Raw genomic sequence first — 57,671 nt, 5'->3', positions numbered from 1 at the left:
TCGCGTACGCGGCCGGACGTACCCCCGCCCTCCCCGAGACCGGGAGCTACCTGGCCTTCAGCCACGAACAGCGCGACCGCAACGCCACCCTGCACGCCGGCGATCCGCGCCTGGAGCGGTGGAAGGCGTTCATCGAAGGGACAGGGAGTTTCTTTCCGCGCTTCCCGCTGGACATGGGTGTCGAGCCCGGCCGCATGTACCCGGCCGTCAACGAGACCACGCCCCTCCTCACCGCCGAGGAGATGAAGGGGCTGGAGAACGCGTGCCAGGACGTCGGCGGGAAGGTGCACATGGGGCTGCTTGCCGCCGTGGGAGTGGCCGTGCGCAAGGAGGGCGGGCCCGACGTCCACCGGAGCCTCATGCCGGTCAGCGACCGCGGCAGCGGGCCCTACGCCCACACCATGGGCTGGTTCGTGAACACCATGCCCATCGCGTTCCCGGTGGGCGAAGGACAGAGCTTCGGCGCCGTCATGGCCCATGTGCGCGCCGCCCTCGACGACATGCGGCAGCACATCGACGTGCCGTTCGTGCGGGCCTGGGAACTGCTGGCCCCCGACGAGTACTGCGCCCACCACTACTGGCCGTACTCGGTGAACTGGTTCTCCTACCTCGACTTCCGCCGTTCCCCCGGGGCCGAGCGGCACAGAGCGCGCGACGCGCGGATGCACGTGTGGATGGAAGGCTCGTACTGGTACAGCTTCTGGCTCTTCCGCACCGACACCGGCCTGTACATGAACTCGATCTACGCCGGGACGGACCGGGCGAAGGAGACCGCCCGCTCGCTCGAGAACACCCTGCGGCGCACGCTGCGGAACCTCGCCGGTGACGGGGTCTTCTGAGCGGTGCTTCCGTTACGCCGGTTACGCGTGTCCGCGCAACCACCGCAGGACCGACTGCGCCATCCCCGCGCCCCGCAGCAGCGGGCCCCCGTGCGCGGACCCCGACACCGTGCGGACCGTGATGTCACCCAGGCCCGCGCCCCGCTCCGCGCCCGCCAGCTCCGAGGAGTGCGTGCGCGGCACGAAGTCCCCCGCGGAGTGGATGAGGAGGAGCGGCGCGTCGTCCGCGCCCGACGCGTGGGACGAGACCGACAGATCCGTCCACCGCGCCCGGCACGCCCGCCCCGCCCCGTCCCCCGGCACGCAGTCCGCGAGCCGCACCGCGGCCCTCCGCAGCGCCCGCCGCTCCGCGGACGCCCCCTGCCTCCCGCCGTCGCGCCACGCCCGCTGGGGCGACGCCACCGGCGACAGCGCGACCACGCCCCGCGTCCGCGCCCACCCCGCCCCGTAGGCACCCGCCTGCAGCGCGAGGTGCCCGCCCGCCGACGAGCCGAGCACGAGGGGGCGCCGCCCGTCCTCCCGCCGCTGGACCCAGTGCAGCGCCGCGAGGACGTCGTCGCGCTGCGCGGGCCAGACCGCGTCCGAGGTGAGGCGGTAGTCGGTGTCGTACACGGTGAACCCGCGCGCCGCGAACCACCGCGCCCAGCCGCTCCAGTCGGTGTCCTTCGACCAGTAGCCGCCGTGCACGATGACGAGCGGGGTGCCGCCGTCCCCGTACACCGTGATGTTCTGGCGGGGGTGTCCCCCGTAGCGGAAGAGCTGCCCGTGCGGCGGCTCGGGGGCCGCCTCGGCGGCGGCACCGGACGACAGCAGCGTCCCGCAGAGGGCCAGAGCGAGCAACGTACGACGCATGGCGTGCATGGCGAGATGTTGCACCCCGTGGAAGTCCCGTTCCCGCACAACCCCCGCGCACCACCTGTGCGGGTGGCAGAACGTTCCTCTGTTCGCACCCTTCCACGGGAATACGGAAGGGCCGCTGCTCACCGAGCAGCGGCCCTTCCTCAAGACAACCGGGTCAAGCACCCGGGTCAAGACGCCTGGGTCAGTTGACCGAACCCATGAGTTCCTTGACCTTCTTGCGGGACGTCCAGATACCGAAGCCCGCCAGGACGGCGATGATCGCCTCGACGGCGACCGCCCCCGAATTGTTCAGGTCCACGCCCAGCTGCGGCGAGGTCAGCAGACCCGTCACCGAGTCGCCCGCGGTGACCGCGAGGAACCAGACACCCATCATCTGGGCGCTGTACTTCTCCGGGGCCATCTTGGTCGTGAGCGACAGGCCGACCGGGGAGAGGCAGAGCTCGCCGACGGTCTGGATGAAGTAGATCGAGACCAGCCACATCGGGCTGACGCGGCCGCCGTTGTTGGCGGTGTCGATCAGCGGGATGAGGAAGACCGCGAAGGAGATGCCGATCAGCGTGAGGCTGGAGGCGAACTTGACGGCCGTGCTCGGCTCCTTGCCCCGCTTGTTCAGCCACAGCCACGCCGAGGCGACCACGGGGGCCAGCGCCATGATGAAGATCGGGTTCAGCGACTGGTACCAGGAGGTCGGGAAGTCGAACCCGAGCAGGTTGTTCGTCGTCGAGCTCTTGCCGAAGATCGACAGCGTCGAGCCGTTCTGGTCGTAGATCATCCAGAAGACGGCGGCGACCACGAAGAACCAGATGTAGCCCGACAGCTTGGACTGCTCCAGCTGCGAGAGCTCCTTGTCGCGCTTCATGCGGGCGAGGACGGTGACCGGGATGACCAGACCCGCGATGATCAGCGGCATCAGGGCCCAGTCGGCGAAGTTGCCGGTCACACCCATGAGCGTGTAGAGCGCGGCGGCGACGATCAGCCAGATCAGGCCGTTGCGCAGGGCCGAGGCGCGCTGCTGCGGCGTCGCGGGCTGCGAGACCACGCTGCTCTGCGCGCTCAGGTGACGCGAGCCGATCATGAACTGGGCGAGACCCAGGGCCATGCCGACCGCGGCGAGCGCGAAGCCGAGGTGCCAGTTGACGTTCTCGCCGACCGTGCCGATGGACAGCGGGGCGAGGAAGGCGCCGAGGTTGATGCCGATGTAGAAGAGCGTGAAGCCACCGTCACGGCGCGGGTCCTTCGGACCGTCGTAGAGGTGGCCGACCATCACGGAGATGTTCGCCTTCAGGAGGCCGGAGCCGAGCGCGACGAGCGCGAGGCCGGCGAAGAAGGTGGCCGAGCTCGGCAGGGCGAGCGTGATGTGGCCGAGGATCACGACGGCCGCACCGATGATGACCGTCTTGCGCGGACCCCAGAAGCGGTCCGCCATCCAGCCGCCGGGCATGGCGAGGAGATACACCATCGACATGTAGACGGAGTAGATCGCCGTCGCCGTCGTGGCACTCATGTTCATGCCGCCGGGGGCGATCAGGTACAGCGGGAGAAGTGCCTTCATGCCGTAGAAGCTGTAGCGCTCCCACATCTCGGTCATGAAGAGAGTGGCCAGTCCGCGGGGGTGGCCGAAGAAGGTCTTCTCGGAGCCAGGGGTGCTGGCGGAGTCCTTCGTCAGGCTGGACGCCATGGGTCGATCCTCGTGGGTTCGGGACGCGCGCGGCAGGAGCGTGAGCGCGCCCGGTGGGGGGCGGTCGGCACCGTCGTCATGGCCGCCCACCCCCACGCCCAGGGGGAGTTCACCCCGCGAAAGAGGCGAGGGGCGGTGACTCCGGGATCCACACCCTGGCGCATCCTCGCGCGCAGGGCCCGACCACAGGTCATTCCTTTCAAGGCTGGCCGGAGCCGGCCCGCACATAAAAGAGACCTAAGGCGCGCACAGCGGGCCAAAGGTCCTTGAGTAGTGCATCAGGCGTTGGGTCACCATACGACACGGCAGGGATGCATATGGAAGGACTTGAGAGATGGATCACAGGTTTCCCTGCAACCAGCGGCACACATTCAAAGGTGTTTCACAGAATCGCTTCCCACAGCCGCAGGGGCGCCCCCACACTGTGCGATCACCTCCCTGACGTTGTCCACTGCGGACTACCATCACTCCATGACCCGTGTACTGCTCGCCGAGGACGACGCGTCCATCTCGGAGCCGCTGGCCCGTGCCCTGCGCAGGGAGGGTTACGAGGTCGAAGTCCGTGAGGACGGCCCCACCGCCCTCGACGCAGGCCTGCAGGGCGGCGTCGACCTTGTCGTACTCGACCTGGGGCTGCCCGGCATGGACGGCCTTGAGGTCGCCCGCCGGCTCCGGGCCGACGGGCTCACGGTGCCGATCCTGATCCTGACCGCGCGCGCCGACGAGGTGGACACGGTCGTCGGTCTGGACGCGGGCGCCGACGACTACGTGACCAAGCCCTTCCGGCTGGCCGAGCTCCTCGCCCGGGTCCGGGCGCTGCTGCGGCGCGGGGCGAGCGAGCCCAAGGAGGCGCCGGCCACGCACGGCGTGCGGATCGACGTCGAGTCGCACCGGGCGTGGATGGGCGACGAGGAGCTCCAGCTCACCGCGAAGGAGTTCGACCTGCTGCGGGTCCTGGTGCGGGACGCGGGCCGGGTCGTCACGCGCGACCAGCTGATGCGGGAGGTCTGGGACACGACGTGGTGGTCTTCCACGAAGACCCTCGACATGCACATCTCCTGGCTGCGCAAGAAGCTCGGGGACGACGCGGCGAATCCGCGGTACATCGCGACGGTGCGGGGAGTCGGTTTCCGCTTCGAGAAGAGCTGACGGGGCCCCTTATGGGGGGGGCAGTTCCCCGGGCCCCTGAAACGCCTCCCGCACGCGGGACACTGGGGCCATGCGCCGCAGACTGATCAACAGCACCCTCGCCGTCGTCCTCGTGGTGATCGCCGTCTTCGGGGTGAGCCTCGTCATCGTCGAGACGAGGACCATCAGCAGCAGCGCCCAGGAGCGCGTCGACTCCGAGGCGCTGCGGCTCGCGAGCATCGTGGACAGCCGGCTGATCAGCAAGGAGAAGATCAGCGGCGACATCCTGCGCGACCAGGTCGCCTCCGACCGGTACGCCCGCATCGAGATCCCCGGCCGCAAGCCCATCCAGATCGGCGAGCGCCCCGGCGGCCAGGTCATCAGCGCCACCCGCCCCGGCGAACAGGGCGAGAAGGTCACCGTCCAGGAGCCGAAGGCCGCCGTGACCCGCGAGGTCGGCAGGACCCTGCTGATCATCGCCGCCGTCGCGCTGCTCGCCATCGTCGCCGCCGTCCTCCTCGCCGTCCGGCAGGCCAACCGCCTCGCCTCGCCGCTCACCGACCTCGCCGAGACCGCGGAGCGCCTCGGCTCGGGCGACCCCCGCCCCCGCCACAAGCGGTACGGCGTGCCGGAGCTGGACCGTGTCGCCGACGTCCTCGACTCCTCCGCGGAGCGCATCGGAAGGATGCTGACCGCCGAGCGGCGCCTCGCCGCCGACGCGTCGCACCAGCTGCGCACCCCGCTGACCGCGCTCTCCATGCGCCTGGAGGAGATCACCGTCACCGATGAGCTGGACACGGTGAAGGAGGAGGCGACGATCGCCCTTGCGCAGGTCGAGCGGCTCACCGACGTCGTGGAGCGGCTCCTGACCAACTCCCGTGATCCGCGTACGGGATCCGCCGTCGCCTTCGACCTGGACGAGGTCGTCAAGCAGCAGCTGGAGGAGTGGCGCCCCGCCTACCGCAGCGTCGGCCGGGCCATCGTCAGCTCGGGCAAGCGGCACCTGGAGGCGGTCGGCACGCCCGGAGCCGTGGCGCAGGTCCTTGCCGCGCTGATCGAGAACTCGCTGATGCACGGTGGCGGCACGGTCGCCCTGCGTACCCGCGTCACCGGCAACCAGGCGGTCATCGAGGTCACGGACGAGGGTCCCGGTGTCCCCGCCGATCTGGGGGCGCGCATTTTCGAGCGGACGATCAGCGGCCGCAACTCGACGGGAATCGGCCTCGCGGTGGCACGGGATCTGGCCGAGGCGGACGGCGGCCGCCTGGAGATGCTGCAGACGCAGCCGCCGGTCTTCGGGCTTTTCCTGTCCCGTACGCCGCTGTCGCGGAGTCGGGACCACGAGGCGGACGACAAGACGATCCGCTAGGGCCTGCGCACCACGGGCTTCGTCTCGGTCTCCTCCAGGAACGATTCCGCATGCCCGACCGTCGTCTCGCGCACGGGCAGGGCCTTGAACACCCAGCTGCGGTACGACCAGAAGCGGAAGAGCGTCGCGATGCCCATGCCGAGGAACTTGAAGAAGTTGGACTGGAGACGGCTGTCCCAGCCGAACCAGTACGTCGCCGCGTAGAGCACGCCGTTCTCGATGACCAGGCCGACCCCGCTGAACAGCAGGAACAGCGTGAGCTCCTTGGTGCGACCGCTCTTGTCACGGTCCTTGTACGTGAAGTAGCGGAAGCCCACGTAGTTGAAGGCGATGGCGACGACCGTGGCGATCACGCTCGCGCGCACCACGTGGAGGTCGGTGACGTGCCGCACCAGGTTGAAGACGCCGAAGTTGACCAGGGTTCCGACCGCCCCCACGGCTCCGAACTTGGCAACCTCGCGCCCGAGCCTGTCCAGCCGCACGCGCAGTGAGCCCCGTTCCGTCATGGTGTCGCCCCAGCCCCCGTCGATTCCGTACCGGTCGTTCGTGCCGGTCGTGTACGTGCCGACGGATTGGTGTTTCGGTCGTGTCGACCCAGCCATGCTAACCAGCGGCCCCCGCGGGCGCTCGCGGGCGCCTGGACACTGTGGCGCCGCTGTGACAGGCGGGGCCGCGGGGTGCGGGATCCGGCCGTTCCGCGGTGGCCGATACCGGCCGATACCCTGGGGGCGTGACGTTCCCGGTAGTCGGCATGGTCGGCGGCGGTCAGCTCGCCCGCATGACCCACGAGGCGGGCATCCCCCTCGGCCTTAAATTCAAGCTCCTCAGTGACACCCCGCAGGATTCCGCGGCGCAGGTCGTCGGCGACGTCGTCATCGGCGACTGTCGCGACCTGGACACGCTGCGCGCGTTCGCGCGGGGCTGCGACGTGATCACCTTCGATCACGAACACGTACCCACCGAGCATCTACGGGCCCTGGAGGCGGACGGCATCCCCGTCCGTCCGGGGCCCGACGCGTTGGTGCACGCCCAGGACAAGGGCGTCATGCGCGCGAAGCTCACGGAGATCGGCGTGCCCTGCCCGCGCCACCGGATCGTGAAGGACCCGGCCGACGTGGCCGCCTTCGCGGCCGAGGGCGCCGCGGACGGCGGCGACGGCTTCCCCGTGATCCTGAAGACGGTGCGGGGCGGCTACGACGGAAAGGGGGTGTGGTTCGTACGTTCCGTCGAGGACGCCGAAGACCCCTTCCGGGCCGGTGTCCCCGTCCTCGCCGAGGAGAAGGTCGACTTCGCGCGGGAACTGGCGGCGAACGTCGTCCGCTCGCCGCACGGCCAGGCCGTCGCCTACCCCGTCGTCGAGTCCCAGCAGGTCGACGGCGTCTGCGACACGGTGATCGCCCCGGCGCCCGGCCTCTCCGAGGACCTCGCGGGCCAGGCACAGGAACTCGCGCTGCGCATCGCCAAGGAACTCGGCGTCGTCGGGCACCTCGCCGTCGAGCTGTTCGAGACCCGCGACGGCCGCATCCTCGTCAACGAACTGGCGATGCGCCCGCACAACTCCGGCCACTGGACGCAGGATGGCGCGATCACCTCGCAGTTCGCCAACCACGTCCGCGCCGTGCTCGACCTGCCGCTCGGCGACCCGCGCCCGCGCGCCAAGTGGACCGTGATGGCCAACGTGCTGGGCGGGGACTACCCCGACATGTACGCCGCGTACCTGCACTGCATGGCCCGCGACCCGCAGCTCAAGATCCACATGTACGGCAAGGACGTGAAGCCCGGCCGCAAGGTCGGTCACGTGAACACCTACGGCGACGATCTGGACGAGGTCCTCGACCGCGCCCGGCACGCGGCCGGCTACCTCAGAGGAACGATCACCGAATGAGTGCACCCGTTGTTGGCATCGTCATGGGCTCGGACTCCGACTGGCCGGTGATGGAGGGCGCCGCCAAGGCACTCGACGAGTTCGAGGTCCCCTTCGAGGTCGACGTCGTCTCCGCGCACCGCATGCCGCACGAGATGATCGCGTACGGCGAGCAGGCCGCGGACCGCGGCCTCAAGGCGATCATCGCCGGCGCGGGCGGCGCCGCCCACCTGCCCGGCATGCTCGCGTCGGTGACCCCGCTCCCCGTGATCGGCGTCCCCGTACCGCTCAAGTACCTGGACGGCATGGACAGCCTCCTGTCCATCGTGCAGATGCCCGCGGGCGTCCCGGTCGCGACGGTCTCCGTCGGCGGCGCGCGCAACGCGGGCCTGCTCGCGGCCCGCATGCTCGCCGCGCACGACCCCGAACTCCTCGGCCGCATGCGGGAGTTCCAGCAGGAGCTGAACGACCAGGCCACGGAGAAGGGCAAGCGGCTGCGGGCCAAGGTCGAGGGAGCGGGTTCCGGATTCGGCTTCGGCTCGGGAAAGTGATCGCATGACATCACTCGACTCCCGCGACTCCCTCGCCGAAGCACGCGCCCTCCTCGCCGACTTCCCCGTCGTCGACGGCCACAACGACCTGCCGTGGGCCCTGCGCGAGAAGGCCGGCTACGACATCGGCGAGCTCGACATCGCGACGGACCAGCGGGGCAGCCTGCACACGGACATAGCCCGGCTGCGCGCGGGCGGCGTCGGCGCGCAGTTCTGGTCGGTGTACGTGCGCACGGACCTGACGGGCGACGCGGCGGTCAGCGCCACGCTCGAACAGATCGACTGCGTCGACCAGTTGCTCACCCGCTACCCGGCGGACCTGGGCCGCGCACTGACGGCGGCGGACATGGAGAAGGTCCGCGCCGAGGGCCGCATCGCCTCCCTGATGGGCGCCGAGGGCGGGCACTCCATCAACAACTCCCTCGCCACGCTGCGGGCGTTGCACACGCTCGGCGTCCGCTACATGACGCTCACGCACAACGACAACATCGCGTGGGCGGACTCGGCGACGGACGAGCCGGGCGTCGGCGGGCTCTCGCCCTTCGGTCACGAGGTCGTACGCGAGATGAACCGCGTCGGCATGCTCGTGGACCTCTCGCACGTCGCGGCGACGACGATGCGGGCGGCGCTGGACACGTCGACGGCGCCGGTGATCTTCTCCCACTCGTCGTCGCGGGCGGTCTGCGACCACCCGCGCAACATCCCGGACGACGTCCTGGAGCGGTTGCCCGCCAACGGCGGCGTGGCGATGGCGACCTTCGTCCCGAAGTTCGTCCTCCAGGCGGCGGTCGACTGGACGCAGGCCGCCGACGACAACATGCGGGCCAACGGATTCCACCACCTGGACACGCGGCCCGAGGCGATGAAGGTCCACGAGGCCTTCGAGGCGTCCAACCCGCGCCCGATCGCCACCGCCGCGACGGTCGCCGACCACCTCGACCACATGCGCGAGGTCGCGGGCGTCGACCACATCGGCATCGGCGGCGACTACGACGGCACGGCGTTCACCCCGTCGGGCCTCGACGACGTGGCGGGCTACCCGAACCTGATCGCGGAGCTCATCGACCGCGGCTGGTCCCGGTCCGACCTCGCGAAGCTGACGTGGCGGAACGCGGTACGGGTGCTCGGCGCGGCGGAGGACGTGGCGCGCGACGAGCAGTCCCGCAGGGGCCCGTCGATCGCGACGCTGGAGCAGCTGGACGGCTGAGACGGAGGCGCCCCGTCAGGGGCGCCTCCGTCAGGGGCTACGGCAGGTTCCTGGCCATCACGATGTGCTGGACCTGGTTCGTGCCCTCGCAGATCTGTGTGCTTTACAGCGCACACGGCTCTGACCTGGGGAGACACCCCCTCTGTGGGGTGCTTCCCCAGCGTTTCCCCATGACCGGGAAAACAACCCCCTCGGGGCCTTCCTCGCCCCGCCGGTCACGCATGGGCCACGTGGCCATCCGGGTGTGCGGCTGCTTCCCTCCCTCACGGCTGCGGCATCCCGTGTCACTGCGGATCGTGCAAACGGTGGCCGGTGGCTCACGACGCGAGAAGTTCTGGCTGCGCTCGACGGCGCCCCACCCCGGTACCGCGCGATGCTGTGGCTGATGGCCGGTTGCGGGCTCCGTATCGGTGAGGCCATGGCCGTCTCTCGGGATCAGATCGACTTCAAAGCCGAGGTTCTGCGCGTTGACTTCCAGATCGCGGAGGACGGCGAAACGGAGTCCGGCAAGGACAGCGCGCTACAGCGGTGGCACATCAAGGCCCGCGACGAAGAAGAGCCCGGCCGCGTGGTGCCACTCCCGCCCAACGTTGCCTTCGAGCTTCGGCGACACATCAAGAACCACGGTGTGTGGGGGCCGGAGCGCCTGTTGTTCCCCAACGTACGGATCGCGGCTGCTGTACGCGGGCGTCCCCCGAGAACGACGTGGCCGACTGGATGGGGTGCAAACGGCCCCTGGCGCAGCGCCAGGGGCCGTTGTGTTTGTGCAGGTGAGAGGTAGTTTCCCGCCCAGAGTCAGCCCAGGATTTCCCCAGCATGACGCCCATGACCAGCCCGAAACGGACTCGAACCGACCGGAAGCCGATCACGGCCCGCGAGCCATCAAAAATGGCCGATGACCTGCGAAAACCCAGTTACGGCAGGTTGCGCGCCATCACGATGCGCTGGACCTGGTTCGTGCCCTCATAGATCTGCGTGATCTTCGCGTCGCGCATCATGCGCTCGACGGGGTAGTCCCGGGTGTACCCGTACCCGCCGAGGAGCTGCACCGCGTCCGTGGTGACCTCCATCGCCACGTCCGAGGCGAAGCACTTCGCGGCCGCGCCCTGGAAGGTGAGGTCCTTGTCGCCGCGCTCGGACTTGGCCGCCGCCGCGTACGTCAGCTGACGCGCCGCCTCGATCTTCATCGCCATGTCGGCGAGCATGAACTGGATGCCCTGGAAGTCGGCGATCGGCTTGCCGAACTGCTTGCGCTCCTTCACGTACCCCTTGGCATAGTCGAGCGCGCCCTGGGCGATGCCGAGAGCCTGGGCCGCGATGGTGATGCGGGTGTGGTCCAGGGTCTTCATGGCGGTCGCGAAGCCCGTGCCCTCCTCGCCGATCATGCGGTCGGCGGGGATGCGGACGTTGTCGAGGTAGACCTCGCGGGTCGGGGAGCCCTTGATGCCGAGCTTCTTCTCCGGCGCGCCGAAGGAGACGCCCTCGTCGCCCTTCTCGACGACGAACGCGCTGATGCCCTTGGAGCGCTTCTCCGGGTCGGTGACGGCCATCACCGTGTAGTACTCGGAGACGCCCGCGTTGGTGATCCAGCGCTTCACGCCGTTGAGCACCCAGAAGTCGCCGTCGCGCACGGCCTTGGTCTTCATGCCCGCCGCGTCCGAACCGGCGTCCGGCTCGGAGAGGCAGTACGAGAACATGCCCTGGCCGCCGGCGAGCGGCGTCATGTACTTCTTCTTCAGCTCCTCGGAGCCGGAGAGGATGACCGGCAGCGAGCCGAGCTTGTTGACGGCGGGGATCAGCGAGGAGCTGGCGCAGACGCGCGCGACTTCCTCGATGACGATGACCGTGGCGAGCGCGTCGGCGCCCGCGCCGCCGTAGCTCTCCGGGACGTGCACGGCGTGCAGGTCGTTCGCGACCAGCGCGTCGAGGGCCTCCTGCGGGAAGCGGGCCTCCTCGTCCACCGCGGCGGCGAACGGCGCGATCTTCGCCTCGGCCAGCGAACGGATCGCGTCGCGGAGCATGTCGTGCTCCTCGGACGGGCGGTACAGGTCGAAATCAGCCGATCCGGCCAAGGTCTCTCACGCTCCAAGGACGCTAATTACCGTTAAGTAACCCAAATTTTAGTGGTGCCCCCCACGCAACGGATACGTGAGCTTCGCGACAGCGGGAATCCTGCCCGGTGAGAGGCCCGGACACGCGGGACTATGCTCGTCTGCGCACTGACGCCACAGCCCCTGGAGCACCGCATGGCCCTCAAGATCACCGTGATCGGCACCGGCTATCTCGGCGCCACGCACGCCGCGGCCATGGCCGAGCTCGGTTTCGAGGTGCTGGGGCTCGACGTGGTGCCGGAGAAGATCGAGATGCTCCAGCGGGGCGAGGTCCCCATGTACGAGCCCGGTCTGGAGGACCTCCTGCGCAAGCACGTCGCGGGCATCGAGGGCGCCAGCGGGCGGCTGCGCTTCACGATGGACTGGGCGGAGGTCGCGGACTTCGGCGACGTCCACTTCATCTGCGTGAACACCCCGCAGAAGCACGGTGAGTACGCGTGCGACATGTCGTACGTCGACAACGCCCTGGAGTCCCTCGCCAAGCACCTGACCAAGGCCTCCCTGGTCGTCGGCAAGTCCACCGTCCCGGTGGGCAGCGCGGACCGCCTCGCGTCCCGCCTCGCGGAGCTCGCCCCGGCGGGCGACGAGGTCGAGCTGGCCTGGAACCCCGAGTTCCTGCGCGAGGGCTTCGCCGTCAACGACACGCTGCACCCCGACCGGATCGTCGTCGGCGTGCGCAGCGAGCGCGCGGAGAAGCTGCTGCGCGAGGTGTACGCGTCGCCCATCGGCGAGGGCTCGCCGTTCGTCGTCACGGACTTCCCGACCTCGGAGCTCGTGAAGACCTCCGCGAACTCGTTCCTCGCCACGAAGATCTCCTTCATCAACGCCATGGCCGAGGTCTGCGAGGCCGCGGGCGGCGACGTCGTGAAGCTCGCGGAGGCCCTCGGCCACGACGACCGCATCGGCAAGAAGTTCCTGCGGGCCGGCATCGGCTTCGGCGGCGGCTGCCTGCCCAAGGACATCCGCGCGTTCATGGCGCGGGCCGGCGAGCTCGGCGCGGACCAGGCCCTGACCTTCCTGCGCGAGATCGACTCCATCAACATGCGGCGGCGCGGCCAGATGGTCGAGATGGCGCGCGAGGCGCTCGGCGGCGGATCCTTCCTCGGCAAGCGGGTCGCGGTCCTCGGCGCCACGTTCAAGCCGGACTCGGACGACGTACGCGACTCCCCGGCCCTCAACGTGGCCGGCCAGATCCACCTCCAGGGCGGCCAGGTGACCGTCTACGACCCGAAGGGCATGGAGAACGCCCGCAGGCTGTTCCCCACCCTCGGGTACGCGGAGACGGCCCTGGACGCCGTCCGCGGCGCCGACGTCGTCCTGCACCTCACCGAGTGGCGCGAGTTCCGCGAGCTCGACCCGGCGGAGCTCGCCGCCGCGGCGGCCGCCCCGCTCATCCTGGACGGCCGCAACGCCCTGGACCCCTGGACGTGGCGCGCCGCGGGCTGGACGTACCGCGCGATGGGCAGGCCCGCGGCCTGAGAGTGACCATGGAGGGCATGGACAGGGATATGACAGAACCCATCGCCCGCCTGCGCAACGTGGTCCTGGACTGCCCGGACCCGCGCGCACTCGCCGAGTTCTACGCCGCCGTCATCGGCGGCACCATCGAAGAGGACGGGGACTGGGTCGACCTCGTGTCGCCCGGCCGCGTCAAGGTGTCGTTCCAGAAGGTCGAGGGCCTGCGCCCGCCGGAGTGGCCGCGCTCCGACGTCAACGCGCAACAGGTCCACCTGGACCTGGACGCGGGACGCACCGACGAGGAGATCGACGCCGCCCAGGAGAAGGTGCTCGCGCTCGGCGCGACCCCCCTCGACCTGGACGACGACAACGGCAGGCGTGACTTCCGCGTCTACGCCGACCCCGTGGGGCACCCGTTCTGCCTCTGCAAGATCCCCTGACGGGCCCTGCCGGACGACAGGCCGGCCGGGCGGGGCTCACCCGTCCAGTCGGTCTATCGTCGCCGTCGAAGCGGAACGCCGTTCCCGCGTCGCCCGCGCGGTGAAGTCCGCGCCGCGCAGGGCCCGTTGGACGTTGCCCCAGGTGAGCATCGCCAACTCGGCCTCGGACCAGCCGCGTTCGACGAGCTCGGCGATCAGCCGAGGGTGGCACGACGGGTCCGTGAGACCCTCCGGGTGCGTCTCGCGGGTGTCGTGCGTGCCGGAGATGCCGACGCACTCAGGACCCGCGATCCGGCGCACGTGGTCGAGGTGGTCGGCCGCCGTGCGCACCGTCGGCCCCGTCCGCCCGGCGGCGAGCGGGACGAGGACCAGGCCCTTGGCGGCGCCCACCTCCGCGAGGAGACCGTCCGAGAGGTTCGCCGGATGGTCGTACAGGGCGCGGGCCCCGGAGCGCATGAAGACCACCGGCGCCTTGGAGACGGCGAGGACCCGCCGCGCGGTCACCTCGGAGGCGCCCGACAGATCGGCGAGGACCCCGAGCCGGTTCATCTCCCTGACGACCTCCTCGCCGAACGGCGTCAGACCGCCCTCGCCCGCCCACGACGTCCCGCAGAGCGTGACCACGCACAGGCCCAGGCTGTGCAGCGCCCGCAGCGTGCCCAGCGAGTCGCCGAGCGCGGCGCCGCGGGCCGGTCCGATCAGGGTGGCGATGCGGCCGCAGTTGCGGGCGTCGGCGGTCTCCGAGGCGTTGCGGGCGAGCCGCAGCGCGTCGGAGTGGGTGGCGACGACGTGCTTGACGAGGTCGATCTGTTCGAGCGTCGTGCGGACGATGCGGTCGCCGCTCGGCCCGTCCGGCACGTGCACCGACCAGAACTGCGCGCCGACCCGGCCGGCGCGCAGCCGCGGCACGTCGCCCTCCAGAGCGCTGTCGCCGGTCTCGAAGTCGTGCCAGGGCAGCTCGCGCAGCGCCCACGGCAGCCCGCTGTAGCCGTCGGCGACGGGGTGGGCGGCGAGCAGGGTGCGGGCCCGGTCCACAGGGGAGGCGCAGCGGACCGTGTCGGTGCCGGGCGCGGTCACGAGGGCGGGGTCGGGCACGGGGTCGGGCGGGACGAGGGCCTGGTCGAGCGCCCCCGCCTCGGCGGTGGCGCTGAATTCCTCCTGCAGGTCTGCCATGGCAGGTGCTCCGGACGTCGGCTCGGCGGGTGGCAGTGCGAATAAACCGTGGCACGGCGCGGCCACGGCTTCGCGGCGGACGGAGCGTTCGGGGTACGGAGCGGCCGTGGCGGTACGCGGAAGGGCCCCGCCGACCCGGGTCGGCGGGGCCCTCTCACACGTGAGCGGTCGACGGCGTCACCGGTTGTCCGAGACCGTCACCTTCTCGTCGTTGTTGAGCTCCTTGACGAGCTGCTTGACCTTGGCCTTGTCCCAGACGAGGTTGCCGCCGACGGAGCCCGAGATCGGCATGTTCATCGACTTGCCCTCGCCGCCGGTCACGCCCTTCATCGCCCAGAACATGGAGGCCACGTCGAACAGGCCCATGTCCTTGTCGACGACCAGTGTGTCCAGGCCCGCGCCCATCGTCGGGTACAGCTTGAACGGGTTCATGACCGTGCCGGGCGTCGCCGCCTGGTGGGCCAGGGCCGCGAGGAACTTCTGCTGGTTCTTGGTGCGGTCCAGGTCGCTGGAGAAGGCGTGCCGGGTGCGGACGAAGGCCAGGGCTTCCTGGCCGTCGAGCGTCTGCTTGCCCTTCTCGAAGTCGGCGCCCGACCACTTGTCCTTGAAGGCCTTGGGGATGTCCATCTCGACGCCGCCGACCGCGTCCACGATCTTGGCGAAGCCGCCGAAGCCGATCTCCGCGTAGTGGTCGATCCTCAGGCCGGTGTTGTACTCGACGGTCCGCACGAGAAGTTCGGGGCCGTCCTCCGCGTACGCGGCGTTGAGCTTCGTCTGGCGGCCCTGGTTCGGGTAGAGCTTGCCGGACTCGGCGCCCTTGAACGAGGGGATCGTGACGTTCGAGTCGCGGGGGAGCGAGATCATCGTGTTCCCGCCGTCGTCCGCGACGTGCAGGATCATCATCGAGTCCGTGCGCTTGCCGTCGGCCGAGCCCGTGTGGAGGCGCTTCTTGTCCTCGGCGGTCATGCCCTCGCGGCTGTCGGAGCCCACGATCAGGTAGTTCGTGCCCGCGCCGCCTTCGGGCCGCTCGATGACCTTGGAGAGGTCGACCTCGCGCTTGAGCTTGGAGTCGGCCCAGAAGTACGTGATGACGGAGGTCACGACCAGCACGCTGACCAGCGTGATAGCGGTCCACTTGATCCGCTTGCGCCAGTTCGGCGCGGGGCGCGCGGCACGCGGCGGGCGTCCGTCGCCGCCGGGACCGCCGCCGTCGCCCGCGGCGGGCCTGCCGTAGACCTGGCCGGTGTTGTAGCCGCTGTCGTAGCCCTGGTCCCGGTTCTGCGCGTACGGGTCCCGGCGCGCGGCGCGCGGCTCGAAGACCTCGTCGCGTGCGTCGCCGTACGGCTGGCCGTTGCCGCGCGGCTCGTCGTACCCGTCGTCGTACGACGTCTGCTGCGGGACCCCGCCGGGCGGTGGTCCGGCCGGACGGGAGGGCCGGCCGCGCTGGACGTGCCGCATCGCACGGGCACCCTCGGGCTGGGAGTTCCCGCTGCCGCGGCCGTATCCCCGGCCGCCACCCTGATCGTCAGGCCAATCGCTCATGTGGCCCAGTCTGCCGCCTCCGGGGCCGCGCCTTACAGGGCGGTCGGGAATTCGGGTCATGCCTGTTGCAGAGCTGATGCAAAGCGGCCGGGGAGGGCTCGGTCATACGTCCGGCATAGGGTGGAGGGCATGACAGACCAGGCTCCACATCCGGAATCGGAGATTCCGGGCAAGCCGACCTCGGCATCCCGCACCACGCTCAGCCACATCATGACCCACAACGACACCAACCTCCTCGGTACGGTGCACGGTGGCGTGATCATGAAACTGGTGGACGACGCGGCGGGCGCCGTCGCCGGACGCCACTCCGGCGGCCCCGCCGTCACCGCGTCCATGGACGAGATGGTGTTCCTCGAGCCGGTCAGGGTCGGCGACCTGGTCCATGTGAAGGCCCAGGTCAACTGGACCGGGCGCAGCTCCATGGAGGTCGGCGTCCGGGTCCTCGCCGAGCGCTGGAACGAGTCGACGCCCGCCCAGCAGGTCGGCTCCGCCTACCTGGTCTTCGCCGCCGTCGACGCGGACGGCAAGCCCCGCACGGTCCCCCCGGTCGTCCCCGAGACCGACCGCGACCGGCGCCGCTACCAGGAGGCCCAGATCCGCCGCACCCACCGCCTCGCCCGCCGCCGCGCGATCAAGGAGCTGCGCGAGTCCCGCGCGGCGGAGGGCTTCGAGGACTGATCACTGGGTCCGCCCCTCAGGGGCAGACCACCTCGTCGCCGGTCACCGCGCCGAACTCGCCCAGCCGCACATCCTCGGCGCGCACCCGTCGGACCTCCTTGAAGTCCGTCCCCGCGATCACCTTCAAGGTCGCTCCCTGCCCCGGCACCTCCCGCAGCTCGCTCCCCGGCAGAGCCGTGGCCAGTGCCTTCGCCGACCGGTCCCACCGCGGGTCGTACGCGACGACCGTCCTCTGCGCCGGCCTGGCCGCCGCCCCCGGCACGTTCCCCGGCAGCTGCGAGGTCCGGAAACCGGTCTTGGCCAGCGCCGCGTCGACCCGCTTGCCGAGCTCCGGGTCGCCCGTGCCGTTGTCGACCTGGACCCGGATCTGCTGCGGTGCGACGCCGACCAGGGTGGCCCTGCCCTTGCCGTGGCGCACTGCCAGCGGACGGTCCTCGCGCAGCGCGTCGAACAGCTTCTCGGACTTCTGCGGATGCCAGACGAGCGTCGAACCGATGCCCGGGATGTTCGTCCCCTTGTCGCTCAGCGGCACGGTCGTGAACTCCGACGACGACGGCGAGAAGCCCCGCATCGCCCGCCCGAGGTCGAGGATCTCGTCCGTCCCGAAACCGTTGTCCGCGCGGACCGCGCCGAGCAGCGTCAGCGTCACGTCGCGGAACTTGACCGGGTTCAGGAGCACGCCGCTGCCCGTCGCCTTGGCGATGAGCGCCGCGAGGAAGCGCTGCTGGCGCTGCATGCGGCCGAGGTCCGACGCCCCGTCGACGTATCGGGAACGGACGTACTGCAGCGCCTCGCCGCCGTTCATGAGGTGCGTGCCCTCGGCCAGGTTCAGGCCGGTGTGCGAGTCCTGGAGCGGCCGTGCCGTGCAGATCTCCACGCCGCCGAGCACGTCCACGGTCTTCATGAAGCTGGTGAAGTCGACCTCCAGGTAATGGTCGATCTTGACCTTCGTCATGTGCTCGACGGTGCGCACCGTGAGGTTCGGACCGCCCTCCGCGTACGCCGCGTTGATCTTGTTCGGGTGCTCGTGGTGCTGCTCGCGCGTGGTCCTGTCGGTGTGCGCGGGCAGGTCGGCGTAGCTGTCCCGGGGCAGGCTCACGACGCTGGCGCGGTCCCTGTCCTCCGAGATGTGCACGATCATGATCGTGTCCGTGCAGTGGCAGGGCGCACCGCCCAGGCGGTACTTCTGCTTGTCCTCGGGGGAGAGCTTGTCGCGGCCGTCGGTCCCGACGAGCAACACGTTCATGCCGTTGCCCGCCTCCGGCCTGTTCTTCATGTCCCGGAAGGCGTCGACCCGCTTGATGCCGGTGTCCAGGCCCGTCACGACCGCGTGCCCGATGCCGGCCGCGACGAGGACCGTCACGGAGAAGCCGGTCGCCAGGCGCATGGCCCACCGCGGCCGTCTGCGCCGCCCCACGGACTTCCGGGGAACCCGCTCGGCGCGCACGGCCCGCTCGGCCCTCGGAGCCGGGGGGCGGGGGCGGCGCGGTGGCGGGGCGGGGGAGCGGCGGGGCGGTGTGGGCACGTGCGGGGCACCTCCGCGAGACGGGCCGTGGCCCGGTTGAGGACGAGCCGGTAACCCGAGAAACGTAAGGCCATACGAAATGCGGCCCGGGGTAGCGACCCGGACGGCGCGCACCCGTGTCCCCCGTTCGCGGTAACGTGACGCGTGATGAACGCGAAGTCCGAGGTACCGCCGCCGGCCGTATCCGTGATCATGCCCGTCCTCAACGAGGAGCGGCATCTGCGCGAGGCCGTGCACGCGATCCTGCGGCAGGAGTACGCGGGCGAGCTGGAGGTCGTCGTCGCGCTCGGCCCCTCGACCGACCGCACGGACGAGATCGCCGCCGAGCTGGTCCGCGAAACCGAGTCGAAGGTCTGGGGGCGGGTGCACACGGTCCCGAACCCGACGGGGCGCACGCCCGCGGCGCTCAACGCCGCCATCAAGGCCTCACGTCACCCGATCGTGGTGCGCGTCGACGGCCACGCCGCGCTCTCGCCCGGCTACATCACGACGGCCGTCCGCCTCCTCGAGGAGACGGGCGCGATGAACGTCGGCGGCATCATGCACGCCCAGGGCACCAACGCCTGGGAGCAGGCGGTGGCCGCCGCCATGACCTCGAAGATCGGCGTCGGCAACGCCGCCTTCCACACCGGCGGCGACGCACAGGAGGCCGAGACGGTCTACCTCGGTGTCTTCCGCCGCGAGGCCCTGGAGCAGCAGGGCGGCTACAACGAAGAGTTCATCCGCGCCCAGGACTGGGAGCTGAACTTCCGCATCCGCGAGGCCGGCGGTCTGATCTGGTTCTCGCCCGAGCTGAAGGTCTCCTACCGCCCGCGGCCGAGCGTCAGGGCGCTCGCCAAGCAGTACAAGGACTACGGCAGGTGGCGCCACGTCGTCGCCCGCTACCACGAAGGCTCCCTCAACCTCCGCTACCTCGCGCCGCCGACCGCGGTCTGCGCGATCGCCGCGGGCGTCGTCGTGGGCGCGGCCCTCACGCCGTGGGGCTTCGTGGTCCCCGGCGGCTACCTCGCGGCCATCGCCGCCGGTTCCGTCCCGGCCGGCAAGGGCCTGCCCCTGAAGGCGCGCCTGCAGATCCCGGTGGCCCTCGCGACCATGCACATGTCGTGGGGCTGGGGCTTCCTCACGAGCCCGCGCTCGCTGGCCAGGCGGGTCATCGCCTCGCGCCGCCCGGCGGTGCTGGGGCAGCGGCAGGAGGCGTAGCGAGTACGCGAGTGCACGGTTTCGCGGTCACGCGGTTACGTGCACGACGAGGGCCCCGGCACGGTGCCGGGGCCCTTCGCGCGTCCTGGGGAGGGTCGCCAGGCGGGTTACCAGGTGAAGTTCGGGTCGACCTTCATGCACGCCTTCTTGTCGGACCCGCTGAGCGCGTCCGCCGATTCCGGCGTGCTGTCGTCCTTCTTCTTGGCCTTGGGCGGCGCGTCGCCCTCGCGCCAGTCGGCGCCGACGATCAACGTCACCCCCGAGACGTCCGTCGACTTCTTCGCCGCGCTCAGCGGAAGACCGAGGGACTTGGCGACCCGCTGGGCGTCGCCCTCCAGGTCCGCGCTGGGGTAGCGGACGACCGTCTTCTCCTCGGCGAGCGCCGCCGACGAGTCCGGCGTCGCCTTCTTGAAGCCCTTGCCCACGAGGAGCTGGGCCACCGTGGACGCCCGGCCGCTGACCGGTGGCTCCGTGGTGCTGCGCGTGCCGTTCTGGACCTGCACCGCGATCTCGCCGTCCGCGGCGGCAGGGTCGTCCGACACCTTCTCCTTGGCCTTCTTCTTCTTGCCCTTGCCGTCCAGCGGGACGTCGTCGCGGACCAGCCGGAAGAGCTGCTCCGCGTCACCGGGCTTGGGGACGACGCGCGCGCCGGCGTAGTCGAACGGCATGGTGGTCATCGTCGTACGGCTCGGCGATACCTTCTTGAGCTCGTTGCCCAGGTCGTACAGCTTCTTGGGGCTGCCCAGACCGTCGTCCACCGTCAGCGCGTTCGTCGCCTCCTCGGCGAGCTTGCGCAGCTGGTTGGGGCTGGTCAGGCCGGTGTTCTCGCGGAGCTTGCGGACCAGCGCGTTCATGTACATGTGCTGGGCCTTGGCGCGGCTGATGTCGGTGCCGCCCTCGAAGCCGTAACGGGTGCGCAGCCACTGCAGGGCCTGTTCGCCCTGGATCTCGGTGGTGCCCTTCTTCAGCTTCAGACCCGAGCCCTTGCCCTCCCTGGTGCGCGAGTGGATGTTCTTGTCCACGCACACCGGTACGCCGCCGATGGCGTCCGCCATGGAGACCACACCCGCGAAGTCGACCATCATGAAGTGGTCGATGTGGATGTTGGTGAGCTTCTCCCAGGTGGCGACGGTGCAGCCGGGGCCGCCGCGGCCGAGCGACTCGTTCGTCATGTACTTGGGGCCGGTCTCCGGATAGACCTTGCCGTCGTCCGGGTCGGTGCACTTGGGGATCTGCAGCAGGGTGTCGCGGGGCATGCTGACGACCGACATGTTGCTGCGGTCGGCCGAGACGTGCAGCAGCATCTGCACGTCCGCGAGGGGCGGGGAACCGAACGTGTCCTTGGCGCCGCCGAGCTTCTGGTTCGCCTTGGAGTCGCGTGCGTCCGACCCGATGAGCAGGATGTTCAGCGGGGTCTGGCCGGCGGCGTTGGGTGTGGGCTCGGGCGCCCGGTGCTCGCCGAGGTTCAGGTCGTCCGTCTCGAGGTTGCCGTTGAGGTGCTGGTAGTAGAGGTATCCGGCGCCGGCCGTGCCGAGTATCAGGACCGACAGGATCGTCGCCGACCAGCGCAGGACACGGCGCTTGCGGCGCGGCGGACGTGCCCCGCCGCGCGCGCCGCGACGGTGCCGGGCGCTGCCCTCAGGGGGTTCGCCGCCGCCTTTCGACGCCTTCGCGGAACGGCCTCGGCCCTCCCGAGAGGCCTTGCGGGACCCCTCGCCCCGGCCCTCGCCCCGGCCCTCGCGCGGACCCGCGCTCGGGCCCTCACCCGGACTCTCGCTCGAGCCCTCGTCCCTGCTCTCGTCCCAGCCGTGATCACTTGCGTGCGGAGCGCGTCGTCGCGCCCCCTCCTTACGCACGCTGTTCTGCCTCATCCCCAGCCCCTCCCCGCCCCATTCATGAACTGCGGTCGTTCCGCGGCACCTTGACGCTCGCTGCTCGACGCCTTGGCGCATTGTTAGACGCAGAACGACCGCTTCAGGTCACTTGGCGCACATAACCTTGTCCGCTCCGACCTTCTTGATGTCCTTCGGTGCCTTCGAAGAGGCATCAATGGGCACCCCCGCGCCCTTGAAGTCTCCGCCGAGCGTCAGCTTCATGGCCGGCAGGCCCTGTGCGTTCTTCTCGCTCTTGCCCGGCTTGAGGGCGGCGCCGGACAGACCCATGATGTCGGCGAGCCGACGGGCCTGGTCCGCCTGGTCAGGCGCGTACTCGAGCGTCGTCTTCTTGATGTCCGAGGGCGCGTTCCCCAGCTGGCTGGACTTGAGCACGCCCCCAGTGTTCTGCAGCCACGTGAGAGTTGTCTGAGCGGCGCCCGTTTTCCCGCTGCCGTTGTAGATGTCGACGCGCACGTCGGAGGCGTCGGCCTTGGGACCCTTGAGCCGGGCGGCCACCGCGGCCTTCTCCTTCTTCTCCCTCTTCTTCACCACGGTGAGCGACTGGTCGGCGCGCATCATCGCGAAGAGCTGCTCGGACTTGACCGGGTCCGGCACGACCGTGGTGTGAACCGTCTCGGCCGGGTTGTCGATGACCGGCACCGTGGCGAAGCTCAGGTTCTTCATGTCGAGCTTGCCCAGCTCCATGCCGAGGTCCTTGAGCTTCATGATGTCGGCGATCGTGGAGTCGACGGTGAGGGCCTCGGTGCCCGCCTCCGCGAGGCTGAACATCTTCTTCGGGTTGGTGAGGGTGTCGTTCGACTTGAGCTTGCGCATGAGCGCGCTGAGGAACTGCTGCTGCAGCTCGATACGGCTCAAGTCGCCGCCGGTGCCCACGGAGTGGCGTGTGCGGACGAACGCGAGCGCGTCCTCACCCTCGATCGTGTGCTTGCCCTTGGAGAGCTTCAGGTGCGACTTCGGGTCGTCGATGTCCTTGGCGAGGCAGACGTCCACGCCGCCGACGGCGCTGGAGAGCGTCTTCACCGCGTTGAAGTCGGCCACCATGAAGTGGTCCATCTTCATGCCGGTGATCTTGGTGACCGTGCGCATGGTGCAGCTCGGCGTGCGGTCGCTCTGGCCGAGGCTTTCGTTGAAGCGGACTTTCTGACTGCCCGGAATGACCTTCTCGCTGCCGTCCTTCTGCTTCGTCGGGCAGTCCGGAATGTCGACGATCATGTCGCGCGGGATGCTGAGCGCGGTCGCGTTCGTACGGTCCTTGGAGACGTGCAGCAGGATCGTCGTGTCGGCGTGACCGGCGCTTCCCTCGTCGCCGTACCCCTTGTTGCCGCTGCCGCTGCGCTTGTCCGTGCCCATCACGAGGATGTTGATGGCGCGGTCCTTGCTGAAACCGCCGGTGCCCGCCCCGTCATCGTCTATCGACGTGATGTTGTCGTTCAGGTGCTGGTAGTACAGATAGCCCCCGGTGCAGCCCGCGACGAGCAGGAAGGCCAGCGTGCCGCCCGTCCAGACCATCACCTTCTTGCCCTTGGACTTGGGCTTGCCCTTGGACTTGCGGGGGTTCTGCTTGCGCCGGCCGCCGGAACCGGGCTCCGGCTCCTTCACGCGACGCCTGCGCTGCCCCGGCACCTCGCGGCGCTCGTCGCGCTCGTCGGGACGGGAGCGCTCACGGCCCGGCGCGGAGCGGCCGTGGCCGCCTTGCCGGGGTGACGATCCACGGGGTCCTGGCACCGACGACTGCCCAGCGGAGGGGCTCAGTCGCAGTTCGTAGTCACCGGTGTCCGGGTTGAGAACCCACTGGTCTGCGGGGTCGATGTTCTCCGCCCGCCCACGGCCTTGCGCGTCCACGGTTGTTTGCGTCCTCCGTCGGGGCCACGCGGCGCCTTTCCCCCCTCAAGAAGGCGCTCGGTCAGGTTCAGCGGTGCATGGCCGAGAGGGCCTTGGCGCACCGGATCGCTCACACTATCCGCCCAGTTCAGCGTCGAACGACGCCGGTGACAAATTCCACTCCCCTACAACTGGGCAATCCGCCCTATTTCTTAGTGGGGCGAGCCCTTCCCTTGGGGATCGTTTTACTCACAGGTGGATCGGGCGGCCGTGTTGCCCCGGAATGTCGGGGCGGGTGACGGCGTCTCCGAGGGATCGTCGGGCTTCTCGTCACCGCTCTCGTACTCACCGGCTCCGTCGTCGCCCTCTTCGTACGCGCTCTCCGACGATTCCTGGCGGGCCTGTTCCGCCGGCTGTCGCGGGTCGACGGTCACGGGGGCGTCCGCGCGCAGCCGCGCGAAGAGCTCTTTGGCCGCGGGCTCGACGAGCTCGTCGCGATTGACGTCGTACGTGTACGACTGGCGCGGCACCGTGAGGAACTGCACCCGTTCCGTGGGGATATTGCGCATGCCGCGCACCAGTTCGTACAAACCCCGCAGACTCGCGAGTCCCGGGTCGGTCGTCAGCGAGGAAGTCGCCGCGTCGAGAACGGGATACAGCTTCGTCGGATTCAGCAGGACGTCATTGCTCTGCACCTTGTTGACGAGCGCGCCGAGGAACTCCTGCTGACGGTCCATCCGGTCGGTGTCGCTGCCATTGCCCAGGCTCTTGCGGGCGCGCACAAAACCCAGGGCCTGTTCGCCGTTGAGGGTCCGCAGTCCCGGCGCGAGCTTCACGTGTGCGTCGGAGTCGTCGATCGGCGCCCGCAGGCAGACCTGCACGCCGTCAACGGCGTCGACCATGTCCTTGAACCCCGCGAAGTCCACGACCATGTGGTGGTCGACGCGGATGTCGGTGAGCTTCTCGACGGTACGGATCGTGCAGGCGGTCCCGCCGAACTCGAAGGCCCAGTTGAACTGCGCGAACTGCGGCTGCGTCCGGGAGCCGTCCGGCTTGCGGCAGCTGGGGATGTCCACCATCAGGTCGCGCGGGATCGACACGGCGGTCGCGCTGCGCCGGTCGGCGGCCAGGTGCAGCAGGATCGTGGTGTCGGAGCGCTCGGTGCCGGGGTCCCTGCCGTACTTGCGGTTGCCCTGTCCGGCGCGGGTGTCGGAACCGAGCAGCAGAATGTTCTGCGCGTCGTGCACGAGCGGGGTGGGCCGCTCCTTGTCGTAGCGGGCGAGCTCGGCGGCGGCGTCCGTGTCCGTGGTGATGTTCCCGTTGAGCTTCTGATACGCGGCCCATCCGAGGCCGCCGACACCGAGCACGACGACGGCGACGCCCACGGCGCAGTACCGTGCCCAGCGCCGCCTCCGCCCCACCCCACTGGCACTGGCGCCCGCACCGGGCCCATGGGGCGCTCCCGCCCCACTGTCCCCGCCCCCGGAGTGGCTGCCGACATCCTCACTCACGCGCGCATCCACCCCTCACGGCTACGTAGCTGCGTACTGCGTCCACTACGACCATGACCCGCACCGACGCGGTGGGCCTCTGGACCGGGGGAGACGTTGCGCCGAACGGGGGAGGCGGGAACGGCGCGGGCGGGTTTTCGGGGGCGCGGGGAACTGCGCGACCGGCCACGACGGACCCGCACTCGGAGGGGGCCTCAGCCCCCGGTCCAAGGCCTACCGCCGCACGACCCCCACCCGCTCATCCTCCACCCGCTTCTCCAGCCCACCGTCCCCCAACCGCTCCAGGTTCCGGCAAAGCACCACAGAACCACCCCCGGCCAGCGCAGCGAAAAGCCCCGCACTGAGCCCGTCCCACGTCCCGTAGGAAAGCCCGGACAGCACACGAACCCCGCCCTCACCGCCCCCGGGCCGCCCCAACCGCCCCGCGTCCTCCCGCGACCGAGCGACAACCTCCGCCCCCGTCAGCTCGACCCCGTCGACGACGAGTGCGACCTCGTCCGGGTCCACAGGGGCGTACGGAGCGAACCGGTCCCCCTGCCCCGGCACCTCCACCGCATAATCGGCGAAGCCATCCGGCGGCTGTGGAAAGCGCCCCCCAAGAGGCCGCAGCGCAAGAGCGATGCGCTCCCCGGAGCACGCCCGCGCCGCGTCCAACGAGTCCGGCCCGCTCACGACGAGATCCGCCGACGCGGGATCGCCGCCCACGTCCGCGACCACACCCACCGACGAACAGGCGAGCAGCCACACGGCCGTCTGCCAGTGCGCGGGCAGCAGCAGCACGGCCCGGTCGCCCGGCTCCGCGGAGAGGTCGCCCTGAAGCAGGTTGGCCGTCTTGGCCACCCAATTGGCGAAGGTGGCGACGGACAATTCCACCCGCTCACCGGTGGCGTCGTCGTAGAAGGTGACCAGTGGGCGGCCCGGGTCCGAGGCGAGCGCGGATCGCAGCAGGTCGGCAGGGGTGCGGTCGTTGGCGTTCACGGGCGCAAGCGTACGCGGACCACCGCGCGCCCCCGGCGTGGCGGGGGAGTGCCGCGTGACCGGATCGCCCACACTTGGCCGACGCCCCGTCAGTTTCCCAATGGACAGAAATGCACCGCTATGCCAACGATCGTACGTATGCGTGGATTTCTAGCTTCCTCGATCGGCGTCACGTGCGCGGCCGCTCTGGCCCTGCCCCTCACACTGCCGTCGTCCGGCGCCCGAGCCGCGGCGCCCGGCGCACCGTCGGCGGCCGGGCCCGCCACGGAGGCGGTCCCCGGCAGCACCCAGTCCATCCCGCTCACCCCACTCGCCTCCGACCGCGCACTCGGCTCGTCCGGGGCGCACGAACAGGGCCTCGGCCGGCGCGATGTCCGCCCCTTCTCCCTGGTGGGCGTCGTCTGGGACGACCCCGAAGCCGAGCTGCACGGCACGGTCCAGGTCCGCACGCGCGCGACCGGCACCACCACCTGGTCCGCCTGGCAGCACCTGGAGACGCACAACCACGAGCACGCCGCCGACCCCGACACCCCGGAACGCGCCGCGGGCACGGTCCGCGGCTCGACCGCGCCGCTGTGGGTCGGCGACTCGGACGGCGTGGAGATCCGCGTACGAGCGGAACCCGCGAACCGGTCAGAACCCGCGAGCCCATCAGGCCCCGCGAAACCCTCGCAACCCACGGCCCCCTCACAGCCCACGGCCCCCTCACAACTCAAGGCCCCCTCACAGCCCACGGACCCGTCACAACCCGCGAACCCCTCCCCACCCGCCCTCCTCCCCGAAGGCCTCCGCCTGGAGCTCGTCGACCCGGGGGAGGACCCGCCCGCACAGCCCCCCGGGCGCAAGGCACCGCGCGCCCCCTCGGCGAGCGAGCTGTCCGCCGCGTCCTCCGCCGTCAACGCGGACCTCGCACCCATCGGCGCCTCCGTGATCCCCGCCCTGACGAAGCGGCAGACGGAGGACGACCTCATCGCCGCGCGCGGCGGCAAGGCGGAGCCCCAGGCCCGCCCGTACATCGGGCCGCGACCGCGCATCATCACCCGCAAGGGCTGGGGCGCCGACGAGAAGCTCCGCGAGAAGCGCTTCGCGTACACGAAGACGGTGAAGGCCGCCTTCGTCCACCACAGCGCGACCGGCAACTACTACCGCTGCTCACAGTCCGCCGCGGTGATCCGCAGCATCTACCGGTTCCACGTGAAGAGCAGCGGCTGGCGCGACCTCGGCTACAACTTCGCCATCGACAAGTGCGGAAACATCTACGAAGGACGTGCCGGAGGTGTGGCCAAGCCGGTCATGGGGGCCCACACTCTCGGATTCAACACCAACAGCACGGGCATCGCCGTCCTCGGCACCTACAGCTACTCCACCCCGCCGAAGGCGGCCGTGAACGCCATCGCCCGGCTGACCGCGTGGAAGCTCGGCCTGCACGGAGCCAATCCGCGCGGTACTACCTACCTGAAGTCGGGCGGTGGCAACCTGTACAAGAAGGGCAAGAACGTCAGGCTCCGCGTGATCTCCGGGCACCGGGACGGATTCGCCACGGAGTGCCCCGGCAGCCGTCTGTACCAGAAGCTCGGCAAGGCCCGGTCCGCCTCGGCCCGCTTCCAGGGCCGCTGAGGACACGCGCCACCCGAACGCTCGCACCACCCGCACGCCCTGCACGACCTGCACATCCGTCTGCATACACTGGCCGGCCGAAACGCAAGTTCGGCCGGCCCCAGCAGGAAGCAGAGACGACAGGTGACAGAAGCGATCCTCCTGGTCGGCGGCAAGGGAACCCGGCTGCGGCCCCTCACGGTCCACACCCCCAAACCGATGGTTCCGGCGGCGGGCGTCCCGTTCCTCACCCACCAGCTGGCGCGGGCCCGCGCGGCCGGCGTGGACCACATCGTCCTCGCCACCTCCTACCTCGCCGAGGTCTTCGAGCCGTACTTCGGGGACGGCTCGGCCCTCGGCCTGCACATCGAGTACGTCACGGAGACCGAGCCCCTCGGCACGGGCGGCGCGATCCGCAACGTGGCGTCGCGGCTGCGCTCAGGACCCGACGAACCGGTCCTGATCTTCAACGGCGACATCCTCACCGGCCTGGACATCCGCGCCCTCGTCGCCACCCACGAGGAGTCCGGCGCCGACGTATCGCTGCACCTCACGAAGGTCGACGACCCGCGCGCGTACGGCCTGGTCCCCACCGACGCGACCGGCAGGGTCACCGCCTTCCTGGAGAAGCCGCAGACCCCCGAGGAGATCGTCACCGACCAGATCAACGCGGGCGCGTACGTGTTCCGCCGCTCGGTCATCGACACGATCCCCGCGGGACGCCCCGTCTCCGTCGAACGCGAGACCTTCCCCGACCTGCTCGCCTCCGGCGCCCACCTCCAGGGCATGGTCGACTCGACGTACTGGCTGGACCTGGGGACGCCCCAGGCGTTCGTACGCGGCTCCGCGGACCTCGTCCTCGGGCGCGCGCCCTCTCCCGCGGTGCCCGGACGCTGCGGCGAGCACCTGGTCATGGCCGGGGCCGCGGTGGCTCCCGGCGCGAAGCTCACCGGCGGCACGGTGATCGGCGAGAACGCGGAGGTGGGGGAGGGTGCGCGGATCTCCGGCAGCACGGTCCTCCCGGGCGCGGTCGTCGAACCCGGCGCGGTCGTCTCGGACTCCCTGATCGGCGTGGGCGCCCGGGTCGGGGCGCGCTCGACGCTCGCGGGGGCGGTGATCGGCGACGGCGCGACGGTCGGCGCGGACAACGAGCTGCGCGACGGCGTACGGGTGTGGTGCGAGGCGACGCTGCCGGCGGGCGCGGTCCGCTTCTCCTCGGACCAGTAGAAGCACACACACGCACGCAGACGCGCGGACGCACACGCGCACGCACACACGCAGACGCGCACCGGGGACGGGGCGCCCCAGGTGTCCCCTACCCTCGTACACATGTCATCCCGTTTCGCCCCGCGCCCCACACGCACCACTGTGCGCGGCGGCGAAACGGCGGTACCCACCGGCGTCCCCCGCCAGGCCACCGCGGCCCGGACCCGCACCTGGCAGCCCCCTTACCAGCTGGACCTGGGCCTGACCCTGGGCCCGCTGCGGCGCGGCCCGGGGGACCCCACTTTCCGTACGACGCCGGACGGCTCGGTGTGGCGCGCGAGCCGCACGCCACTGGGTCCCGGCACGCTGCGGGTCGCCGCGCGCGGCGGTGCGGTGGAGGCGGAGGCGTGGGGTCCGGGAGCCCCCTGGCTCCTCGACGGCCTCCCCGCCCTGCTGGGCGCGACGGACGACCCCGCGCTGTTCACCCCGCGCCACCGGTTGGTCGCGACAACGGCCCACCGCCGCCCGGGGCTGCGCCTGACCCGTACGGGCCTGGTCCTGGAGTCCCTGATCCCCTCCATCCTGGAGCAGAAGATCACGACGGGGGAGGCGTACCGTGCGTGGCGCCTCCTGGTCCGCAAGTACGGAGAGCCGGCGCCCGGACCGACCCCCGCGCAGGCCCGCATGTACGTGATGCCGGACCCGCGCACCTGGGCCTTGATCCCGTCCTGGGAGTGGCACAAGGCGGGCGTCGACAACAAGCGGTCGTCCACGATTCTGCGCGCGGTGGCACGGGCGGCACGCCTGGAGGAGGCGGCGTCCATGGACCCTCCGCAGGCCCAGACGCGCCTGGAACTCATCCCCGGCATCGGCCCCTGGACATCGGCCGAGACGGTCCAGCGCAGCAACGGAGCGCCCGACGCGGTGACGGTGGGCGACGTCCACCTCCCCGGGATCATCGGCCATGCCCTGGCGGACAACCGCGACGCGGACGACGCGGCGATGCTCGCCCTTCTCACCCCTTACGAGGGCCAGCGCCACAGAGCGGCCCGCCTGATCCTCCTGAGCGGCCGAACCCCACCCCGCAGGGACCCCAAAATGCGCAAAACGAACATCGCCCTCTGGTGACCTGAGACTTCATCTCCGTCTGCCCTGGTGGGGGCGGGCCGCGCAGTTCCCCGCGCCCCCCAACCCACCCGCCACACCCCGCCCACATGGCGCCGAACGGACAGCCCGGAACGTCAAGGCGCCGGGCAAGGGTTCAGGGCACGGGAACTGCGCGAAACAACCCACGACCAGCACCCGACAACAGCCGGACGCTCAACGAACCGTCACGAAGGACTCGACGGCTCGCCCAGCCCGCGCCGCCGGCTCGCTCACCGGATGTCCCACAGCCACCGCCCCCATGGGATCCCAGGACTCCGGCAGCCCCAGAACATCCCGCACCACATCCCGACAGAACATCGTCGAGGAGACCCACGCGGACCCGAGCCGCTCCCCGGCCAACGCGACCAGGAAGTTCTGCACGCCCGCCCCCATCGAGACGACGAACATCTCCCGCTCGGCCGCATCCCGCCGCGCGTCCCCGTACGTATGGGAGCCGTCCATGACCAGACAGGGCACGACCAGACAGGGCGCCTTGCGCAGGACGTCCCCCCGCCGCACCCGCTTCGCGATGGACTCCTCCGACTTGCCGTCCCGCCGGAGGTCCGCGACCCAAGCGTCCCGCATCGCGTCGAGCAACTCGACCCGCGACGCCGCGGATTCGAGGAGCACGAAGCGCCACGGCGTCGTGTGGTGCGGCGCGGGCGCGGTCACCGCCGCCGCGACGGCCCGCCGCACGGCGCCCGGGTCGACCTCCTCGTCGGTGAACTCCCGCACGGTCCGCCGCCGGGTCACCGCCTCACGTACCGCCTCGGACGTCCCGAGCCGGAACATGTCGTCCCGCGCGCCGCGCACCAGTGCCCGAGCACCGGCATCCACGTCATCGACGCCGCCCCGGTCGTCCGCCCCCACAACCGTCCGCGAAAGGCCCCGAACCACCGCGACCGGCAGCCCCGCGGCCTTCCCCTTCACCAGGTCCCCCGCCGCGGCGAGCTCGTCCGCCGTGGCGACGACCGTGGCGCCGAGCGGATTGCCGTACGCGTCCTCGCTGCCCCGCAGGTCGTCGAGGACGCGAACGCCCGCCGCCCCGATGGCGACATCGGTGAGACCGGCCCGCCAGGGCCTGCCGAACGTGTCGGTGACGATGACGCCGACGTCGACCCCCAGCGCGTCCCGCAACCCCTCGCGCACCGCGCGGGCCGACGCGTCGGGATCGACCGGCAGCAACAGCACCGTCCCCGCGGGCGTGTTCGACGCGTCGACGCCCGCCGCCGCCATCACGAGCCCCTGCCGGTTCTCGACGATGCGCAGCGTCCCGCGGCGCGCGACCACCCGTACCGTCTCCGCGTCGATCGCCGCATCCCGGTCGGCCGCCTCGACGATCCGCCCCTCCGCCTTGCTGACGATCTTGGAGGTGACGAGCACGACGTCCCCGTCGGCGAGCCCCGGCTCGGCGGCCGCGATGAGCTTGGCGAGGTCGTCGCCCTGGCGCACCTCCGGCAACCCGGGCACGGCCCACACGTTGTACGACGGCGAGGCCGCAGGAGTCACAGGGGACACAGAGTCCGCAGGGTTCACAGACGTCACGCCCGTACCTCCGAGGCCAGCGCGAGCGCCTCGCGGGCCATCTGCGCGGTCGCGTCGAGGTCGCTCATCATCAGCGGCACGGCCCGGCACCGGATCCCCGCCTCCTCGACCCGCTCGACCACGCCCGCGTCGACGCTGTCGACGAGCCAGCCGTCGAGGAGCCCGCTTCCGTAGTGCTCGGCGACGGCCGCGGCGCTGGTCTCCACGCCGACGGCGGCGAGCATCTTGTCGGCCATGCCCCGCACGGGCGCGTCGCCGACGATGGGGGAGAGGCCGACGACGGGCACGCCCGCGTCGGCGATGGCCTCGCGGATGCCGGGCACGGCGAGGATCGTGCCGACGCTGACGACGGGGTTGGACGGCGGGAAGAGCACGACGTCGGCCTCGGCGATGGCTTCCAGGACGCCGGGTGCCGGCTTGGCCTGCTCGGCGCCGACGGGCACCACGGCGTGCGCGTCCACGGAGGCGCGCAGCCGTACCCAGTACTCCTGGAAGTGCACGGCTTTCTGTTCGCCGTCCACGGTGACCGCGACGTGCGTCTCGATGCGGTCGTCGGACATGGGGATGAGCCGCACCCCGGGCTGCCACCGCTCGCACAGTGCCTCGGTGACGGCGCTGAGCGGGTATCCGGCGCCCAGCATCTGCGTCCGCACGATGTGCGTGGCGAAGTCGCGGTCGCCGAGCCCGAACCATTCGGGCCCGACTCCGTAGGCCGCGAGTTCTTCCTTGACCTTGAACGTCTCGTCCGTACGCCCCCAGCCCTGCTCTTCGTTGATGCCGCCGCCGAGCGTGTACATCACGGTGTCGAGGTCGGGGCAGACCTTGAGACCGAACAGGTGAATGTCGTCACCGGTGTTGCCGATGACCGTGATGTCCGCGTCGGGCGCGGCCTTCTTGAGGCCACGGAGGAAACGGGCGCCGCCGATGCCGCCGGCCAGAACCACAATGCGCATGGCCCCCAGCATGTCAGGCGCATACGACACCGTGTCAGGCGGTTACGACATCCTCCGCGGCGTCCGGCGCGACGGAGGCGGCGCACTGGGCGGAGTGCATCGGCATCTCGGTGAGGCCGGGGTAGTAGATGTGCAGGCTGACGGCGGGTTCCAGGGAGTCGTTGACGACTTCGTGGACGTACCCCGGCGCGAAGACGCGCTGCGCGCCCGCGCCGAGCGCCCGTGTGCCGCGTTCCGTGCGCTCGGTCAGCTCGCCCTGGAGGAGGGTGAGGACGCCGGAGGAGCGGCCGTGGTCGTGCAGGCCGCTGCCCTGGCCGGGGACCCAGGAGAGCAGCCACACCTCGTAGCCGGGTCCTGTGCGCAGGCGGTGGTACCAGCGGCTGGTGGCGTCGTACTCGACGAGGTGCTCCCACTGGGAGCGGTCGGCGGCGATGGCGCGGGCGAGGCCGACGAACTCGGCCACGGTGGCGGGGTGCTCGCGGGCGGGCTGCAGGAGGTGGGGGACTTCGAGGATGTCGCCGGCGATCTGGAGGTCGCTGTCGCTGTTCATCGTGCGGTGGTTCCTCAACGTAAGAGTGCTGGGGTGTCGCGAAGGAGGTGAAGCGCAGGGAGAGCAGTGAGAGAAAGGTCGAGTGATGGGACGGCTCTACAGCTGGAGTGGACTCAACAGCTGGAGCAGGAACAGCAGCAGCGCGCGTGGGCAGCACCGATGGACCCGCAGGTGCGGGTCATCGAAAGAGCCAGGTTCGCGAGCATGCCCACCAGAACAGCGGCTTACACCTCCGGTGTCAACTCAATGTCCACTATGTGGAATATGTTTCACCTCATCCGGTTGTTCTGTCAGGCGAAAGGTTTGTGCAGATGCCCCTCCGGACACATGGCGCAGCAACCGACGCTCAAACATCGTCGTCTTTCTCGTTGAGACCCGACCGGGTGATCTCCGACTGAGATCACTTTTTGGGGGAACGTGTTGCGGAGCGCCGGACGGGCTGCCGAACGGTGTCATGGTTTAGGCCGATTTGAACACTTTCCGCACAGCCTTGGTTCCGCAGAGTGAATAAGGGGCCCAATAGCAGATCTCGGCTTGACTGGCCCGGATCGGCACACTTGTAATTTCACTCGTGTCGTTCACCCGAAACCGGCACAGCAGCACCACGGGGACGCACAGACAGACGAGGGGCGCACATGACCGAGCTGGTTCAGGAACTGCTGGTCGAGGACGCGGACGAGGAACTCGGCTGGCAGGAGCGCGCACTGTGCGCCCAGACCGACCCCGAGTCCTTCTTCCCCGAGAAGGGCGGCTCCACGCGCGAGGCGAAGAAGGTCTGCCTCGCCTGCGAAGTCCGTTCCGAATGCCTTGAGTATGCACTCGCGAACGACGAACGATTCGGTATCTGGGGCGGCTTGTCCGAGCGTGAACGCCGCCGACTGAAGAAGGCCGCGGTCTGACCCCCCGTCGGCTCGCGCCGCACGACCGGTACGGCAGCCGTCACGGCGACCCGTACGCCGCCGATACGGCACACATGTCCCACAATCCATGCGCAACGAACGGCCCGTCGCCCGAGGGTTATCCACAGGCGGCGGGCCGTTCCTGTGCCAGCCGTTAGTGTGGGGCCCCGTCCGAGACGCCCCGGCGCCCCCGCAGGGCGCAGGCGTCCACCGCAGTCCATCGAACCGGGGCCCGTACCTCGATGTCCGTGCACAGCCATTCGGCGACCCACCAAGGGGCCGCCGCCGCCGGGTTCGACCCGAGCGACCCGCCCGCGTTCCCGCGGCACATCGTGACCGCCGTCCTCGTCTCCCACGACGGTGCCCGCTGGCTGCCCGACGCCCTGGCCGGGCTCCTCGGCCAGGAGCGCCCCGTGCAGAACGCCGTGGCGGCGGACACCGGCAGCGCGGACGACTCCGCCCGCCTGGTCGCCGAGGCCCTCGGCGCCGACCGCGTGCTGCACCTCGCCCGCCGCTCCGGTTTCGGCACCGCCGTCGACGAGGCCGTCCGCACCGCCGCCGTCCTCACCCCGGAAGAGCTGCCGTACCTGAAGCGCCCCAGCGGCTGGGACCCGGTGAGCCGCACCTGGCGCGACGAGGCGTACGACATGCCGGAACTGCCGCACGGCGAGCCCGTGCAGTGGCTCTGGCTGCTCCACGACGACTGCGCGCCCGACCCCGACGCCCTCTCCGAAATGCTCCGCGTCGTCGAGAACGAACACGAGCTCGGCAAGGAAGTCGCCGTCGTCGGCCCCAAACTCCGCGGGTGGTACGACCGCAGGCAACTCCTCGAAGTCGGCGTCTCCATCGCCAACAGCGGCCGCCGCTGGACCGGCCTCGACCGGCGCGAACAGGACCAGGGCCAGCACGACCACGTCCGCCCCGTGCTGTCCGTCTCCACCGCGGGCATGCTGATCCGCCGCGACGTCTACGAACAGCTGGGCGGCTTCGACCGCCGCCTGCCCCTCATGCGCGACGACGTCGACCTGTGCTGGCGCGCGCACGCCGCGGGCCACCGCGTCCTCGTCGCCCCCGACGCCGTCGTCCGGCACGCCGAGGCCTCCTCGCGCGAGCGCCGCACCGTCGACTGCGTGGGCCGCACGGCGACGTCGCCGCACCGCGTCGACAAGGCCGGCGCCACGTACACCCTGCTCGTCAACGCCCGCTCCGCCGTGCTCCCCTGGGTGCTCTTCAGAGTCGTCTTCGGCACCCTCCTGCGCACCGTCGCCTACCTCGTCGGCAAGGCGCCCGTGCAGGCCCTCGACGAAGTCGCGGGACTCCTCGCCACCCTGCTGCGGCCCGGCCGCGTCCTCGCCGCCCGCAAACAGCGCGGCAAGCCCGTGCCCGACGCGGGCGAGATGCGCGCCCTCTTCCCGCCGCCCGGTGCCACCGTGCGCGCCACCTTCGAACAGGCCGCGGGCAGTCTCGTCGGACGCAACGACGCCGAGGCTCCCGCGGGCGCGGGACGGCACGGAGCCGTCGAGTCAGGTCCCGGCGGCGACGACGCCGACTTCCTGGAGATCGAGCAGTTCGCCCGCCTCAAGCGCATCGCCCGCAAACCGGGACCGATGCTCTTCGTGGTACTCCTCTTCGCGTCCCTCATCGCCTGCCGCGCCCTGCTCGGCTCCGGCGCCCTCGCGGGCGGCGCCCTGCTGCCCGCGCCCGCCGACTCCTCCGACCTGTGGGCGCGCTACCTGGACGTCTGGCACCCCGTCGGCACCGGCGGCACCCAGGGCGCACCCCCCTGGATCGCGCTCGTCGCGGGCCTGTCCACACTCTTCTTCGGGTCCACCGGACTCGCGGTCACGGTGCTGCTCGTCGGCTCCGTCCCGCTGGCCGGCTTCGCCGCGTACTTCGCCTCGCGCCCGCTCGTCACCAGCCGCCTGCTGCGTGCCTGGGCATCCATCGCGTACGCCTTCCTGCCCGCCGCCACCGGCGCCCTCGCGGGCGGCCACATCGGCACCGCCGTGCTCGCCGTCCTGCTGCCGCTCATCGCCCGCGCGGGCATCGCCGCGAGCGGCCTCGCCGCCCCGGAAGGCACCCGTGGCACGTGGCGCGCCACCTGGGCGTACACCCTGCTCCTGACCCTCGCCACGGCCTTCACGCCCATCGTCTGGCCGATCGCCCTGGTCCTCGGCCTCGCCCTCCTCGTGGTGCGCCGCGGCGACATCACGGCGTACGGCCTGCGGTTCCTCGCCGCACTCGGCACCCCGCTGCTCGTCCTCGCCCCCTGGTCCCTGACGCTGCTGCCCTTCGGCTTCTTCAAGGAAGCGGGCCTGGAGTTCGGCGCCGACTCCGCGACCGCCACCGACCTGCTCGGCGCGAGCCCCGGCGGCCCCGGCACCGTGGACGGCCTGCTGCTCATCGGCATCGTCCTCGCCGCGCTCGGCGCCCTGCTGCGCGCCGAGCGGCAGCGCGCGATCCGCACCGCGTGGGCCGCCGCCCTCGTCTCGCTGGTCTTCGCCGTCCTGTCGAACGGCTCGACCTGGGCAGGGCCCGCCACGCTCGGCTACGGAATCGCGCTCCTCGCCGCCGCCGCACTCGGCGCCGACGGGGCACGCGCGCGTGTCGCCGAGCAGAGCTTCGGCTGGCGCCAGCCGGTCGCCGCGCTCATCGCGTTCGCCGCCGCTGCGGGACCGCTGCTCGTCGCCGCCGGCTGGATGATCGGCGGCGCCGACGGCCCGCTGGAGCGCCGCGACCCCGTGCAGGTGCCCGCCTTCGTCGCGGAGGAGAGCGGCACGGAGGACCAGGCCCGCACCCTCGTCCTCGGCAGCGAATCCGCCGCCCAGGTCTCCTACTCGCTCGTACGGGGCTCGGGCGCCCGGCTCGGCGACGCGGAACTCGCCGCGGCTGCCGCCGACGACGAGCGGCTCGACAAGATCGTCGCCCGCCTCGTCGCGGGCTCCGGCGCCGACCAGGCGGACCAGCTCGGCGGCTACGCCGTGCGGTACGTCCTCGTACGCGACGGAGCGCCCCGCCAGATGAGCCGCACCCTGGACGCGACCCCGGGCCTGACCCGGCTCAGCCAGGAGGACGGCAGCGCGCTGTGGCGCGTGGACCGGCAGGTGGCCCGTGCCGCCGTCGTCCCGAGGACGGGTGACCCCGAGCCCGTGGCGGCAGGCCCCGTCGAGCTCCACACGAAGATCGAGTCCGGCGACGAGGGGCGCGTCCTGCGCCTCGCCGACTCCGCGGACCCGGGCTGGACGGCGACCCTCGACGGCCGCCCGCTGCCCCGCACCACGGTCGACGGCTGGGCGCAGGGCTTCGAACTGCCCACCGCGGGCGGCCACCTGGACGTCACGTACGACACCCCGATGACCCGCACGGCCTGGCTGTGGGCGCAGGGCGCGCTCGCCGTCGTCCTCGTGGTGATGGCCCTGCCGGGCCGCCGCCGCGACGTCGACGACGACCTGCCCGACGAGCCCGTCGTCCCGGCCCAGGCGGTCGAGGGCGAGGGCCGCAGGGCGCGCAGGCTGCGCGCCCAGAACGAGCAGGCGGCGCAGGAGGCCGGCCAGGACGTACCGCCGCCTCCTTCGGAGGAGGCGTTCGCCGCGGTCCCGCACCAGCAGACGCAGTCCTACGACGCGTGGGAGGCCCCGGCCCCCGCGGGCGCCGACCAGGGCGCGTACGACACGGGCCACCCCTATCAGGGCGGCCAGTACCAGGGCGGCCAGTACCCGTCCGGGACGTACGGGCAAGAGGCGTACCGGCAGGGCGCCTACCAGGATGGCGCCCAGTACGACCCGTACGCCTCCTACGGAGGAGCGGGCGGCGGCTACGGAGGGGAGCAGCAGTACGGGCAGTCCTTCGACGCCTCGTACGACGCCGCGTACGACCGCCACCAGCAGCACCAGGACCCGCCGCACGGCACCGACAGCGAGCGCCCCGACGGGAGCCAGCAGTGAACCGCACCACCCAGTCCCTGATCGCCGTGGTCGTCGCGCTCGGCGCCGTCACCGGGTTCGCCGCGTTCGGCGGCTCGGACGGCACGGACGACGCCGGGGCGAAGGCCGCGGCGCGGCTGCCCGTCGAGCGCACCAGCCTGCTCTGTCCGGTGCCCAGCTCCTCCGACCTCGCCGAGACCTCGTACACCGCGTACACGCCCAAGGCGGACGGCGCGGAGGCCAAGGGCAAGGCGGAACTGCTGCCCGTCAGCAAGGCACTCACGGACGCCGCCAAGGAGAGGGACAAGAAGGCCAAGCCCTTCCTGACCCAGAAGGCGCCCGGCGCGCCCGTCGCGGGCGAGGCGTCCGGCGCCGAGTCGCCCGCCCTGATCGGCACGGCCGACGGCGCGCTCGCCCCCGGCTGGACCGTGCAGCAGACCACGACGTACGCGGCGGGCAGCGGCCGCGGCATGCACGGCACCAACTGCACGGCGCCCGACACGGACTTCTGGTTCCCCGGCGCGAGCACCGCCAAGGACCGCAGCGACTACATCCACCTCACCAACCCCGACGACTCCGCCGCCGTCGTCGACGTGGAACTCTTCGGCCCCGACGGCGAGGTCACGTCCGCGGTGGGCGACTCGATCCAGGTCCAGCCGCACTCCAGCGTCCCGGTGCTGCTGTCCACGCTCGCCGACAAGAAGGTCACCGACCTCACCATGCACGTGACCGCGCGCAGCGGACGTGTCGCGGCCGCCGTGCAGTCCTCCGACGAGAAGCTGGGCGGCGACTGGCTGCCCGCGTCGGCCGACCCCGCCGACCGCCTCGTCCTGCCCGGTATCCCCAAGGACGCCACCTCGGTCCGCCTGGTGGCGTACGCGCCGGGCGCCGACGACGCCGACCTGAAGGTCCAGCTCGCCTCGCCGACCGGCACCATCACCCCGGCCGGGCACGAGAGCCTCCAGGTCAAGTCCGGCATGACGGCCGCCGTCGACCTGGGCGACGTCACCAAGGGCGAGGCGGGCTCGCTGGTCCTGTCGCCCACCGACAGGCCGGTGCCCGTGGTGGCGGCCCTGCGGGTCACCCGCGGCAAGGGCAGCAAGCAGGAGACGGCGTTCATCCCGGCGACGCCCGCGGTCGGCGCGCGCTCCACGGTCGCCGACAACCGCGCGAAGGGCTCCACGCTCTCCCTCGTCGCCCCGGAGAAGTCGGCGAAGGTGAAGGTCACGGCGTCCGCGGGGACCGAGGGCGGTTCCCCGGCCACCAAGACGTACACGGTCAAGGGCGGCACCACCCTGGAGATCGCGGACCCGCCGAAGCCCGCGGGCCTGAAGGGTGCGTACGCGCTCACGGTCGAGCCGGTCTCCGGCGGCCCGGTCCACGGATCGCGGATGCTGTCCGTGCCGGAGGAGGGCCTCCCCATGTTCACCGTCCAGCCGCTGCCGGACGACCGGGGGACGGTCGAGGTGCCAAAGGCGGAGCGGGACCTGGCGGTGCTTCAGAAGTGAAAACAGCGTCCCGCGCGGGGGTGTCGGTTCACTCCTCGTCCCCGTAGCGCGGGTCCACCGACTCGGGGGAGAGGCCGAGCAGCTCGGCGACCTGCTCGACGACCACCTCGTGCACGAGGTGCGCCCGCTCTTCGCGTCCCTTGGTGCGGATCTCCACCGGGCGGCGGTAGACGACCACCCGCGCGGGCCGCCCCTCGGCCGCCGAGATCGTGCCGCCCAGCGGCACCACCTCGTCCTGCCAGTCCGCGTCGGGCCCGCCCACGGGCGGCACCTCGAGAACCACGAACTCGATCTCCGTGAGCTGCGGCCAGCGCCGCTCCAGGCGTTCCACGGAGTCCTGCACGAGGTCGGTGAAGGCCTCCCCACGGCTGGTGGAGAGCGGTACCTGGGGCGGAGCCACGGGGCCGCGCATGCCCCGGCCGTGGCGGTCGCGGCGGCGGGGCCTCGGGTCGGCGGCGCGGGGCTGTACGGGGTCTTCCATCACTGACGAAGCGTAGTCCCCGAGATCGACCTTTCCGCGCGGTGCGTGACATGTCGCTTCCCGACCGTTCGCGACGAGCTTGGACTCAATTCCGTATCTCTCCTGGACCGTCGATCTCACGCCAAATGACCTGATCTGAGCCATGTGGTGACCGGATTCAACACCACCCGCCCCTGTGGCCACTGGTGTCTTCGCAGGTCAAGCAGGTGTTCGGATGACGCGCCGGTGGACGAGACGTCACACGACACGGTGGAGTGACCTCATGGAGAGTCGTCGCGGCCCGCTCAAGAGTGCGGTACCGTCCAACGCTGTGAGCCCTGTACGTCGCTGTTCGCGCACCGCTTGCGGCCGTCCCGCCGTCGCGACGCTGACGTACGTCTACGCCGACTCGACCGCGGTCCTCGGCCCCCTCGCCACCTACGCCGAACCCCACTGCTACGACCTGTGCGCCGAGCACTCCGAGCGCCTCACCGCACCCCGCGGCTGGGAGGTCGTCCGCCTCGCCGACGCCTCGGGCCCGGCCCGCCCCTCCGGCGACGACCTCGAAGCGCTCGCCAACGCCGTGCGCGAGGCCGCCCGCCCCCAGGAGCGCGCGGCGGAGGCCGGCGGCGGCCCCCGCAGGGCCGACCCCATGGAGGTCGCACGCCGCGGCCACCTGAGGGTGCTGCGCTCACCGGACAACTGAGCCCTCCCTCACCACCTCTGCGCCCTTCACCGGATCTTCTCCGTCCGCATCGTTGACGCGCCTTCGACACGGCCCTGAGGATTTCGCCACCCCACAGCCGGGAGGCGTCCTGTGTACGTGCAGCAACTGGAGCCCGTGGCCGACTCGCTCGGCCTGTCCGCACTCGTCGCGACCCTGCCCCTCCTGACCGTCCTCGTCCTCCTCGGCGCCGTCCGCATGAAAGCCCACAAGGCCGGACTCATCGGCCTCGCCGTCGCCGTCCTCGTCGCCTGGCTCGCGTACGGCATGCCGCTCGGCCAGACCGCATCCAGCGCCGCCCAGGGCGCCCTCTTCGGGCTCTTCCCCATCCTGTGGATCGTCGTGAACGCCCTGTGGGTGTACCGCATGACGGTCCGCACCCGGCACTTCGACATCCTGCGCCGCTCCTTCGGCAGGCTCTCCGACGACCCCCGCATCCAGGCACTCGTCGTCGCGTTCTGCTTCGGCGCGCTCCTGGAGGCGCTCGCCGGCTTCGGGGCGCCCGTCGCGATCAGCGCCGTCATGCTCGTCGCCCTCGGCTTCGAGCCGGTGCGCGCCGCGGTCGTCGCCCTCGTCGCCAACACCGCACCCGTGGCCTTCGGCGCGATGGGCACGCCCGTGGTGACGCTGGCTCAGGTGACGGGCCTGCCGCTCGACACCGTCGCCACGGTCGTCGGCCGCCAGACACCCCTGCTCGCCCTGGTCGTGCCCCTCCTCCTCGTGGTCCTCGTCGACGGTCGGCGCGGACTGCGCGAGACCTGGGTCCCCGCCCTGGCCTGCGGGTTCGCCTTCGCCGTCGCACAGTTCGCGGCATCCAACTTCGTCTCCGCGCAGCTCGCCGACATCGGCGCGGCCCTGGCGGGCGCAGGCGCGCTCATGGCCGTCCCGCATGCGCGCAGGCCCGTCGCCGAACCCGTCCGCGCCGCCGTCCTCACCGGCGCACGCAGCGACGACCTCGACCAGGACGACGCGCGCCCCGAAGTGCTGCGCGCCTACGCCCCGTACGCCCTCATCGTCGCCGTCTTCTCCCTCGCCCAGATCCCCGCGGCCAAAGACGTCCTCGCGAAAGCCACCCGCACCTTCGACTGGCCCTTCCTGAACGTCGCCGACCCCTCGGGCGACCCGGTCGGCGGCAACGTCTTCTCGCTGCCGCTCGTGTCCACGGGCGGGACGCTGGTACTGCTCGCGGGCGTCGGGACGGCCGCCGTCATCGGGGTCCACGCGCGCGTGGCGGTACGCGAATGGGCGGCCACCGTCCACGAACTGCGCTTCGCCATCCTCACCGTGACATCCGTACTGGCCCTCGCGTACGTCATGAACCTCTCCGGACAGGCCGCCACGATCGGGCACTACGTAGCGGCCGCCGGCGCGGGACTCGCCTTCCTGTCACCCGTGCTGGGCTGGTTCGGCGTCGCGGTCACCGGCTCCGACACCTCCGCCAACGCCCTGTTCGGCGCCCTCCAGGTGACGGCCGCTCAACAGTCCGGTCTCTCCCCGGAACTCCTCGCCGCCGCCAACAGCTCCGGCGGCGTCCTCGGCAAGATGATCTCCCCGCAGAACCTCACGATCGCGTGCGCCGCCGTCGGACTCGCGGGCAAGGAGGGCGACCTGCTGCGCAAGGTGCTGCCGTGGAGCCTCGGCCTGCTCCTGGTGATGTGCCTGATCGTCGTGGGGCAGAGCACGGCCGTCCTCGGCTGGATGCTGCCGTGACGTGTCCGTGGCCGGGCCCCGGCCCGCTGTCGGCGTCAGCGGGTAGTTTTGTGATGCGCGGAGGACTCTCCGCACGCGCTGAACTCGCAGAACCTGCAGAGAGGGTTGGCCGTGACTGCTGATCTGTCCCAGATCGTGAAGGCGTACGACGTCCGCGGGGTGGTCCCGGACCAGTGGGACGAATCGCTCGCCGAGCTGTTCGGGGCCGCCTTCGCAAAGGTCACGGTCGCGGACGCGATCGTCGTCGGCCACGACATGCGCCCGTCGTCGCCGGGCCTCTCGCGGGCCTTCGCGCGCGGCGCCGCCGCCCTCGGCGTCGACGTCACCGAGATCGGGCTGTGCTCGACGGACCAGCTGTACTACGCGTCCGGGGCGCTGAACCTGCCGGGCGCGATGTTCACGGCCTCGCACAACCCCGCCCAGTACAACGGCATCAAGATGTGCCGCGCCGGAGCCGCCCCCGTCGGCCAGGACACCGGCCTCGCCGAGATCCGCGCCCTCGTGGAGCGCTGGCGCGACTCCGGGGCCCCCGAGTCCGCGGCGACCCCCGGCACCGTCACCCGACGCGACACCCTCACCGACTACGCGGCGCACCTGCGCGGCCTCGTCGACCTCACCGCCATCCGCCCCCTCAAGGTCGTCGTCGACGCGGGCAACGGCATGGGCGGCCACACGGTCCCCACCGTCTTCGAAGGCCTGCCCCTCGAACTCGTGCCGATGTACTTCGAGCTCGACGGCACCTTCCCCAACCACGAGGCCAACCCGCTGGACCCCGCCAACATCGTGGACCTGCAGGCGCGGGTCCGCGAGGAGGGCGCCGACCTCGGCATCGCCTTCGACGGCGACGCGGACCGCTGCTTCGTCGTCGACGAGAACGGCGACCCGGTCTCCCCGTCGGCCATCACCGCCCTGGTCGCCTCCCGCGAGCTGGCCAAGCACGGCGGCAAGGGCACGGTCATCCACAACCTGATCACCTCCTGGTCGGTCCCCGAGGTCGTCAAGGAGAACGGCGGCACCCCGGTCCGCACGCGCGTGGGCCACTCCTTCATCAAGGCGGAGATGGCCAGGACCGGCGCGATCTTCGGCGGCGAGCACTCCGCGCACTACTACTTCAAGGACTTCTGGAACGCGGACACCGGCATGCTCGCCGCGCTCCACGTCCTCGCGGCCCTCGGCGGCCAGGAAGGCCCGCTCTCCGCACTCGTCGCCCAGTACGACCGGTACGCGGGCTCCGGCGAGATCAACTCCACCGTCGACGACCAGACCGCCCGCCTCGCCGCGATCAAGACGGCCTACGCCGACCAGGACGGCGTGACCATCGACGAGCTCGACGGCCTCACCGTCACCGCCGCCGACTGGTGGTTCAACGTCCGCGCGTCGAACACCGAACCCCTCCTGCGCCTGAACGTGGAGGCGCGCGACGAGACGACGATGACCAAGGTGCGGGACGAGGCGCTCGCGATCATCCGCGGCTGACGCACCCCCTGCGAGACACCTGACCTCCACCGGCCCCGCAGGCCCCGTACGACCCCCACGCCCCGCCCCGCACGGAGGTAGGCTGACCAGGCCGCATCCTGCGCGGCGGCGGCGCGGTCGCGCGGTCCCCGGCGGACCACCGCGCGCGAACACCCCGCGGCAGCGGCGCACCACGCAGCGCACCACCCATCACATCCGTTCGAAGGGACCCACCCCATGCCGCTCGAAGCCGGCCTCCTGGAGATCCTCGCCTGCCCGGCCTGCCACGCTCCCCTCAAGGAGACGGAGACCGAGCTGGTCTGCACGGCGGACGCCAAGGAGTGCGGCCTCGCCTACCCGCTCCGCGACGGCATCCCCGTACTCCTCGTCGACGAGGCGCGCCGCCCCGCCTAGGGCCCGTGCCGGACCCCGGCGCCACCCGCCGGTCACCGACCGGCACCCGCAGGAAGCCGCGCCCCGCGATCGGAGACCTGACCCCATGCTCGACGAGTCGCAGCTCGACGACCCCGAGGCGCTCGCCCGCGCCGACCGCCGCGGACTGCTCCGCGGCGCGGCGGAGGCAGGCGCCCGCGTCCGCACCGCCGTCCGGCACGCCGCGGAGGCGGGGCTGACGGAGCTCAAGCCCGACGGCCGCCCCCGCGCCGTCCTCATCGCGGGCCCCGGCACCGCCGCCGCCTGCGTCGCCGACCTCCTCGACGGCCTGATCGGCTCGGGCTGCCCCGTCATCCGGCTTGCCCCGACCGGCGTCGCACCCGCCGCCGGAGCCCTGCGCTGGGCCCTGCCCGGCTGGGTCGGCCCCGTCGACCTGCTGCTCATCGCCACCCCCGACGGCACCGAACCCGGCCTCTCCCTCCTCGCCGAGCAGGCCTACCGCCGCGGCTGCACCGTCGTCGCCGTCGCCCCCGTCCGCACCCCGCTCGCCGAGAGCGTGGAGGGCAGCCACGGCCTCACCGTGCCCCTGGCCTCCTCGCCCTACGGCGCGTACGAAGGCGCCAACGACGAAGCGACCCGGGGCGCCGCCTCGTACGAGGCACGTCGCGTCGAGGACGAGGCCGCGCCCGGCGCCCCCGGCACCCTGTGGGCCCTCCTCGTCCCGCTCCTCGTCCTCCTCGACCGCACCGGCCTGGTCGCCGCCCCTGTCGACGCCCTGCAGAAGGTCGCCGACCGCCTCGACCACGTCGCCGAACGCTGCGGGCCCGCCATCGCGACGTACAGCAACCCCGCCAAGACGCTCGCCGCGGAGCTCACCGACGCACTCCCGCTCATCTGGACCGAGGGGCAGTCCGCGGGCGCCGCGGGCCGCCGCTTCGCCGCCACCCTCGCCGAACTCGCCGGGCACGCCGCGCTCGCCGCCGAACTGCCCGAGGCGCTCCCCGCGCACGGCGCCGTCCTCGCCGGCAGCACCACGGGCGGCGGCGACACCGACGACTTCTTCCGCGACCGCGTCGACGACCCGGCGGCACTCCGCCCGCGCGTGGTGCTGCTCCGCGACCGCCCGACGGACGCCGGGGGCCTCACCGCCGCCCCCGCCGCCCGCGAACTGGCACACGGCCACGACGTGGCCCTCAGCGAGCTCGAACCGGAGACCGGCGACGAACTGGAAGCCCTCGCGGAACTGATCGCCGTCATGGATTTCGCCGCCGTTTACCTGGCGCTCGCCCCGGGCGACGGATCATGACGACCGCACTCGCGTACGCAGTAAGCAAGTAAGGGAGAGCCCCTCCGTGGACCGCCTCACCAACACCATCCGCCCCTACGCCTGGGGCTCCACCACCGCCATCGCCGAGCTCATCGGCGCCGAACCGAGCGGTGAACCACAGGCCGAGATGTGGATGGGCGCCCACCCCGGCGCGCCCTCGCGCACCGAGCGCGGCGCACTGAACGAGGTCATCGACGCGGATCCGGAACGCGAGCTCGGCACGGCGGCGACCGCCAAGTTCGGCCCGCGCCTGCCCTTCCTCCTCAAACTCCTCGCCGCCGGCGCCCCGCTCTCCCTCCAGGTCCACCCCGACCTCGCGCAGGCCAAGGAGGGATACGCGGACGAGGAGAACCGCGGCGTCCCCGTCGACGCCCCGCACCGCAACTACAAGGACGCCAACCACAAGCCCGAACTGATCTGCGCCCTGACGCCGTTCGACGGCCTCTGCGGCTTCCGCCCGCCCGCCGAGACCGCCGACCTCCTGGAGGCCCTGGAGGTCGACTCCCTCAAGCCGTACGTCGACCTGCTGCGCGCCCAGCCCGAAGAGGCCGCCCTGCGCGAGGTCCTGACGGCCGTCCTGACCGCCGACCCCGAGGAGATGGCCGAGACGGTCACCGAGGTCACGGCCGCCGCCCAACGCCTCGGCGGCGCCTACGAGCCCTACGCAGGCATCGCCCACCACTACCCCGGCGACCCCGGCGTCATCGCGGCGATGCTCCTCAACCACGTCCGGCTGCAGCCCGGCGAAGCCCTGTTCCTCGGCGCCGGCGTCCCGCACGCCTACCTCGACGGCCTCGGCGTCGAGATCATGGCCAACAGCGACAACGTCCTGCGCTGCGGCCTCACCCCCAAGCACGTCGATGTCCCCGAACTCCTGCGCGTCGTCCGCTTCGAGGCGACCGACCCCGGCGTCCTGCGCCCCGAGGCGTCGCCCGACGGCGAAGAGGTCTACGACACCCCCATCGACGAGTTCCGCCTCTCCCGCTTCGTCCTGCCCGAAGGCACCGCCCCGCACGACCTCACCGCCGCCACCCCGCAGATCCTGCTCTGCACGGCAGGCTCGGTCCGCGCGGGTGAACTGCCCCTGACACCCGGTCAGTCCGCATTCGTCCCCGCCGGCGAAACGGCCGAAGTGTCCGGTGCCGGCACGGTTTTCCGGGCCACTGTGGTGGCCTGACGCACCACCGCCCTCCCGTGCTGCAACAATGACCCACCGCAAAGACCGGGCAAAGCACGCCCGGCACCGTGGTCGGTACATACGAAGGCGAAGGGACACCCTGCACTCATGAGCGCGTCAGGCGGAACAAAGGCGATTGTCGCGGCACTCGCCGCGAACCTCGCGATCGCGGTGGCGAAGTTCGTCGCGTTCATCTTCAGTGGCTCGTCGTCGATGCTCGCCGAGAGCGTCCACTCACTCGCCGACTCCGGCAACCAGGGGCTGCTGCTCCTCGGCGGCAAGAAGGCGCAGCGCGAGGCGACCCCGCAGCACCCGTTCGGCTACGGCCGCGAGCGCTACATCTACGCCTTCCTCGTCTCCATCGTCCTCTTCTCGGTCGGCGGCATGTTCGCGATCTACGAGGGCTACGAGAAGATCAAGGACCCGCACGAGCTGGACCACTGGTACTGGCCCGTCGGAGTCCTCGTCTTCGCGATCATCGCGGAGAGCTTCTCCTTCCGTACGGCCATCAAGGAGTCCAACCAGACGCGCGGCGGCCTCAGCTGGACGCAGTTCGTGCGCCGCGCCAAGGCGCCCGAACTGCCCGTCGTCCTCCTGGAGGACCTCGGCGCCCTCGTCGGTCTGATCCTCGCCCTCGGCGGCGTCGGCCTCGCCCTCGCCACCGGCGACGGCGTCTGGGACGGCATCGGCACGCTCTGCATCGGTGTCCTGCTCATCCTGATCGCGATCATCCTGGCCGCGGAGACCAAATCCCTGCTGCTCGGCGAGGCAGCGGGCACGGAGGAGGTCGCCAAGATCGAGGAGGCCGTGGTCGACGGCGACACCGTCACCAAGGTCATCCACATGCGCACGCTCCACCTCGGCCCCGAGGAACTGCTCGTCGCCGCCAAGATCGCCGTGCAGCACGACGACACGGCCGTCGAGGTCGCCCACGCGATCAACGCCGCGGAGGAGCGCATCCGCGCCGCCGTCCCGATCGCCCGCGTCATCTACCTCGAGCCGGACATCTACAGCGAGTCGGCGGCAGCCGCGGGCGAGAACCCCGCGAAGTCGCCCGGCGGCCACTGAGCCTGCTCCGCTCCTACGTGGATGGGGCCCCGCACCTTCTCGGTGCGGGGCCCCATCCACGTACTCAGGACCTCCTACTGGACCTCGCGCAGCACGTCGAGGACCGCGGCGTCGTCCGGCGCGGCCTCCAGGCGCTCACGGAAGCCGGTGTCCATCAACTTCCGCGAGAGCAGGGCCAGAATCCGCAGATGCTCGTCGCCCGCCGCCGCCTCCGGCACGGAGATCATGAAGATCAGCTTGGCCTTCGTGCCGTCCAGCGAGCCCCACTCGACGCCCTCCGGCGACCGCGCGAACCCGACGAGCGGCGAGTCCACGGCATCCGTCTTGGCGTGCGGGATGGCGATCTCCTCGCCGAGCCCCGTGGTGCCCTGCGCCTCGCGCCGCAGCGCGGTCCGCACGAGCTCCTCGACGTCGTTGACCCTGCCGGTGGAGGCGAGCAGCGCCGCCAGCTCCCGGATGGCCGCTTCCTTGTCACCGGCGGCCAGCTGAACCTTGACGGTCTGCCGGGTCAGATAGCCGGAAAGAACCTCGCCGGTCTGCTCGTCCTCGCTCGGGCCGGGCGCGGCGGGCTGCTTCTGCGTCGCACGGTCCGGACCCTGCGAGGACCCGGCGGCGGCGGTCGCGCCATTCGCGGTGGCACCGGCCCCCGCGAGCACCGGCTCGGGACCGCCGAGGCCACCGTGCCCGCCCGGCGCGTCGACGACGGGAGCCCCGCGCCGCTTGCGCTCGCTCAGGTCGACCAGCGTCACGGTGGTGAGCGCCGTGACGACCGAACCGATGGCGATGGCGACGAAGAACATCGGCACACCGCCGACCGCGCCGAGCACCGCCACGATCGGCCCGCCGTGCGGCACCGCGTCCTTCACGCTCGCCATGCCGGCGATGGCACCCGCGACGGCACCACCGAGCATGTTGGCGGGGATGACCTGCGCGGGCCGCGCGGCGGCGAACGGAATCGCGCCCTCGGAGATCCCGAAGAACCCCATGAACAAGGATGCGAGCCCGGTCTCCCGCTCCTGCTCGCTGTAGAGCCGCTTGCGCAGCAGCGTCGCGAGACCCTGCCCGAGCGGCATGACCGGGATGGCCGCGGCGCACATGCCCATGACGGTCTGGTTGCCGGTGGCGATGAGCCCCGCGCCGAACAGGAAGGCGGTCTTGTTGACGGGACCGCCCATGTCGAAGGCGATCATCAGGCCGAGGATCGCGCCGAGCAGGATCGCACTCGTACCCGTCATCCCGCTGAGCCAGCTGGTCAGATGCTCGAAGACCCACGAGATGGGCTTGCCGATGACGTAGATGAAGAACAGTCCGAGCGCGGTCGTCGCGATGATGGGGATCACGATGATCGGCATGATCGGCTGGACGAACTTCGGGACCTTGACCTTCTTGATCCACAGCACCAGGTAGCCGGCCAGGAAGCCGGTGACGATGGCGCCGATGAAGCCCGCGCCCGCCTTGGAGTCGTACAGCTCGCCGGTGTTCGCGATCCAGCCGCCGATCATGCCCGGCACCAGCGCGGGCCGGTCACCGATGGCGTACGCGATGTATCCCGACAGGATCGGCACCATCAGCGTGAACCCGATGGTGCCGATCTGGTTGACGTGCATCCAGAACGAGTCGTCCGGAATGACGAGCCCGCCCTTGGGGTCGGTGTGCCCGCCGAGCGACAGCGAGATGGCGATCAGCAGCCCGCCCACCACGACGAACGGAATCATGTACGAGACGCCGTTCATCAGCGCCTTGTACGCGACGCTCCGCTCCCGGCCGCCACCGCTCCCTCCGCCGCCGGTCGCTGCGCTCTCCCCGGCCGCGCCACCGCCCGCACCCCCACCGTGCACGGGCGCGCTCCGCACCTGCTCGATGAGCTGCTCGGGCCGGCTGATGCCCTCGGAGACGCCGACGGACAGCACCCGCTTCCCGGCGAACCTGCTGCGGTCCACATCCTTGTCGGCTGCGATGATGATGCCGTCGGCTTGTCTGACATCGTTGTCAGTCAGGACGTTCTCGGCCCCGATGGAGCCCTGCGTCTCCACCTTCATGTCGACACCGAGGGACTCCGCGGCCTGCGAGAGCTTCTCGGCTGCCATGTACGTGTGAGCGATGCCGGTCGGGCAGGCGGTCACGGCGAGCAGCTTGAGCTTCCCGCCCTCGCCGCTGCCACCGCCTATGGGGGGATCGGCCGGACTGGTCACGTGGATCTCCTTAAGCCTCTTGCTCCGAACAAGATCGCGCAAATGTTCCCGATCTCAAGGCATCCTGCAACACATAAGCACAGGATCAAAAGCGCAAAGGTCCCATATCGTCCAGGTCTGACGGCCTTCTGTCGCGCCACCGGCCAGACATCACGTCCCCAGAGGCGGGCTGGGGCTTGCTGGGCCAATCGGTGTAGCTTGGAGACCGAGCCAGACGTCGCTGCTGATGGCGGTCGGGCGGTCCGCGACGGACTGTCCGAGGGAGAGAGGGCCTCCGACGGACTGCGCTGCGCGCGTCGGTGCGCCGGTGTGTTCACCTCGGTGTCCACACGTGTACCCAACGCCGCAGGTCAGCCATGTCCACCCTCGATCCATCCACGAGGAGCAGCTCACTCATGACTCTCATCAACGGCAAGGACTTCAAGGTCGCCGATCTCTCCCTGGCGGCGTTCGGCCGTAAGGAGATCACGCTGGCCGAGCACGAGATGCCCGGTCTGATGGCGATCCGCAAGGAGTTCGCCGCTGCCCAGCCGCTGGCCGGGGCCCGCATCATGGGTTCCCTGCACATGACCGTGCAGACCGCCGTGCTCATCGAGACCCTCGTCGCGCTGGGCGCGGAGGTCCGCTGGGTCTCGTGCAACATTTTCTCCACCCAGGACCACGCGGCCGCGGCGATCGCGGTGGGCCCCAACGGCACGCCCGAGGACCCGCGGGGTGTGCCGGTCTTCGCCTGGAAGGGCGAGAGCCTGGAGGAGTACTGGTGGTGCACGGAGCAGGCGCTGACCTGGCCGAACACGCCCACCGGCGGCCCGAACATGATCCTGGACGACGGCGGGGATGCCACCTTGCTGGTGCACAAGGGTGTCGAGTACGAGAAGGCCGGCAAGGTCCCGGCGGTGGAGACGGCGGAGAACGACGAGCACCGTGTCATCCTGCAGCTGCTGAACCGCACCATCAGTGAGGGTTCGCAGAAGTGGACCCAGCTGGCCTCGGAGATCCGTGGGGTGACCGAGGAGACCACCACGGGTGTGCACCGTCTGTATGAGATGCAGCGCGAGGGCCAGCTGCTGTTCCCCGCGATCAATGTGAACGACGCGGTGACGAAGTCGAAGTTCGACAACAAGTACGGCTGCCGTCACTCGTTGATCGACGGGATCAACCGTGCCACCGATGTCCTGATCGGCGGCAAGACCGCCGTCGTGTGCGGGTATGGGGATGTGGGCAAGGGGTGTGCGGAGTCGCTGCGCGGGCAGGGTGCGCGGGTGATCGTCACGGAGATCGACCCGATCTGTGCGCTGCAGGCGGCGATGGACGGCTACCAGGTGACCACGCTGGACGAGGTGGTGGAGAGCGCGGACATCTTCATCACCACCACGGGCAACAAGGACATCATCATGGCCTCGCACATGGCCCGGATGAAGCACCAGGCGATCGTGGGGAACATCGGTCACTTCGACAACGAGATCGACATGGCGGGTCTCGCGGCGATCGAGGGCATCGTCAAGGACGAGGTCAAGCCGCAGGTGCATACCTGGACCTTCCCCGAGGGCAAGGTCCTGATCGTCCTGTCCGAGGGGCGTCTGCTGAACCTGGGCAACGCCACGGGCCACCCCTCGTTCGTGATGTCGAACTCGTTCGCGGACCAGACGCTGGCGCAGATCGAGCTGTTCACCAAGCAGGAGCAGTACCCTACCGACGTCTACGTGCTGCCCAAGCACCTGGACGAGAAGGTGGCCCGTCTGCACCTGGACGCTCTGGGCGTGAAGCTGACCACGCTCACCCCGGAGCAGGCCGCCTACATCGGCGTCGAGGTCGAAGGCCCCTTCAAGCCCGACCACTACCGCTACTGACACCGACGGTCCTACGCGCCCGTCGGCACAGTCGGCACAACCCGGCTCAGCGCACCCAGAGCCACCTCAGCAGGCCCTCGCCCTCCCGGCGGGGGCCTGCCCCGTCCCCACCCGATTCGCGGCGCCGCCCCCACCGCCGAACACGCCCCCCGAACCCTCCGAACGCCTAACGCCCAACGCCTAACGCCGACCGCTGAAGGCCAGACGCCGGACGCCGGACGCCGGACGCCTGACCCCGGAGGCCGACCGCCGAACACGGAACGCTCCCCCCGGAACTCAGCTCCACGGCTCCGTCACCGCTCAACCACTGCCCGACCGCCCGCCCGACCGCCACCGGCTCAGGGCAGCAACCCCACCGAGGACCAGGACCTACGCCCATGCCCCGCGGCCGCTATTCGCTCCACGATCCGCACGATCACACCCCCCTCGGTGAAGAACACTTCCATTGCGCACCCGGCCCCTCCGGCTGGCGCTACGTCTCCCAACGCATCAACCTCGAAGGCACCCCCACCGGCTCCGTCGACCTCGCACTCGACGCCCGCGGGCGCCCCATCCGCCTGGAACTCCACGCAGGTGACTGGCAGGTCCGCGCCGGCGCCCTCAACGGCGTCACCTGGGTCCGCACCGACCCCACAGGCGCGCATGCCACCGAAGACAACGCCCCCGCCCACGCATTCACCGGCACATCCCCCGCTTTCCTCGTCGCGACAGCCAGGCTCCTGAACCTGACCCCCGCTTCCTCCTCTTCCCCCGCGACCAGAATCCGCCTGGTCGCCTTCACGGACCCGGTCCTAGCCCCCCGCACCCTCGACCAGTCCTGGGCCCTGAAGAAAAGCGAAGCACACCCCACTGACAACGGCCCCCTGATCGTCGACGAATACCAGGTCACAGCCCTGGACACGGGCGAGCAGCATGCCGTCCACATCGCCGGCGACGTAGTCCTGGCGGCGCCGGGAATCGAGCTCGAACACCTCGAGACCCCGCCGTCGACTTTCACCTGACACGCCCCTGACACGGCGCATCACGCAGGCGGCACGAATCCCGTGGCCGGAGGAGCCTCGCGCGCACCCGACTCATCAGAGCCGGATTCACGAACGCGAGGCGCAGGGCCACCCCCGAACGCCCCGGTAGCCCCAGAAGCACCGGTAGCCCCAGAAGCACCGCTAGCCCCAGAAGTACCAGTAGCAACGGGAGAGTCCACAGCCTCAGTCCCGTACCCGTATCCGTACCGATCCCCGTATCCGGAACGAGAACCGAGCTCGCCCCGCGCCTCCGCTTCCGCCCCCGCCCCACCAAACGCCCGCCGCGCATCCCGAGCCTGCCGCTCATGCACCACCGCGGCGAGGTACGCGGCCGCCGGCACCCCGTACGGCGCCGGCGCCCCCGTCCGCTCCGCCAGATCTCCCGCGAGCCGCTCGGCCATCGCCCCGCCGACCTGCGGATCCAGCTGTCCCATCCGCGTCAGGTACTGGCGAATGGCCAGCCACAACCCCTCCGGCACCCCGGACAGATCCAGCTCGGCGAACCGCCCGGCGAGCCAGGGCGGCGGCGGAGGAACGAACGCGGCGCGCCCCGCGGGCACCCGCTCCCGCACGACCAGCGTCCCCGCGAACACGTCCCCGAGCCGCCGCCCCCGTGCCGACACCAGCGACGCGATGCACGCGACGACCCCGAACGTCATGAGAATCTCGACGACCCCGACGGCGCCCCGCACCAACGCGTGCCGGAACCGAATGGGCCCGCCGTCGTCCCGCACCACCCGCAGCCCGCACGCCAGCTTCCCGAGCGACCGCCCATGGCTCAGCGTCTCCACCGCGATGGGGACACCGACCAGAACGAGTACGAAACTGGCGACCGCCACCGCGGCAGCCGCGGCATCGTCCAACGAAGAAGTAGAGGCGATGATCCCGAAGGTCACCGCCAGATACGCCACGAAAGCCACGGCCAGGTCGATCAGCACGGCCAGCGCCCGGCTCGGCAGCTTCGCGGGCCGCAGCTCCAGCGCCACCGCCTCACCCGTCACAAGCTCACTCACGCCGACCACCCTTCCCTGCCCTGCCGTAGGACTGGCCAGTCTGCCAAGCTGAACAATCACGCGCCGCAGTACGAGGAGCAGTCTTCCGATGGACCTCGACGTCTTCGTGTCCGCCCACCGAGCCGAGTGGGACCGACTGGATGCCCTGCTGCGCCGTCGACGCCGCCTCTCCGGAGCCGAGGCCGACGAACTGGTCGCCCTCTACCAACGCACCGCCACCCACCTCTCCCTGATCCAGTCCAGCGCCCCGGACCCACAGCTCACCGGACGGCTGACACACCTGGTGGCACGCGCGCGTAGCGCCGTCACAGGTACGCGCCGCGCCTCCTGGCGAGACGTCACCCGCTTCCTGACCCACGGCTTCCCCGCCGCGGTCTACCGCTCCCGGCGCTGGTGGATCCCCACGGCCCTCCTGTCGACGGCCCTCGCGGCGATCATCGGCTGGTGGATCGCCACGCACCCCGAAGTGCAGTCCACGATCGCCGCCCCCAGCGAACTCCGACAGATGACCCGCCCAGGCGGCGAGTACGAGACGTACTACTCCAGTCACCCCGCGGCTTCGTTCGCAGCCCAGGTGTGGACGAACAACGCCCAGGCAGCCGCGATGTGCCTCGTCCTGGGAGCCTTCCTCTGCTTCCCCGTCCTATGGATCCTCTTCCAGAACATGCTCAACCTCGGGGTGGGCATCGGCCTCATGTCCTCGGCCGGCCGCCTCGACACCTTCCTGGGCCTGGTCCTGCCACACGGCCTGCTCGAGCTGACCGCGGTCTTCGTCGCGGCAGGCACGGGCCTGCGTCTCGGCTGGACCGTCATCGACCCGGGCCCCCGCACCCGCCGCACAGCCCTCGCGGAGGAGGGCCGCTCAGCCCTCGGCATGGCCATCGGTCTTGCTTTGGTCCTCTTCATCTCGGGAGCGATCGAAGGCTTCGTCACCCCATCGGGCCTCCCGACCTGGGCCCGCATCGCCATCGGCATCGGCGCCGAGCTGGCCTTCCTCGTGTACGTCTACGTGCTGGGCGGAAGAGCCGCACGCGCAGGCGAGACGGGCGACCTCGACAGCACCGAACGCAGCGCTTCGACCCCCCTCGCAGCGTGATGTGCATACGGCGCAACTGACCTGCTAGTCTCCTCATCGCCCCGGAAAAACCGTTGACACGGAAGGACCGGGGAGGTAGATTCGAACAGTTGCCTAGAGCTGGACAAGTCCAGCGGCAAAGGTTAATATCTTCCTGCTTCTCGAATCTCATCAATGCGAGAAGCCGCCCCGATGATTCGGAATCCGAAGCCGGTAAGACCGGCCGAAAACTTCTGATAAAGTCGGAACCGCCGGAAAGGGAAACGCGAAAGCCGAAAGGCTGGAGCGGGAACCGGAAAGGCACCGAGGAAATCGGACACGAAAGAGTCTGATAGAGTCGGAAACGCAAGAACAAAAGAAACACCGAAGGGGAGCGCCCGGAGGAAAGCCCGAGAGGGTGAGTACAAAGGAAGCGTCCGTTCCTTGAGAACTCAACAGCGTGCCAAAAGTCAACGCCAGATATGTTGATAACCCCGGCTCACTTCGGTGAGTTGGAGGTTCCTTTGAAAAACACAGCGAGGACGCTGTGAACGGACGGGACTATTCCTCCCGACCGTTCCGCTCTCGTGCTGTGTCACCGGATTACCGGTACACATTCACGGAGAGTTTGATCCTGGCTCAGGACGAACGCTGGCGGCGTGCTTAACACATGCAAGTCGAACGATGAACCACTTCGGTGGGGATTAGTGGCGAACGGGTGAGTAACACGTGGGCAATCTGCCCTTCACTCTGGGACAAGCCCTGGAAACGGGGTCTAATACCGGATAACACCTTCCCTCTCCTGAGGGAGGGTTAAAAGCTCCGGCGGTGAAGGATGAGCCCGCGGCCTATCAGCTTGTTGGTGAGGTAATGGCTCACCAAGGCGACGACGGGTAGCCGGCCTGAGAGGGCGACCGGCCACACTGGGACTGAGACACGGCCCAGACTCCTACGGGAGGCAGCAGTGGGGAATATTGCACAATGGGCGAAAGCCTGATGCAGCGACGCCGCGTGAGGGATGACGGCCTTCGGGTTGTAAACCTCTTTCAGCAGGGAAGAAGCGAAAGTGACGGTACCTGCAGAAGAAGCGCCGGCTAACTACGTGCCAGCAGCCGCGGTAATACGTAGGGCGCAAGCGTTGTCCGGAATTATTGGGCGTAAAGAGCTCGTAGGCGGCTTGTCACGTCGGTTGTGAAAGCCCGGGGCTTAACCCCGGGTCTGCAGTCGATACGGGCAGGCTAGAGTGTGGTAGGGGAGATCGGAATTCCTGGTGTAGCGGTGAAATGCGCAGATATCAGGAGGAACACCGGTGGCGAAGGCGGATCTCTGGGCCATTACTGACGCTGAGGAGCGAAAGCGTGGGGAGCGAACAGGATTAGATACCCTGGTAGTCCACGCCGTAAACGGTGGGAACTAGGTGTTGGCGACATTCCACGTCGTCGGTGCCGCAGCTAACGCATTAAGTTCCCCGCCTGGGGAGTACGGCCGCAAGGCTAAAACTCAAAGGAATTGACGGGGGCCCGCACAAGCAGCGGAGCATGTGGCTTAATTCGACGCAACGCGAAGAACCTTACCAAGGCTTGACATACACCGGAAAGCATCAGAGATGGTGCCCCCCTTGTGGTCGGTGTACAGGTGGTGCATGGCTGTCGTCAGCTCGTGTCGTGAGATGTTGGGTTAAGTCCCGCAACGAGCGCAACCCTTGTTCTGTGTTGCCAGCATGCCCTTCGGGGTGATGGGGACTCACAGAAGACCGCCGGGGTCAACTCGGAGGAAGGTGGGGACGACGTCAAGTCATCATGCCCCTTATGTCTTGGGCTGCACACGTGCTACAATGGCAGGTACAATGAGCAGCGATACCGCGAGGTGGAGCGAATCTCAAAAAGCCTGTCTCAGTTCGGATTGGGGTCTGCAACTCGACCCCATGAAGTCGGAGTTGCTAGTAATCGCAGATCAGCATTGCTGCGGTGAATACGTTCCCGGGCCTTGTACACACCGCCCGTCACGTCACGAAAGTCGGTAACACCCGAAGCCGGTGGCCCAACCCCTTGTGGGAGGGAGCTGTCGAAGGTGGGACTGGCGATTGGGACGAAGTCGTAACAAGGTAGCCGTACCGGAAGGTGCGGCTGGATCACCTCCTTTCTAAGGAGCACTTCTTACCGAGTCCGCTCGGTCAGAGGCCACTACGTCGGCAAACGTCCGACGGTGGTTGCTCACGGGTGGAACGTTGACTACTCGGCACGATTGATTGGCTTCGCTAGTACTGCTTCGGCGTGGAACGTGAAAGTTGAGAGATCGGGTCGGGCACGCTGTTGGGTATCTGAGGGTACGGACTTGTTCCCGACCTCAATGCCGACCCCAGTGCACTCGGGCTACTGGTCCGGGGTGATGGGTGGTTGGTCGTTGTTTGAGAACTGCACAGTGGACGCGAGCATCTGTGGCCAAGTTTTTAAGGGCGCACGGTGGATGCCTTGGCACCAGGAACCGATGAAGGACGTGGGAGGCCACGATAGTCCCCGGGGAGTCGTCAACCAGGCTTTGATCCGGGGGTTTCCGAATGGGGAAACCCGGCAGTCGTCATGGGCTGTCACCCGCTGCTGAACACATAGGCAGTGTGGAGGGAACGCGGGGAAGTGAAACATCTCAGTACCCGCAGGAAGAGAAAACAACCGTGATTCCGGGAGTAGTGGCGAGCGAAACCGGATGAGGCCAAACCGTATGCGTGTGAGACCCGGCAGGGGTTGCGCATACGGGGTTGTGGGATCTCTCTTTTACAGTCTGCCGGCTGTGAGACGAGTCAGAAACCGTTGATGTAGGCGAAGGACATGCGAAAGGTCCGGCGTAGAGGGTAAGACCCCCGTAGTCGAAACGTCAGCGGCTCGTTTGAGAGACACCCAAGTAGCACGGGGCCCGAGAAATCCCGTGTGAATCTGGCGGGACCACCCGTTAAGCCTAAATATTCCCTGGTGACCGATAGCGGATAGTACCGTGAGGGAATGGTGAAAAGTACCGCGGGAGCGGAGTGAAATAGTACCTGAAACCGTGTGCCTACAAGCCGTGGGAGCGTCGGG

At 70.3% G+C, this 57,671-nt stretch carries 43 protein-coding genes and 2 rRNA genes (2 of these 45 cut by a window edge); 28 read left to right on the top strand and 17 right to left on the bottom strand.

Features of this window, described 5'->3' with window-relative positions; translation table 11 throughout:
- Window positions 1-839: the 3' portion of a condensation domain-containing protein gene (locus DEJ47_RS15215; protein ID WP_150168688.1), read on the top strand. It extends 547 nt beyond the left edge of the window; the window shows 839 of its 1,386 coding nt (coding positions 548-1,386); its start codon lies off the left edge, out of view; its stop codon occupies window positions 837-839.
- Window positions 840-860: 21 nt separating this feature from the next.
- On the opposite strand, the gene DEJ47_RS15210 is transcribed toward DEJ47_RS15215, so the two are convergent.
- The gene (locus DEJ47_RS15210) at window positions 861-1,700 is read right to left on the bottom strand and encodes an alpha/beta hydrolase (RefSeq protein WP_150168686.1); all 840 of its coding nucleotides are present in this window, start codon (window positions 1,698-1,700) and stop codon (window positions 861-863) included.
- Between the two features lie 181 nt (window positions 1,701-1,881).
- Window positions 1,882-3,378 (bottom strand): peptide MFS transporter, encoded by a 1,497-nt coding sequence (locus DEJ47_RS15205; RefSeq protein ID WP_150168684.1) that lies wholly within the window; start codon window positions 3,376-3,378, stop codon window positions 1,882-1,884.
- Between the two features lie 471 nt (window positions 3,379-3,849).
- On the opposite strand from DEJ47_RS15205, the gene DEJ47_RS15200 reads away from it, so the two are divergent.
- Window positions 3,850-4,527, top strand: coding sequence for a response regulator transcription factor (locus tag DEJ47_RS15200; RefSeq protein ID WP_150168682.1), 678 nt, complete (start codon window positions 3,850-3,852; stop codon window positions 4,525-4,527).
- Window positions 4,528-4,597: 70 nt separating this feature from the next.
- Window positions 4,598-5,875 (top strand): ATP-binding protein, encoded by a 1,278-nt coding sequence (locus DEJ47_RS15195; RefSeq protein ID WP_150168680.1) that lies wholly within the window; start codon window positions 4,598-4,600, stop codon window positions 5,873-5,875.
- Here the strand turns inward: DEJ47_RS15195 and DEJ47_RS15190 are convergent.
- Window positions 5,872-6,381, bottom strand: a complete 510-nt coding sequence (locus DEJ47_RS15190) for a GtrA family protein (protein WP_150175649.1) — start codon at window positions 6,379-6,381, stop codon at window positions 5,872-5,874. The two genes, DEJ47_RS15195 and DEJ47_RS15190, sit on opposite strands and share 4 nt — an antisense overlap.
- A gap of 224 nt (window positions 6,382-6,605) precedes the next feature.
- Here DEJ47_RS15190 and DEJ47_RS15185 point away from each other — a divergent pair, with 224 nt between their 5' ends.
- The 3 genes from DEJ47_RS15185 to DEJ47_RS15175 are packed head-to-tail and all read left to right on the top strand — an operon-like array spanning window position 6,606 to window position 9,497.
- On the top strand, window positions 6,606-7,760 hold the full coding sequence (locus DEJ47_RS15185) for a 5-(carboxyamino)imidazole ribonucleotide synthase (protein WP_150168678.1): 1,155 nt from the start codon (window positions 6,606-6,608) through the stop codon (window positions 7,758-7,760).
- Window positions 7,757-8,290: a 5-(carboxyamino)imidazole ribonucleotide mutase gene (gene purE, locus DEJ47_RS15180; RefSeq protein WP_150168676.1), complete on the top strand. Its 534-nt coding sequence runs from the start codon at window positions 7,757-7,759 to the stop codon at window positions 8,288-8,290. The genes DEJ47_RS15185 and purE overlap by 4 nt, the downstream gene beginning before the upstream one ends.
- Window positions 8,291-8,294: 4 nt before the next feature.
- Window positions 8,295-9,497: a dipeptidase gene (locus tag DEJ47_RS15175; RefSeq protein WP_150168674.1), complete on the top strand. Its 1,203-nt coding sequence runs from the start codon at window positions 8,295-8,297 to the stop codon at window positions 9,495-9,497.
- A 914-nt stretch (window positions 9,498-10,411) separates the two neighbouring features.
- On the opposite strand, the gene DEJ47_RS15165 is transcribed toward DEJ47_RS15175, so the two are convergent.
- Window positions 10,412-11,569, bottom strand: coding sequence for an acyl-CoA dehydrogenase (locus DEJ47_RS15165; protein WP_150168672.1), 1,158 nt, complete (start codon window positions 11,567-11,569; stop codon window positions 10,412-10,414).
- Between the two features lie 174 nt (window positions 11,570-11,743).
- On the opposite strand from DEJ47_RS15165, the gene DEJ47_RS15160 reads away from it, so the two are divergent.
- Window positions 11,744-13,087: a UDP-glucose dehydrogenase family protein gene (locus DEJ47_RS15160; RefSeq protein ID WP_150168670.1), complete on the top strand. Its 1,344-nt coding sequence runs from the start codon at window positions 11,744-11,746 to the stop codon at window positions 13,085-13,087.
- Window positions 13,088-13,116: 29 nt separating this feature from the next.
- Window positions 13,117-13,506 (top strand): VOC family protein, encoded by a 390-nt coding sequence (locus DEJ47_RS15155; RefSeq protein ID WP_150168668.1) that lies wholly within the window; start codon window positions 13,117-13,119, stop codon window positions 13,504-13,506.
- 36 nt (window positions 13,507-13,542) lie between these two features.
- Here the strand turns inward: DEJ47_RS15155 and DEJ47_RS15150 are convergent, their stop codons facing one another.
- Both DEJ47_RS15150 and DEJ47_RS15145 read right to left on the bottom strand, forming a co-directional pair.
- Complete coding sequence (locus DEJ47_RS15150; RefSeq protein ID WP_150168666.1) at window positions 13,543-14,679, bottom strand: dipeptidase; 1,137 nt, start codon at window positions 14,677-14,679, stop codon at window positions 13,543-13,545.
- Between the two features lie 177 nt (window positions 14,680-14,856).
- Entirely contained in the window at window positions 14,857-16,221 is a 1,365-nt protein-coding gene (locus DEJ47_RS15145) for an LCP family protein (RefSeq protein WP_150168664.1), read from the bottom strand.
- Between the two features lie 129 nt (window positions 16,222-16,350).
- Between DEJ47_RS15145 and DEJ47_RS15140 the strand changes: the two genes are divergently transcribed.
- Complete coding sequence (locus DEJ47_RS15140; protein WP_150168662.1) at window positions 16,351-16,899, top strand: acyl-CoA thioesterase; 549 nt, start codon at window positions 16,351-16,353, stop codon at window positions 16,897-16,899.
- A gap of 16 nt (window positions 16,900-16,915) precedes the next feature.
- Here the strand turns inward: DEJ47_RS15140 and DEJ47_RS15135 are convergent, their stop codons facing one another.
- A complete protein-coding gene (locus DEJ47_RS15135; protein ID WP_398339009.1) occupies window positions 16,916-18,286 on the bottom strand; it encodes an LCP family protein in 1,371 nt (456 codons plus the stop codon).
- A gap of 285 nt (window positions 18,287-18,571) precedes the next feature.
- Here DEJ47_RS15135 and DEJ47_RS15130 point away from each other — a divergent pair, with 285 nt between their 5' ends.
- Window positions 18,572-19,624 (top strand): glycosyltransferase family 2 protein, encoded by a 1,053-nt coding sequence (locus DEJ47_RS15130; RefSeq protein ID WP_150168658.1) that lies wholly within the window; start codon window positions 18,572-18,574, stop codon window positions 19,622-19,624.
- A gap of 107 nt (window positions 19,625-19,731) precedes the next feature.
- Here the strand turns inward: DEJ47_RS15130 and DEJ47_RS15125 are convergent, their stop codons facing one another.
- The 4 genes from DEJ47_RS15125 to DEJ47_RS15110 form a co-directional block, all read right to left on the bottom strand.
- A complete protein-coding gene (locus DEJ47_RS15125; protein WP_150168656.1) occupies window positions 19,732-21,495 on the bottom strand; it encodes an LCP family protein in 1,764 nt (587 codons plus the stop codon).
- 108 nt (window positions 21,496-21,603) lie between these two features.
- Window positions 21,604-23,361, bottom strand: coding sequence for an LCP family protein (locus tag DEJ47_RS15120; RefSeq protein ID WP_150168654.1), 1,758 nt, complete (start codon window positions 23,359-23,361; stop codon window positions 21,604-21,606).
- Between the two features lie 224 nt (window positions 23,362-23,585).
- Window positions 23,586-24,851: an LCP family protein gene (locus DEJ47_RS15115; protein ID WP_150168652.1), complete on the bottom strand. Its 1,266-nt coding sequence runs from the start codon at window positions 24,849-24,851 to the stop codon at window positions 23,586-23,588.
- 213 nt (window positions 24,852-25,064) lie between these two features.
- A complete protein-coding gene (locus tag DEJ47_RS15110) occupies window positions 25,065-25,829 on the bottom strand; it encodes a TIGR03089 family protein (protein ID WP_150168650.1) in 765 nt (254 codons plus the stop codon).
- 138 nt (window positions 25,830-25,967) lie between these two features.
- Here DEJ47_RS15110 and DEJ47_RS15105 point away from each other — a divergent pair, with 138 nt between their 5' ends.
- From DEJ47_RS15105 to DEJ47_RS15095, 3 genes are all read left to right on the top strand, one after another.
- On the top strand, window positions 25,968-27,446 hold the full coding sequence (locus tag DEJ47_RS15105) for a peptidoglycan recognition protein (RefSeq protein ID WP_190415426.1): 1,479 nt from the start codon (window positions 25,968-25,970) through the stop codon (window positions 27,444-27,446).
- 123 nt (window positions 27,447-27,569) lie between these two features.
- Window positions 27,570-28,652, top strand: a complete 1,083-nt coding sequence (locus tag DEJ47_RS15100; RefSeq protein WP_150168646.1) for a sugar phosphate nucleotidyltransferase — start codon at window positions 27,570-27,572, stop codon at window positions 28,650-28,652.
- Window positions 28,653-28,754: 102 nt separating this feature from the next.
- A complete protein-coding gene (locus tag DEJ47_RS15095; protein WP_150168644.1) occupies window positions 28,755-29,759 on the top strand; it encodes a DNA-3-methyladenine glycosylase family protein in 1,005 nt (334 codons plus the stop codon).
- A gap of 192 nt (window positions 29,760-29,951) precedes the next feature.
- On the opposite strand, the gene DEJ47_RS15090 is transcribed toward DEJ47_RS15095, so the two are convergent.
- Genes DEJ47_RS15090 through DEJ47_RS15080 form a run of 3 tightly spaced genes read right to left on the bottom strand, consistent with a single transcriptional unit; the run spans window position 29,952 to window position 32,825 of the window.
- On the bottom strand, window positions 29,952-31,313 hold the full coding sequence (locus DEJ47_RS15090; protein WP_411757265.1) for a coenzyme F420-0:L-glutamate ligase: 1,362 nt from the start codon (window positions 31,311-31,313) through the stop codon (window positions 29,952-29,954).
- 5 nt (window positions 31,314-31,318) lie between these two features.
- Window positions 31,319-32,275: a 2-phospho-L-lactate transferase gene (gene cofD, locus DEJ47_RS15085; RefSeq protein ID WP_150168639.1), complete on the bottom strand. Its 957-nt coding sequence runs from the start codon at window positions 32,273-32,275 to the stop codon at window positions 31,319-31,321.
- A gap of 34 nt (window positions 32,276-32,309) precedes the next feature.
- Complete coding sequence (locus DEJ47_RS15080; protein ID WP_150168637.1) at window positions 32,310-32,825, bottom strand: cysteine dioxygenase; 516 nt, start codon at window positions 32,823-32,825, stop codon at window positions 32,310-32,312.
- Window positions 32,826-33,460: 635 nt separating this feature from the next.
- Here DEJ47_RS15080 and DEJ47_RS15065 point away from each other — a divergent pair.
- From DEJ47_RS15065 to DEJ47_RS15055, 3 genes are all read left to right on the top strand, one after another.
- Window positions 33,461-33,724: a WhiB family transcriptional regulator gene (locus DEJ47_RS15065; RefSeq protein ID WP_016642094.1), complete on the top strand. Its 264-nt coding sequence runs from the start codon at window positions 33,461-33,463 to the stop codon at window positions 33,722-33,724.
- 242 nt (window positions 33,725-33,966) lie between these two features.
- Window positions 33,967-37,668 carry a glycosyltransferase family 2 protein gene (locus DEJ47_RS15060; RefSeq protein ID WP_150168633.1) on the top strand — a complete coding sequence of 1,234 codons (3,702 nt, stop codon included), beginning with the start codon at window positions 33,967-33,969 and terminating at the stop codon, window positions 37,666-37,668.
- Window positions 37,665-39,155: a DUF5719 family protein gene (locus tag DEJ47_RS15055; RefSeq protein ID WP_150168631.1), complete on the top strand. Its 1,491-nt coding sequence runs from the start codon at window positions 37,665-37,667 to the stop codon at window positions 39,153-39,155. Before DEJ47_RS15060 ends, DEJ47_RS15055 begins: the two co-directional genes overlap by 4 nt.
- A gap of 28 nt (window positions 39,156-39,183) precedes the next feature.
- Here DEJ47_RS15055 and DEJ47_RS15050 read toward each other — a convergent pair whose 3' ends face one another.
- Window positions 39,184-39,636, bottom strand: a complete 453-nt coding sequence (locus tag DEJ47_RS15050; RefSeq protein ID WP_150168629.1) for a metallopeptidase family protein — start codon at window positions 39,634-39,636, stop codon at window positions 39,184-39,186.
- 262 nt (window positions 39,637-39,898) lie between these two features.
- Between DEJ47_RS15050 and DEJ47_RS15045 the strand changes: the two genes are divergently transcribed.
- The 7 genes from DEJ47_RS15045 (at window position 39,899) to DEJ47_RS15015 (ending at window position 47,469) form a co-directional block, all read left to right on the top strand.
- A complete protein-coding gene (locus DEJ47_RS15045; protein ID WP_150168627.1) occupies window positions 39,899-40,321 on the top strand; it encodes a DUF3499 domain-containing protein in 423 nt (140 codons plus the stop codon).
- 111 nt (window positions 40,322-40,432) lie between these two features.
- A complete protein-coding gene (locus tag DEJ47_RS15040) occupies window positions 40,433-42,049 on the top strand; it encodes an L-lactate permease (protein WP_150168625.1) in 1,617 nt (538 codons plus the stop codon).
- Between the two features lie 111 nt (window positions 42,050-42,160).
- Window positions 42,161-43,525, top strand: coding sequence for a phosphomannomutase/phosphoglucomutase (locus DEJ47_RS15035; RefSeq protein WP_150168623.1), 1,365 nt, complete (start codon window positions 42,161-42,163; stop codon window positions 43,523-43,525).
- Between the two features lie 216 nt (window positions 43,526-43,741).
- Window positions 43,742-43,918, top strand: a complete 177-nt coding sequence (locus DEJ47_RS15030; RefSeq protein WP_150168621.1) for a Trm112 family protein — start codon at window positions 43,742-43,744, stop codon at window positions 43,916-43,918.
- An 85-nt stretch (window positions 43,919-44,003) separates the two neighbouring features.
- Window positions 44,004-45,203 (top strand): SIS domain-containing protein, encoded by a 1,200-nt coding sequence (locus DEJ47_RS15025; protein ID WP_150168619.1) that lies wholly within the window; start codon window positions 44,004-44,006, stop codon window positions 45,201-45,203.
- Between the two features lie 46 nt (window positions 45,204-45,249).
- Window positions 45,250-46,401, top strand: a complete 1,152-nt coding sequence (gene manA / locus DEJ47_RS15020; protein ID WP_150168617.1) for a mannose-6-phosphate isomerase, class I — start codon at window positions 45,250-45,252, stop codon at window positions 46,399-46,401.
- A 108-nt stretch (window positions 46,402-46,509) separates the two neighbouring features.
- Window positions 46,510-47,469: a cation diffusion facilitator family transporter gene (locus DEJ47_RS15015; RefSeq protein ID WP_150168615.1), complete on the top strand. Its 960-nt coding sequence runs from the start codon at window positions 46,510-46,512 to the stop codon at window positions 47,467-47,469.
- 74 nt (window positions 47,470-47,543) lie between these two features.
- Here the strand turns inward: DEJ47_RS15015 and DEJ47_RS15010 are convergent, their stop codons facing one another.
- Window positions 47,544-49,661, bottom strand: a complete 2,118-nt coding sequence (locus DEJ47_RS15010) for a fructose-specific PTS transporter subunit EIIC (protein ID WP_150168613.1) — start codon at window positions 49,659-49,661, stop codon at window positions 47,544-47,546.
- A gap of 395 nt (window positions 49,662-50,056) precedes the next feature.
- On the opposite strand from DEJ47_RS15010, the gene ahcY reads away from it, so the two are divergent.
- Window positions 50,057-51,511, top strand: a complete 1,455-nt coding sequence (gene ahcY, locus DEJ47_RS15005; protein WP_150168611.1) for an adenosylhomocysteinase — start codon at window positions 50,057-50,059, stop codon at window positions 51,509-51,511.
- A gap of 377 nt (window positions 51,512-51,888) precedes the next feature.
- On the top strand, window positions 51,889-52,512 hold the full coding sequence (locus DEJ47_RS15000) for a hypothetical protein (RefSeq protein ID WP_150168609.1): 624 nt from the start codon (window positions 51,889-51,891) through the stop codon (window positions 52,510-52,512).
- Window positions 52,513-52,532: 20 nt separating this feature from the next.
- Here the strand turns inward: DEJ47_RS15000 and DEJ47_RS14995 are convergent, their stop codons facing one another.
- Entirely contained in the window at window positions 52,533-53,546 is a 1,014-nt protein-coding gene (locus DEJ47_RS14995) for an RDD family protein (protein ID WP_150168607.1), read from the bottom strand.
- 88 nt (window positions 53,547-53,634) lie between these two features.
- Between DEJ47_RS14995 and DEJ47_RS14990 the strand changes: the two genes are divergently transcribed.
- The 3 genes from DEJ47_RS14990 to DEJ47_RS14975 all read left to right on the top strand — a co-directional run.
- Window positions 53,635-54,642, top strand: a complete 1,008-nt coding sequence (locus DEJ47_RS14990; RefSeq protein WP_150168605.1) for a stage II sporulation protein M — start codon at window positions 53,635-53,637, stop codon at window positions 54,640-54,642.
- A gap of 574 nt (window positions 54,643-55,216) precedes the next feature.
- Window positions 55,217-56,742, top strand: a 16S ribosomal RNA gene (locus DEJ47_RS14980).
- A 297-nt stretch (window positions 56,743-57,039) separates the two neighbouring features.
- Window positions 57,040-57,671: ribosomal RNA gene (locus DEJ47_RS14975) — 23S ribosomal RNA — on the top strand; it runs 2,489 nt beyond the window's last position.
- Together the 16S and 23S rRNA genes form the textbook arrangement of a ribosomal RNA operon.

The sequence above is a fragment of the Streptomyces venezuelae genome, assembly GCF_008642355.1.
Classification (GTDB): Bacteria; Actinomycetota; Actinomycetes; order Streptomycetales; family Streptomycetaceae; genus Streptomyces; species Streptomyces venezuelae_B.
Note: the sequence above shows the minus strand (reverse complement) of the source record. Positions and strands in the feature narration are given on the sequence as shown.

Excerpts from the sequence above, each read along its gene's own strand:
- DEJ47_RS15210 (WP_150168686.1), bottom strand. The coding sequence starts at position 1,700 with ATGCACGCCATGCGTCGTACGTTGCTCGCTCTGGCCCTCTGCGGGACG.
- DEJ47_RS15205 (WP_150168684.1), bottom strand. The coding sequence starts at position 3,378 with ATGGCGTCCAGCCTGACGAAGGACTCCGCCAGCACCCCTGGCTCCGAG.
- DEJ47_RS15200 (WP_150168682.1), top strand. The coding sequence starts at position 3,850 with ATGACCCGTGTACTGCTCGCCGAGGACGACGCGTCCATCTCGGAGCCG.
- DEJ47_RS15195 (WP_150168680.1), top strand. The coding sequence starts at position 4,598 with ATGCGCCGCAGACTGATCAACAGCACCCTCGCCGTCGTCCTCGTGGTG.
- DEJ47_RS15190 (WP_150175649.1), bottom strand. The coding sequence starts at position 6,381 with ATGACGGAACGGGGCTCACTGCGCGTGCGGCTGGACAGGCTCGGGCGC.
- purE (WP_150168676.1), top strand. The coding sequence starts at position 7,757 with ATGAGTGCACCCGTTGTTGGCATCGTCATGGGCTCGGACTCCGACTGG.
- DEJ47_RS15175 (WP_150168674.1), top strand. The coding sequence starts at position 8,295 with ATGACATCACTCGACTCCCGCGACTCCCTCGCCGAAGCACGCGCCCTC.
- DEJ47_RS15160 (WP_150168670.1), top strand. The coding sequence starts at position 11,744 with ATGGCCCTCAAGATCACCGTGATCGGCACCGGCTATCTCGGCGCCACG.
- DEJ47_RS15155 (WP_150168668.1), top strand. The coding sequence starts at position 13,117 with ATGACAGAACCCATCGCCCGCCTGCGCAACGTGGTCCTGGACTGCCCG.
- DEJ47_RS15150 (WP_150168666.1), bottom strand. The coding sequence starts at position 14,679 with ATGGCAGACCTGCAGGAGGAATTCAGCGCCACCGCCGAGGCGGGGGCG.
- DEJ47_RS15145 (WP_150168664.1), bottom strand. The coding sequence starts at position 16,221 with ATGAGCGATTGGCCTGACGATCAGGGTGGCGGCCGGGGATACGGCCGC.
- DEJ47_RS15140 (WP_150168662.1), top strand. The coding sequence starts at position 16,351 with ATGACAGACCAGGCTCCACATCCGGAATCGGAGATTCCGGGCAAGCCG.
- DEJ47_RS15135 (WP_398339009.1), bottom strand. The coding sequence starts at position 18,286 with ATGCGCCTGGCGACCGGCTTCTCCGTGACGGTCCTCGTCGCGGCCGGC.
- DEJ47_RS15130 (WP_150168658.1), top strand. The coding sequence starts at position 18,572 with ATGAACGCGAAGTCCGAGGTACCGCCGCCGGCCGTATCCGTGATCATG.
- DEJ47_RS15125 (WP_150168656.1), bottom strand. The coding sequence starts at position 21,495 with ATGAGGCAGAACAGCGTGCGTAAGGAGGGGGCGCGACGACGCGCTCCG.
- DEJ47_RS15105 (WP_190415426.1), top strand. The coding sequence starts at position 25,968 with ATGCGTGGATTTCTAGCTTCCTCGATCGGCGTCACGTGCGCGGCCGCT.
- DEJ47_RS15095 (WP_150168644.1), top strand. The coding sequence starts at position 28,755 with ATGTCATCCCGTTTCGCCCCGCGCCCCACACGCACCACTGTGCGCGGC.
- cofD (WP_150168639.1), bottom strand. The coding sequence starts at position 32,275 with ATGCGCATTGTGGTTCTGGCCGGCGGCATCGGCGGCGCCCGTTTCCTC.
- DEJ47_RS15080 (WP_150168637.1), bottom strand. The coding sequence starts at position 32,825 with ATGAACAGCGACAGCGACCTCCAGATCGCCGGCGACATCCTCGAAGTC.
- DEJ47_RS15065 (WP_016642094.1), top strand. The coding sequence starts at position 33,461 with ATGACCGAGCTGGTTCAGGAACTGCTGGTCGAGGACGCGGACGAGGAA.
- DEJ47_RS15060 (WP_150168633.1), top strand. The coding sequence starts at position 33,967 with ATGTCCGTGCACAGCCATTCGGCGACCCACCAAGGGGCCGCCGCCGCC.
- DEJ47_RS15050 (WP_150168629.1), bottom strand. The coding sequence starts at position 39,636 with ATGGAAGACCCCGTACAGCCCCGCGCCGCCGACCCGAGGCCCCGCCGC.
- DEJ47_RS15045 (WP_150168627.1), top strand. The coding sequence starts at position 39,899 with ATGGAGAGTCGTCGCGGCCCGCTCAAGAGTGCGGTACCGTCCAACGCT.
- DEJ47_RS15030 (WP_150168621.1), top strand. The coding sequence starts at position 43,742 with ATGCCGCTCGAAGCCGGCCTCCTGGAGATCCTCGCCTGCCCGGCCTGC.
- DEJ47_RS15025 (WP_150168619.1), top strand. The coding sequence starts at position 44,004 with ATGCTCGACGAGTCGCAGCTCGACGACCCCGAGGCGCTCGCCCGCGCC.
- DEJ47_RS15015 (WP_150168615.1), top strand. The coding sequence starts at position 46,510 with ATGAGCGCGTCAGGCGGAACAAAGGCGATTGTCGCGGCACTCGCCGCG.
- ahcY (WP_150168611.1), top strand. The coding sequence starts at position 50,057 with ATGACTCTCATCAACGGCAAGGACTTCAAGGTCGCCGATCTCTCCCTG.
- DEJ47_RS15000 (WP_150168609.1), top strand. The coding sequence starts at position 51,889 with ATGCCCCGCGGCCGCTATTCGCTCCACGATCCGCACGATCACACCCCC.
- DEJ47_RS14990 (WP_150168605.1), top strand. The coding sequence starts at position 53,635 with ATGGACCTCGACGTCTTCGTGTCCGCCCACCGAGCCGAGTGGGACCGA.